Annotated in this window: 33 protein-coding genes, 1 tRNA gene and 1 other annotated feature; of the genes, 11 read left to right on the forward strand and 23 right to left on the reverse strand. The window is 29.3% G+C overall.

Annotation, left to right across the window (positions count from 1 at the left end; all coding sequences use genetic code 11):
• Positions 1–191 precede the first annotated feature (191 nt).
• Positions 192–380 carry a hypothetical protein gene (locus CLOBL_RS18110; protein ID WP_077860308.1) on the forward strand — a complete coding sequence of 63 codons (189 nt, stop codon included), beginning with the start codon at positions 192–194 and terminating at the stop codon, positions 378–380.
• Between the two features lie 65 nt (positions 381–445).
• On the opposite strand, the gene CLOBL_RS18115 is transcribed toward CLOBL_RS18110, so the two are convergent.
• From CLOBL_RS18115 to CLOBL_RS18130, 4 genes are all read right to left on the reverse strand, one after another.
• Positions 446–1,819: an MATE family efflux transporter gene (locus tag CLOBL_RS18115; RefSeq protein ID WP_077860309.1), complete on the reverse strand. Its 1,374-nt coding sequence runs from the start codon at positions 1,817–1,819 to the stop codon at positions 446–448.
• Between the two features lie 213 nt (positions 1,820–2,032).
• Positions 2,033–3,031, reverse strand: coding sequence for a LacI family DNA-binding transcriptional regulator (locus tag CLOBL_RS18120; protein ID WP_077860310.1), 999 nt, complete (start codon positions 3,029–3,031; stop codon positions 2,033–2,035).
• A 259-nt stretch (positions 3,032–3,290) separates the two neighbouring features.
• Complete coding sequence (gene ileS / locus CLOBL_RS18125) at positions 3,291–6,404, reverse strand: isoleucine--tRNA ligase (protein ID WP_077860311.1); 3,114 nt, start codon at positions 6,402–6,404, stop codon at positions 3,291–3,293.
• A gap of 193 nt (positions 6,405–6,597) precedes the next feature.
• Positions 6,598–6,846 (reverse strand) — a binding site (T-box leader).
• A gap of 196 nt (positions 6,847–7,042) precedes the next feature.
• Positions 7,043–8,089 (reverse strand): cell division protein FtsZ, encoded by a 1,047-nt coding sequence (locus CLOBL_RS18130; RefSeq protein WP_009167705.1) that lies wholly within the window; start codon positions 8,087–8,089, stop codon positions 7,043–7,045.
• Between the two features lie 290 nt (positions 8,090–8,379).
• On the opposite strand from CLOBL_RS18130, the gene CLOBL_RS18135 reads away from it, so the two are divergent.
• Together CLOBL_RS18135 and CLOBL_RS18140 are read left to right on the forward strand one after the other, a co-directional pair.
• A complete protein-coding gene (locus CLOBL_RS18135; protein ID WP_077860312.1) occupies positions 8,380–9,189 on the forward strand; it encodes a helix-turn-helix domain-containing protein in 810 nt (269 codons plus the stop codon).
• A gap of 105 nt (positions 9,190–9,294) precedes the next feature.
• Positions 9,295–9,507: a (2Fe-2S)-binding protein gene (locus CLOBL_RS18140; RefSeq protein ID WP_077860313.1), complete on the forward strand. Its 213-nt coding sequence runs from the start codon at positions 9,295–9,297 to the stop codon at positions 9,505–9,507.
• A gap of 121 nt (positions 9,508–9,628) precedes the next feature.
• Here CLOBL_RS18140 and CLOBL_RS18145 read toward each other — a convergent pair whose 3' ends face one another.
• Both CLOBL_RS18145 and CLOBL_RS18150 read right to left on the reverse strand, forming a co-directional pair.
• Positions 9,629–10,339, reverse strand: coding sequence for a 2-phosphosulfolactate phosphatase family protein (locus CLOBL_RS18145; RefSeq protein ID WP_077860314.1), 711 nt, complete (start codon positions 10,337–10,339; stop codon positions 9,629–9,631).
• Positions 10,340–10,344: 5 nt separating this feature from the next.
• Entirely contained in the window at positions 10,345–11,277 is a 933-nt protein-coding gene (locus CLOBL_RS18150; protein ID WP_077860315.1) for a TIGR01212 family radical SAM protein, read from the reverse strand.
• Positions 11,278–11,558: 281 nt separating this feature from the next.
• On the opposite strand from CLOBL_RS18150, the gene CLOBL_RS18155 reads away from it, so the two are divergent.
• Together CLOBL_RS18155 and CLOBL_RS18160 are read left to right on the forward strand one after the other, a co-directional pair.
• Positions 11,559–12,644 carry a transporter gene (locus CLOBL_RS18155; protein WP_077860316.1) on the forward strand — a complete coding sequence of 362 codons (1,086 nt, stop codon included), beginning with the start codon at positions 11,559–11,561 and terminating at the stop codon, positions 12,642–12,644.
• Positions 12,645–12,700: 56 nt separating this feature from the next.
• A complete protein-coding gene (locus tag CLOBL_RS18160; protein WP_077860317.1) occupies positions 12,701–13,684 on the forward strand; it encodes a radical SAM protein in 984 nt (327 codons plus the stop codon).
• 33 nt (positions 13,685–13,717) lie between these two features.
• Here the strand turns inward: CLOBL_RS18160 and CLOBL_RS18165 are convergent, their stop codons facing one another.
• From CLOBL_RS18165 to murI, 5 genes are all read right to left on the reverse strand, one after another.
• A complete protein-coding gene (locus tag CLOBL_RS18165) occupies positions 13,718–16,900 on the reverse strand; it encodes a S8 family serine peptidase (protein WP_077860319.1) in 3,183 nt (1,060 codons plus the stop codon).
• A gap of 141 nt (positions 16,901–17,041) precedes the next feature.
• Complete coding sequence (locus CLOBL_RS18170; protein WP_077860336.1) at positions 17,042–17,710, reverse strand: helix-turn-helix transcriptional regulator; 669 nt, start codon at positions 17,708–17,710, stop codon at positions 17,042–17,044.
• A 60-nt stretch (positions 17,711–17,770) separates the two neighbouring features.
• Positions 17,771–18,136 (reverse strand): DUF3783 domain-containing protein, encoded by a 366-nt coding sequence (locus CLOBL_RS18175; RefSeq protein ID WP_077860320.1) that lies wholly within the window; start codon positions 18,134–18,136, stop codon positions 17,771–17,773.
• Between the two features lie 228 nt (positions 18,137–18,364).
• Positions 18,365–18,889 carry a peptidylprolyl isomerase gene (locus CLOBL_RS18180; RefSeq protein WP_077860321.1) on the reverse strand — a complete coding sequence of 175 codons (525 nt, stop codon included), beginning with the start codon at positions 18,887–18,889 and terminating at the stop codon, positions 18,365–18,367.
• Between the two features lie 172 nt (positions 18,890–19,061).
• Complete coding sequence (murI, locus tag CLOBL_RS18185; protein WP_077860322.1) at positions 19,062–19,838, reverse strand: glutamate racemase; 777 nt, start codon at positions 19,836–19,838, stop codon at positions 19,062–19,064.
• Between the two features lie 260 nt (positions 19,839–20,098).
• Here murI and CLOBL_RS18190 point away from each other — a divergent pair, with 260 nt between their 5' ends.
• Positions 20,099–21,208: an HD-GYP domain-containing protein gene (locus tag CLOBL_RS18190; RefSeq protein WP_077860323.1), complete on the forward strand. Its 1,110-nt coding sequence runs from the start codon at positions 20,099–20,101 to the stop codon at positions 21,206–21,208.
• Between the two features lie 75 nt (positions 21,209–21,283).
• Here the strand turns inward: CLOBL_RS18190 and CLOBL_RS18195 are convergent, their stop codons facing one another.
• The 8 genes from CLOBL_RS18195 to CLOBL_RS18230 form a co-directional block, all read right to left on the reverse strand.
• Positions 21,284–21,520, reverse strand: a complete 237-nt coding sequence (locus tag CLOBL_RS18195) for a hypothetical protein (RefSeq protein ID WP_009167692.1) — start codon at positions 21,518–21,520, stop codon at positions 21,284–21,286.
• A gap of 360 nt (positions 21,521–21,880) precedes the next feature.
• A complete protein-coding gene (gene carB / locus CLOBL_RS18200; protein ID WP_077860324.1) occupies positions 21,881–25,090 on the reverse strand; it encodes a carbamoyl-phosphate synthase large subunit in 3,210 nt (1,069 codons plus the stop codon).
• 14 nt (positions 25,091–25,104) lie between these two features.
• Positions 25,105–26,154, reverse strand: a complete 1,050-nt coding sequence (gene carA, locus CLOBL_RS18205) for a glutamine-hydrolyzing carbamoyl-phosphate synthase small subunit (protein WP_077860325.1) — start codon at positions 26,152–26,154, stop codon at positions 25,105–25,107.
• Between the two features lie 582 nt (positions 26,155–26,736).
• Positions 26,737–27,516 (reverse strand): SDR family oxidoreductase, encoded by a 780-nt coding sequence (locus CLOBL_RS18210; protein ID WP_077860326.1) that lies wholly within the window; start codon positions 27,514–27,516, stop codon positions 26,737–26,739.
• Between the two features lie 289 nt (positions 27,517–27,805).
• Positions 27,806–28,165 (reverse strand): methylglyoxal synthase, encoded by a 360-nt coding sequence (gene mgsA / locus CLOBL_RS18215; RefSeq protein WP_009167688.1) that lies wholly within the window; start codon positions 28,163–28,165, stop codon positions 27,806–27,808.
• A 190-nt stretch (positions 28,166–28,355) separates the two neighbouring features.
• Positions 28,356–29,600, reverse strand: a complete 1,245-nt coding sequence (locus CLOBL_RS18220) for a glutamate-5-semialdehyde dehydrogenase (RefSeq protein WP_077860328.1) — start codon at positions 29,598–29,600, stop codon at positions 28,356–28,358.
• Positions 29,601–29,611: 11 nt separating this feature from the next.
• Positions 29,612–30,427 carry a glutamate 5-kinase gene (gene proB / locus CLOBL_RS18225; protein ID WP_009167686.1) on the reverse strand — a complete coding sequence of 272 codons (816 nt, stop codon included), beginning with the start codon at positions 30,425–30,427 and terminating at the stop codon, positions 29,612–29,614.
• 201 nt (positions 30,428–30,628) lie between these two features.
• Positions 30,629–31,276 carry a hemolysin III family protein gene (locus CLOBL_RS18230; protein WP_009167685.1) on the reverse strand — a complete coding sequence of 216 codons (648 nt, stop codon included), beginning with the start codon at positions 31,274–31,276 and terminating at the stop codon, positions 30,629–30,631.
• 222 nt (positions 31,277–31,498) lie between these two features.
• Here CLOBL_RS18230 and CLOBL_RS18235 point away from each other — a divergent pair, with 222 nt between their 5' ends.
• Positions 31,499–32,092: a DUF1836 domain-containing protein gene (locus CLOBL_RS18235; RefSeq protein ID WP_077860329.1), complete on the forward strand. Its 594-nt coding sequence runs from the start codon at positions 31,499–31,501 to the stop codon at positions 32,090–32,092.
• Between the two features lie 227 nt (positions 32,093–32,319).
• Positions 32,320–33,918 (forward strand): ATP-binding cassette domain-containing protein, encoded by a 1,599-nt coding sequence (locus tag CLOBL_RS18240; protein ID WP_077860330.1) that lies wholly within the window; start codon positions 32,320–32,322, stop codon positions 33,916–33,918.
• An 82-nt stretch (positions 33,919–34,000) separates the two neighbouring features.
• On the opposite strand, the gene CLOBL_RS18245 is transcribed toward CLOBL_RS18240, so the two are convergent.
• Positions 34,001–34,573: a TetR/AcrR family transcriptional regulator gene (locus CLOBL_RS18245; RefSeq protein ID WP_077860331.1), complete on the reverse strand. Its 573-nt coding sequence runs from the start codon at positions 34,571–34,573 to the stop codon at positions 34,001–34,003.
• Between the two features lie 363 nt (positions 34,574–34,936).
• On the opposite strand from CLOBL_RS18245, the gene CLOBL_RS18250 reads away from it, so the two are divergent.
• Both CLOBL_RS18250 and CLOBL_RS18255 read left to right on the forward strand, forming a co-directional pair.
• Positions 34,937–35,830, forward strand: coding sequence for a phosphatidylserine decarboxylase (locus CLOBL_RS18250; protein WP_077860332.1), 894 nt, complete (start codon positions 34,937–34,939; stop codon positions 35,828–35,830).
• A 327-nt stretch (positions 35,831–36,157) separates the two neighbouring features.
• On the forward strand, positions 36,158–38,008 hold the full coding sequence (locus CLOBL_RS18255) for an N-acetylmuramoyl-L-alanine amidase family protein (protein ID WP_077860333.1): 1,851 nt from the start codon (positions 36,158–36,160) through the stop codon (positions 38,006–38,008).
• A 205-nt stretch (positions 38,009–38,213) separates the two neighbouring features.
• On the opposite strand, the gene CLOBL_RS18260 is transcribed toward CLOBL_RS18255, so the two are convergent.
• The 3 genes from CLOBL_RS18260 to CLOBL_RS18270 all read right to left on the reverse strand — a co-directional run bounded on the left by CLOBL_RS18260 (position 38,214) and on the right by CLOBL_RS18270 (position 40,067).
• Positions 38,214–38,288 (reverse strand) — tRNA-Arg (locus tag CLOBL_RS18260).
• Between the two features lie 182 nt (positions 38,289–38,470).
• Positions 38,471–39,358: a HAMP domain-containing sensor histidine kinase gene (locus CLOBL_RS18265; RefSeq protein WP_179117791.1), complete on the reverse strand. Its 888-nt coding sequence runs from the start codon at positions 39,356–39,358 to the stop codon at positions 38,471–38,473.
• Positions 39,359–39,566: 208 nt separating this feature from the next.
• Positions 39,567–40,067, reverse strand: a complete 501-nt coding sequence (locus CLOBL_RS18270; RefSeq protein ID WP_077860334.1) for a DUF1189 family protein — start codon at positions 40,065–40,067, stop codon at positions 39,567–39,569.
• Positions 40,068–40,289: 222 nt separating this feature from the next.
• Here CLOBL_RS18270 and CLOBL_RS18275 point away from each other — a divergent pair, with 222 nt between their 5' ends.
• Positions 40,290–41,468, forward strand: a complete 1,179-nt coding sequence (locus CLOBL_RS18275; protein ID WP_077860335.1) for a L,D-transpeptidase — start codon at positions 40,290–40,292, stop codon at positions 41,466–41,468.
• Positions 41,469–41,551: the final 83 nt, after the last annotated feature.

Consider the following 41,551-nt stretch of genomic DNA (forward strand, 5'->3'; position numbering starts at 1 on the left):
TTTTGTGTGAATCGCTTACTCAGCGAGCGTATGCGAGTCGAGCTTCTGCTATGATAGAAAATAGGCTGGCAAATGGACTTGTTATTTTTTGAATGTGCCTAATATAATTACTCCTTATATTTATATTCCTTGCACTTATTTTTTAGTAGTGATAGGATGTAATTACATAATTAAATTAAAAGGAGATTTTTATGAACGACTCAAATTTAAAAGTGGCTCAACAAGATATAGAAGAAGCATTAAAAACTGTAGAAGATATGGAAAGATTTATAAACGATGATGAACCATCTTCAAAAGAACAACTAAAAGAAAAATTTATGACCTTATCATCTAGGGTTCAAAAATTAGAAGATATCTTAAAGAATGAGGGAATTCTTTAAATACATAAAAAAAGCGTAGTTAATATTTAACTGATATTAACTACGCTTTTTATATTATTGATATTCTAGTTTTCAAGTACGGCTTCTTTTACTTTTTTATCCTCTGATAATTCCTTTGATTTTTTAATAAATACAATAAATGTAATTGTAACTGACAAAAAATCAGATGTTGCTCCGGCAATCCACACTCCATTTAATCCAAAAAATATTGGAATTATTAAAAGACATGGAATTAATATTATCACTTGCCTTAACAAACTTAAAATCATTGATATTTTAACTCTTCCAACAGATTGGAAATAATTAGTTATTACGATCTGCCCACCTATAAATGGAAGCATAATTAGAAATATTCTCATCCCATGTGATGTGACTTGTATAAGTGAACTGTCTCCATTAAAAGCCTTGACTAAAATTTCTGAAGCTCCTTCAATAATTATAAATCCCACAGCTACTATTACAGTAGCTGTTATAATTCCATACTTTACAGCCTGCTTAACTCTATCATATTTCTTCGCTCCAAAATTATAACCAATTATAGTCTGCAATCCTTGATTTAATCCAAAAATAGGCATTAAAAATACCATAGCCACGCTTCCTATTATTGTCATTGCGCTAACTGCTATATCTCCACCATATTTCTGCAAAGAGTTATTACAAACTATTTGTACTGCACTTTGTGCAAGCTGCATGCTAAATGGACTTATTCCTATAGCAATTATACTCAACACAGCTTTTTTACTAAGCTTTAAATTTTCTTTTCTAATTTTTAACACGCCGGCTCCTTTAGTAAAATAATATAATATCCAAGTACTGCTTACTGTTTGTGCAACTACAGTTCCGAGTGCTCCTCCTCTAACTCCAAGGTTAAAACCAAATATAAATATAGGATCTAAAATAATATTAATAATTGCACTCATAAGCATAGATGCCATAGCAATTCTAGGACTTCCATCACTTCTGATTGAATGGTTAAGACCAAAACTAATCATGTTAAAAATACATCCACTAAAAATTACTTGGATAAATTCTTCTCCATAACCTATAATATTTTCACTAGCACCAAATATTTTTAAGAGTGGATTTGAAAATGCAAGTCCAAATATAGTTAAGAAAATACTTATTATTATTATTAAAGTAAATGCATTCCCCAATAACTTTTCTGCACCTTCTTTATCATGCTCTCCGAGCTTTATTGATATCTTCGTTGCTGTCCCAATGCCAATTAACATTCCAAACGCTAAAATTATAGTCATGAGAGGCATTGTTATTCCTACCCCTGCCATAGCTATATTTCCTATTCCTTCTATATGTCCAATAAATATTCTATCTATTATATTGTATAAAGTATTAACCAGCATACCTATTATTGCTGGAATCGAAAATTCAAGTATTAACTTTCCTATTTTCATTTCTCCCAACCGTTTCTGACTATTCATAAATATCCCCCTTATATAAAAATTTTCTCAGTAATTAAAGCATTATAAATAATTTATATTAATTAAACGTTATAAGTAAATTAATATAAACTTTTACTGACTGCAACAATAACAATTTTAGTATTATTTGGGTGTTATTACAACTAATTTTGAAAACAAAAAAGGCGGCGCTTTATATGCTCCACCTTTTTTTTAACACACGTTTTCTTTTTATTATATTGTACTTTCTCTTTCAACCAATTGATGTTCTAGAACATAATGAGGCTCTTCTAGTTCCTTTTTGTTTAACAACTTTATAAGCATCCTCATAGCAACAGATCCCATATCATAAGTTGGTTGAGAAATTGTTGTAATCTTTGGATAGAAAATAGATGCTGCAAAATTATCATTAAATCCCACAACGCTCACATCTTTAGGAATTTTTAATTTGTTATCTCTTAAAGCATTTATTGCACCCATTGCAATATCATCAGATGCACATACGACACCTTTAAATTTCTTACTTTGCTTTATAAACTTTTGTATTCCTTCATATCCACTTTTTACTTTCATTGAACTAAGATAAACCAATTCTGGATCTATCTTTATTCCTGCTTCCTTCATAGCATTTTCATAACCAACATACCTATCGCCCCAAGCGTTTTTACTTTCCTTTTCAGTTCCTATGAAAGCTATTTCTTTTATACCTTTTTCAATTAATAATTTTGTGCTGTCATAACTAGCTTTAACGTTATCGATAGTTACACTTGGTAATAATCCTTCTTTATCCTTTGTTTCAACTAGCACAGTTTTTAGGTCTAATTCATTGATTAATTCCAAGATTTCCTCATTAAGAGAACTACTCATGTAAATTACACCATCGACCATTTTCTCTTTAAGTACTCTTAAGTATTCTTTTTCTTTTTCTATATCCAGATCTGAATTACATAGTATTATGTTGTAATCGTATATATTCGATACATCTTCAGCACCTCTTACGATTTCTGGGTAAAATTGATTTGATATGTCTGGGAGTAAAATTCCGATTGTTTTTGTTCTTTGAGTTTTTAAACTTCTTGCAACTATATTGGGTCTATATCCAAGTTTCTTTATTGCATCCAAAACCTTTTTCTTAGTATCCTCATTTACTACATCGATATCATTTAAAACTCTAGAAACTGTTGCAATTGATACTCCAGCTTCTTTTGCAACATCCTTAATAGAAGTAGCCATTATTATTCCTCCTTTGAATTTTTCTAGATAATTTTATTATACTAATATATTACATTATAAATCAACAGAACTTACAATAAATTATTGTATTATTGTAAGTTTTGTCAAAAATCATAACTTTTAAACTTAATTTCATAATTTTATATTGTAATGTAAGTTATTATATCTGAATAATAAAACTAAAGATTATTATTACAAATAAATAGACTGAGAATCTCAAGAAATTATTTTAATTCTCAGCCTATTATTATTACTATTATTATTTTGTTACTTCAACATTCATGTTTAGTGTTTCTCCATTTATAACTGTTTCTGAATAATCAGCTTGCTTGTTATAAATAACATCAGAAGTTAAAGTCTCTTTTTTAATTGTTTCTTCAAACTTCTTAATGACGTCTATTAACATATCATTGTCCGATACATAGAGATTTATTCTATCTGCAACTTCAAAGCCTTTATCTTTTCTCATGTTTTGAATCTTTGAAATTATCTCTCTTACATGACCTTCTTCTTGAAGCTCAGGTGTAATTATTGTATCTAAAACAACTCCTAGTTCACCCTCTCCTGCAAATGCATATCCCTCTAGACCTTGCATTGTAACTAAAAGATTCTCATTTGTAAGAACTATTTCTGTTCCATTAACGTCAATAGCTTCACTTCCACCATTTTGAATTTTTTGAGCTAATTCCATTTGATTCTTTTCTGAAATAGCCTTTTTAATTTGTGGAATTAGCTTACCATACATCTTACCTATAACAGGAAGATTAGGTTTTATTTCAAAGTTAACATACTTAGATAAATCTGCTCCTAATTCAACTTTTTTAATATTTAATTCTTCCTTTACAATATCTCCATAATATTCTGGAAGAGACTTTGTTGAAATAAGCATTTCAGAAAGTGGCTGTCTGTTTTTAACATTAGCTGAGTTTCTAGCACTTCTTCCAAGCTTAACAAGTGTATATGCTAGATCCATTTCATTTTCTAGTTCCTTGTTTATAGCTGCTTTATCAACTTCTGGCCAAACACATAAATGAACACTTTCCGGTGCATTCTCATCTAAATTTACAACTAAATTTTGATAAATTTCTTCAGTCATGAATGGTACAAATGGTGCTGCTACTTTAACCAAAGTTGTTAATACTTTGTGAAGTGTTACATAAGCACCTATCTTATCATTTGTTAATTCTTGTGACCAGTATCTTGCTCTATTTCTTCTTACATACCAATTTGATAATTCATCAGTAAAATCTTCAATAGCTAACGCTGATTGAGTAATCTTATAAGTATTTAAACCTTCATCAACAGTTTCAATTAAAGTATTTAATTTAGATATAATCCATTTATCCATTACGTTATCTGAAACAAAATCAGCATACTTAGTTGGATCAAACTTATCTATTTCAGCATATAAAACATAGAATGAGTATACATTCCATAATGTTCCTAAGAATTTTCTTTGAGCCTCTCCAACATCATCTATTGAAAATCTTGTTGGAAGCCATGGTGCACTTGCAGTATAGAAATGCCATCTTGTAGCATCTGCCCCTTGACTGTTTAATACCTCAAATGGATCTACAACATTTCCTTTATGTTTAGACATCTTAAGTCCTTTTTTATCTAAAACATGCCCTAATACGATACAATTTTCAAAGGAATTTGTATCAAATAAACATGTTGAAATGGCAAGTAATGTATAGAACCATCCTCTTGTTTGGTCAACTGCTTCTGAAATAAATTGTGCTGGGAAATTCTTTTCAAAAGTTTCCTTATTTTCAAATGGATAGTGCCATTGTGCAAAAGGCATTGATCCTGAATCAAACCAGCAGTCAATTACTTCATGAGTTCTCTTCATTTCTTTACCACAGTGTGGACATTTTAACTTTATTCCATCTACATAAGGTTTGTGTAATTCTATCCCCTTACAATCTGTAGTAGCCATTGATTCTAATTCTTCTCTGCTTCCAATACATTCTTGATGGCCACATTCACATTGCCATATTGGAAGTGGTGTACCCCAGTATCTATCTCTTGAAATACCCCAGTCAATAACATTTTCAATGAACTTACCAAATCTTCCTGTTCTAATATTATCAGGATACCAATTAATTTTATTATTATTTTCAACTAGTTTGTCTCTCATTTTAGTCATTGCAACAAACCAGCTATCCTTTGGATAGTATAAAAGTGGTGTATCACATCTCCAGCAATGTGGATATGAATGTAGATGCTTTTGCGCACTAAATAATTTATTATTTTCTTCCAAGTATTTAACTATACTTTCATCACATTTCTTAACAAACTTACCTGCCCATGGTGTAACTTCTGGAACAAAGTTACCACTTGCATCTACTAAGTTTACAAAAGCAATTCCATTTTTCTTTGCAACAAAGCTATCATCTTCACCATAAGCTGGTGCAATATGAACTATACCAGTACCATCTGATAGTGTTACATAATCTCCATGAATTACTACAAATGCTTTACCTTCAACTTTTGCAAAAGGCATTAATTGTTCATATTCTACTCCCAGTAATTCTTCACCTTTAAATTCTTTAACTATTTCATGTTCTCTTTCGCCTAAAACTTTTTCTACCAAATCTTTAGCTAAAATATATATTTCATCGTGAGCTTTTACTTCACAATATGTATATGACTTATTAACACATAATGCTAAGTTAGATGGTAATGTCCAAGGAGTTGTTGTCCAAGCTAATATGTACTTGTTAGCTTCTCCTTTAACTTTAAATTTAACAGTTGCAGTTAAATCCTTAACATCTTTATATCCTTGAGCAACTTCATGAGATGAAAGAGCTGTTCCACACCTTGGACAGTAAGGCATTACCTTATGGCCCTTATATAAAAGACCCTTATTCCACATTTGTTTTAAAGCCCACCACTCTGATTCAATGTAATTATCATGATACGTTACATATGGATCATCCATATCAACCCAGAAAGCTAATTGCTCAGACATTTCCTTCCATAGGCTAACATATGAGAATACACTATCCTTACATTCTTTAACAAACTTTTCTACGCCAAAGTCCTCAATTTGTCCTTTTCCTGAAATTCCAAGCTTCTTTTCTATCTCTAATTCTACAGGAAGCCCATGAGTATCCCATCCTGCTTTTCTTAGAACCTTATATCCCTTCATAACTTTGTATCTTGGGATAATATCCTTCATAACTCTTGTTAAAATATGACCCACGTGAGGTCTTCCATTTGCTGTTGGAGGACCATCATAAAAAGTAAAATATTCTCCATCTTGATTTGAATCAAAACTTTTTTGTATAATGTCATTTTCCGTCCAAAGCTTTGCTATATCTTTTTCCATATTGACGGTACCTTTTGATGCATCTACCTTATTGTACATTAAAAATTCCCCTTTCCTTTATTCAGTTAATAGTTAACAATTAACAGTGCACAATTAAGAATAAAATTACTTAGTATCCAAAATTCTATCAATTACTAAACATTAACTTTATACTTTCCAATTTTATATTTTATTAGTCCTTTATAGACTTCAAAAATTCCATTACTTATTTTAAAAATAAAAAAACTCCATCCTACAGGACGAAGTTGAATTCGCGAACCACCTAAGGTTAACACTTAACAATAAATTAAATGCTTTATTTCAAGTACATACATACTCAATCCTTTAACGCAGGCTGTTACGTGATAACTTATTTGGCTAATCTCGCCTTTCAGTCTCCAACTCCTAGGTGATTTTCTCTAAGATTTATTATAGCTTTACACCAAACAGCTACTCTCTAAAAATAATATCTTAAGATACTTTTCCTAATCATAGTCTTTTATCTCATTTATTATATATTACCGACTTATAAATGTCAATTCCTAGTGAATTCCTAGCTTCATTTTGTTTTAATATGTCTGTTAAGATAACTATTTTAAATATATGTGCTGCTTCTTTTAACAGCAAAAAAGAGAGGTTACTTGTGCTTAATTTCTGTAACATCTCCCTGATTGATTCTTAATAATATTAGTTATATTTTATTCAAAAGAAAATTCTAATTCATCAGAATCATATGAATGTGATCCTGTGCTTTCATCTCTTTGTTCCATATTGTCATCAAAATCTATAATAATACTTTTTCTTCTATCTCTTGATTGTTTTCTTTTATTCTTGTCATCTAATGCCATTTTTATTAATTTAATTGATTCAGTAGGTATTTCGCAACCTCCAAGAACAACTGTATTAAATGCATTATTATATGTCATATATGTACTTTTATAAACTTCGAAACACTTAGAAATCTCATTTGGATCGTATCCATCTACCTTTACATTTATCCCTAAGTAATCACAATCATACATGTCTGGTTGTGCAAATACACTATTCTTTATAGCTAAGTCTATAGCTGTTTTCGCATCTTTTAATCCATCATATAATTTTAAAACAAGTCCAGCACCATTAGCTGTGTTTATCCTGAATGAATCTTTCTTATCAATGTTACCATCAATATGAATTCCCATCAAATTATATGCTAAATCTAAGCTTTCTACTACTTCATTGTTAACTTCTTTATATGTATTTCTTTTATTATTATCAACAAATTTAATATCACTGATTAAATTGATTACACTATTAATATCATTCCAGCACTCAATTGCGTTTGTGAATGATAATTGATCTTCTTGTAAGCTTGGTAAAATTGCTACTACATTTATTTTTGTAGATGGAATAGCTGCTGATGCTACTTGTATAAAAGTTTTAACTGCACCAGACCCTGTTCCTCCTGCCATACTCGTAAAAACAACCATAACTTCTGTTTGAGGAAATTTTCTTAATAAAGTTCCTACTGCATTTGCATTGTCCTTTATCATCTCTTTTGACTTACTTCTATCCCTTCCTGAACCATCAGTTCCTGGATATAGGTATACGTTTTTATCTATATTGGCATTTTTTAATGGTTTTATATCTGATAAGCTGCTATTAAAAAATAATCCATTATAGCTTTTATTTTTACTTAATAATCCGTCTACTATATTTCCAGCACCTTGCCCAAGGGCAACTAATAACATTTTGCTCTTTTCCATAATTAATCCCCCTATTCATTATTATGTATAATTTATAAAATAATTTAAAATTTTTATTCTTTAATATTGGACCTTATTATATAATAGTATTGTTCGGGAAAATTCTTCCTAACATTATAATTTTATACCAATTGTGACAATATTAAAAGAAAAATATAAAAATTTAATCCTTTTTATTATAAATTGTATTATAATTAAGTTAATTTTAATATAATACTTTCTACTTTTAACGTAATTTATTTTTTATCAAAGCTAATTTCAATCGTATAGAAAGGGGATTTACGATAATTATGAATTCTGAAACTAACACTTTAGATATTCAAGATGAAAATATTATGCAAAACAAAAGAAGAGGAGATATTTTATACTATTCTCTAAGTCAGGTAGCTGATTTATTAGGGGAAGAGGATAGTAGCATACGATATTATACTAATGTTTTTGATAACATCTTAAAAATAGAAATATCTAATAAGGAATTTAGATATACAAATAAAGATGTTGACAAGCTTGAATTCCTGATAAACTTAAAAAATAAGGGTATGTCTATCAAAGAAGTTCAAAAGTATTGTGAAGAATTGCCTTTGGATATTCAAGATTTATTAGAAGTAAAAGAAGATAACTCACTATCAGCTAAAGAAATTATCTCTTCAGTTATAGAATTAGAAAGTGAGAAAATCAATAATATTAAAGACTATTTATCTAATAAAATTGATGAAAGTAATGCGCTAATTATACAACAAATTATCGAATCAATTATAAAAGAACAGAATAAGCAACTGGATATCTTTAAAAATAGCATAATAAATGAGATTAAAGATTACATAGACCTTAAATTTAATACAAATGTATCTATGGATTCTTATAGTGAACTATCTGAAAGAGTCAATACATTAATAGATAATAGAATTTTATTTGAAAATAATGTTAATTCTCAGTTAAATAACTTAAATGAATCATTTGTTACTAATGGAAAAAATTTAGCAGATGAGATTAAAAGATTTAAAAATATAATTGAACGTGCCTATTATGTTCAGGAAGAAATAGCTTCCCAAAAATCAAAGCAAAGTTTTCTAGGACGATTATTTGGAACTAAATATTAATGATGGTTCATTTCTAGACTCTATAACGCTTAAAAATACCTATTGACCATTATTTAATAAAGTGATTTAATTATTTAAAATTAAATTATTTTAAGGAGATTATATATGGATAATAACGTGAATGAAGCTATTTTAGATAAATTAACTAAAACTTGTACCTGCAAGCTTATTACTCGTGCTAAAATAAAAGAAGCCATTAGAAATGGTGCTTCTACTGTGAAAGAAGTTCAAGAAGCTACAGGTGCTGGAAGTGGTTCGTGTAAAGGAAAAAATTGTTCTCCACGAATATACGAATTATTAAAACAATATGAAAGCTAATTATTTTAAAGCCTTAGGTACATTAATTACCTAAGGCTTTAATTTTATAGGCGTAATATCATATTTCCAAATATATTACACATACTATTCAGTTATCGATTTTTTATAATTACATCTATAATTATTTAATCCTATCATTTTTATATTCTGGAACTATATTTACAATGCTTTTTTTAACACAATACTCAATATCATTATCTAATTCTAAAGACTTCATAACCGAATAATGTGTTGCTTGTTTTACATAACTCATTATATCCACATTCTCTTCATATATAATATTAGCTGTTCGAGCTATATCTGTAAGTTCAATACTTTTATCATCTTTTAATATTTCATTAATTATATATCCACTGCAAATATAATCGTCCATTGAAAAATTGCCATTTGTTCCTGCATTTATAATTACTACATCTTCATTTATCTTCATTAGATTATTAGCTACTGCTTTTGCATTTATCATAGCACCTATAAGTATCCTTTTGGCAGATTTGGACTTTGTAAGAGTTTTTGTTCCATTTGTTGTAGTTAGAAATACCGTTTTATTTTCAACATTATTTTTTGTATATTCAAGTGGAGAGTTTGATAAATCAAATCCATCTATTTTAACAGCTCTTCGTTCTCCCCCTAAAATATAATCTTCTCTCTCAAGCTTTCTAGCTTCTTCTAACGTCTCCTCAATTGTTAAATAAGGAATGACTTCTTTACAGCCATTGTTTAAAGCTGTAATTATTACAGATGTTGCTCTAAACATATCAATTACAACAACTATTTTGTCTTTTATTTTACTTTCTTTTATATCATCAGCTGATATTATAATATCTATTTTCATAATCTTTATATCTCCCTATAATTCTTTCCTTGCCATAATTCATTTTCTTCTAACGCTTTATCTATTGAATTCAAAACTTCCCATTTTTTTAGGCTCCACATGGGACCAATTAAGAGACTTCTAGGTGCATCTCCTGTAAGCCTATGAACCACCATATCCTTAGGAAGAAGAGTTATACCCTTTATAATCAATTCAACATAATCCTCTTGAGATAAAAATTCTAGCTTGCCCGTTTCATATAATTTTACCATTGGAGTATACTTCATCAGATGTAGCAAATGTAACTTTATTCCTTTGGCCCCAGAATGAGAAATATAATCTATTGTCTTTAGCATATCTTCCTTAGTTTCGCCTGGCAATCCTAGAATATCGTGAACCACTACATCAATATTTCTTTCTTTTAATTTCTTCATAGCATTTTCAAAAACCTGTAATTCATATCCTCTATTTATTATCTTAGCCGTTTTATCATTGCAAGTCTGAAGCCCAAGTTCTATCCAAAGGTAAACTTTATTGTTTATCTCCTCTAATAAATCCAGTACATCATTATCTAAACAATCTGGTCTTGTAGCTATTGCAATGGCTACAACTCCCTCTTGCTTCAATGCTTCGTCATATTTTCTTCTTAATTCTTGAACAGGTGCATAAGTATTTGTATATGCCTGAAAATAAGCTATGTATTTCCCATTCTTCCACTTCTGTGCCATCATTTCTTTTATATCATTAAATTGCTTTGTAATAGATAATTCTCTATTTCCAGCATAATCTCCTGAACCTCTTTCACTGCAGAAAAGGCATCCTCCACTACTTATCTTTCCATCTCTATTAGGACATGAAAAACCTCCATCCAAAGAGATTTTGAATACTTTTTCTCCAAATTTATTTCTTAAAAAATAATTTAAACTGTGATATCTTTTACCATTCCAAAAATTATCCATAAGACCTCCGAACCTATAATAATGATTTTTAATCACGAATCGTTGTAATTACATATATCTTAAACATAATAAAATATATTTCCAAACTAATTGTACATTTTTAATTACAAAATGTACATTAGATACTTTTCAGACTTTTAGTAATAGTTATTCATTTCCTTTCCATTAGCTATACATGTTAACTTTTAATCATAAATTGTTAACCAATAATATAATTTATAGAATAAATTAAAAGTAAACCTTATATATTATACAAGTAATATTCTTTAGGGGGATAAATATTGAAAAACGAATTAATCAAAATTTTTCAAGTTGCTACAGTATTTATTGGTACAATCGTCGGAGCTGGACTTGCTTCTGGAAAAGAAATCACAGAATTCTTTACTCAATATGGAATTGCAAGCTTTTTAGGTATCATAGGCTGTGGCATTTTTTACATTTTAATAAATTCTATAATCTCAAGAATAAGCGTTAATTATAATCTTAATTCATATAGTGATGTTATGAATATAATAAGTCCTAATATATTTGGAAAATTCACAGGACTTATAACTACTTTATTTCTTATTTCTAGTGCTTCTATAATACTTGCTGGCAGTGGAGCTCTAATTCATCAATTCTTTGGAATACCAAAGATAATTGGGTCATTACTTATGATTTTAATTGCTGTATTTTTTTTACTTAGAGATACTGAAGGCTTAATCGAAGTTAACTCTTTTATTGTTCCTGGATTAATTTTTACCATTACGCTTATCACAATTCTATATTTTTCATTTTGTAAGGATGCAGTTTCATTTACTAATATCACGAGTTTTCAACCTAAAAGATCAGGAATTCTCTTTTCCACAATATTATATGCAGGCTATAATACACTTTCAGCATCTGGAGTTTTAGTTCCTCTTAGTACACAAATGAAGAAAAGTAAGATTATGATTATTGGAGTAATAGTCGGGGCTATTGGCCTTACAATACTTTGCCTAATGATTAATTTATTATTAACTGTTAATCAACCTTATATATATAATTATGAAATACCTTTGCTTTTTGTAGCAAATAGATTTGGCAATCTGATTCAAGCTTTGCTACTTGTGATTATTTGGCTAGAGATGTTTTCTACTGAAGTCTCAGATATATATTCAATAAGTAAAACTTTGAACAAAACATTTAATATTGAATTTAAAAAAGCTATATTTGTAGTTATAATTTTTGCACTTTTAATATCTCAACTAGGCTTTGGAAATCTTATAACTAAGTTATATCCTATGTTTGGATTATTAAGCCTAGTTTTCATATGCCAGTGCATAATATTCTTTTTTAAACATAAAAAAGACTTTTTCAGATCCAATAAATCTCACTCAGTGAAATAAATATGGTATACTTTTTATAATATTATTTAATAATTACCATAAAGGATTTGATATAAATGAACTATTTAAATTTATTAGATGAGTGTACTCTTTGTTATCGAAACTGTAAAATTAACAGAAATGCTGGTCAAATTGGATTTTGTAAAGCTTCAAATAAAGTAAAACTTGCCCGAGCTTCTTTACACCTTTGGGAAGAGCCTCCTATTTCCCAGGAAAAAGGTTCAGGTACTGTATTTTTTTCTCATTGCAATCTAAACTGCGTATTCTGCCAAAATTACAATATAAGTCAAGGAACTGAAAAAGAAGAATTTTCTCTTTGTACTTCTGACAGTTTAAAAAATCAAAACTTTAAAAATGAGTCTTCTGTCATAGGTATGGAAGTATCTATTGAGAGACTTTCAGAAATATTTTTAGAGCTTCAAGAAGAAGGCGCAAATAACATAAATTTAGTTACTCCAACACACTACGTTCCTCAAATTATAGAAGCTCTAAAAATCGCTAAAAAGAATAAATTAACTATACCTATTCTATATAATACTAATACCTATGACTCTATTGAAACTATAAAGTTACTGGATGGATACATTGATGTTTACCTTCCGGACTTTAAATACTTTAACGATAAATATGCTCTTAAATATTCTAATGCTAAGAATTATTCTTCTAACGTACTAAAGATAATAGATGAGATGTTACGACAAGTTGGAAAGCCAGCATTTAATGAAGCTGGGCTTATAATGAAAGGGGTTATTATACGGCATCTAATGCTTCCAGGACTTCTTTTTGATTCCAAGAAAGTAGTTGACTGTATTTATAATAGATATGGTGATGATGTTTATATAAGTTTAATGAACCAATATGTGCCTATGTTTAAAGCTTGTAATTATCCTGAAATAAATAAGCCTCTTAATCCCAAGCTTTATGATAGTTTAATTAATTACGCCTTAGACCTTGGTGTCAAAAATGGATTTATTCAAGATGATGGAACAAATAATATCTCTTATATTCCTGATTTTAATCTTGAAGGAGTAAAAAAATAGCAGTCCATAATTGGTCTACTATTTTTTATCTCTCTAATAATAAAATTTAGGTATTCCTCTCTTATTGTCTAATTCAGGTATTATTGGTGGCATAAACTCATTTAAAGACCATCCCCTGCTTGATTCTGTAGTATTTAGTTCTGCTAGTCTTGTTACCCCAACATAAACATCTGATATCTTATACCATGTTGCATAATCGACCACTCCTGTTTGTGGTAATGTAAATATTTGTTGAAATGTTTTTACTGCATCTGCTGTTTTTTGAGTATATTGACCATCTTCAGCCTGCTTTGGAATCAAAGGATAATTTCTTGCTATTCTATTTAATTGACCTTGAATTGTCCTTACATCAGGACCAGATGATCCAATCGTTAACTCTTGCCCTGGATATGACTGCGGACTTCCTGATACTTTTTCAGCTGTAACTAATTCAATATCGTCCCCATAGTAATGTTTCAATATATCAAATGGAACCATTCCTTGCTGTGCTAACCCTTGACTTCCCCATTGACTTAACCATTGAGGACACGTAACACTCTTTCCATCACAGTATTGTGTAAAAAGTGGCTGTTTTTTTCCAGTTCTTCTTACATAAGTAGAAAAAATTTCGTCTACAATCTGACTTATACTATCATAAATATTTCTGCCATAATTAAATGCATGATCATAAGCTGTGGAACTGGTAATATCAAAATTCTTACCTTTACCTCTATACCATTCAGTAAAAATTCTATTTAATGTAAATGATATAATACAGAAGATATTTGCTCTAAGTGCTGAGTTATTCCAAGTCGAATATATTTCACAAGACGCAACATTTTTAATATAATCCTTAAATGGTACTTTATAATTTGGTGCTGATGGATCATTGGGCCCTCCTTGATGAACAATAATATATTCTGGAACTACTACTTGTGATAATACAACCCCTGAAGTTGGTGGCGGTACTGGCTTATCAACTTCTTCAGGTATCTTAGGCGGATAATTACCATTTAATGTATTTGGCTGTATATCTATTATTTCCTGTCTCATGTCTCCACGTCCTGAACTTGCCTCTAAATTACAAATCTGATATGCAACCTGTGTAGGAAAGACTTGACATCCCTTTATCGCTATTGGTCTAAAACCGCTTCTTTCAATAGTTATATCATATAAACTATAAGGTATCTGATTACTATTTTCATTTAGGGAGTATTCTAACGGTGGTGCTGCTAAATCTATTACCTGAGTTAGTCCAACTGAATCTGTAACTAACTCAATAGCTTTAGCATTTTCTGCAACTGATGTTCCCCTTACAGTTATTTTAGCATTATCAATTGGAATGTAATCTTCTCCCCTGAAACATTGAATCTTTAACATACCAGTGTTTTGCATAGCATTTCCACTACTTGTATTCTCCATAACTTTCCTCTTTATATTTTTTCTCAGAATATTATATTTATCAGTCATAGTATTTATTACTAACATATTCACTTGATTCACATTTTTCCTAGTTAAAATTCCGCTTAAATCAGACTGAAGTAAGTTAAAGCTATTTAATGCACATACTTCTCCATATCCCCATAATGGATTTGGATATGTCACATCTGTACGCCTTCGCTTAGCTCCTCTTAATAAGTAATATTTTAATCTTTGGCCAAACAAATATGGATCATTTCCTTTAACTATCCCCCATTGCATCATAAGTGCACATATTCCTGCTACCTGTGGTGCTGCCATTGATGTACCTGTCTTAGTATCATACCCTCCACCTGGCACTGGACCAAGTATGCCTTCTCCAGGTGCAGCTAAATCTGGCCTCACTAGATTTCCTTGATTTTGTGCTCCTCTGCCACTAAATGACGATAAGTTGTTAGTTCTATAATTATAACTTCCAACAGCTATTATGTTGTCTACTGTCGCTGGTATTCCCAAAGTATTATATTGATTAGGCTCTAAAAATCTTGTTTTTGGATTAAGACCTTCAAGCACTGGAAGCCATATTGAGTATATTCCCAAATATTCATTTAAAACATTTATTTCTAATGTCCATACTCCTTCCGCAAGAAAATCAGATCTAGCAGAAAGAATTACCTTTATTTCGCTATTCAATTCAAATGGTTTTGGTCCAGCTACATATATATCATATCTATCACGACCTATAGCTCCTTGAATATATCCTTCTTGTATATTTACATTTCCACTGCTTTGCCCAGTAGGATTTATTATACTTATTGCTATATTAGGCAAAATCGGCTTATATAAATTCATAACAACTGACTTTTCATCACTTGATATATTAAAAATTGCTCTTTTGGTTTTACTTAATTCCCCTCCCACATGGTGGCCTGCATCTCCTTCATTCCCTGCTGCAATAACAATTGATACTCTTTCAAGATTTTCTATAGTTCTAACGTACTGCTCTAATATGCTACTTCCATCATGTGCTCCATCATTTGTGCTTAAGCTAAGACTTATTACTAATGGCAAATTAAGTTCTTTACTTCTATCTATTAAGAACTTAATACCTTGCATTATTTGTGAGCTTAAAGCCGCAGCTCCCCTTGATGCTTTGACCATTGCTATTGATGCACTAGGTGCTACACCTCTATACATTTGATTGATCCTTCCTCCACCACAAGCAATTCCTGCAACATGAGTCCCATGTCCTGTATCATCTCTTGATGGGACTATTGAAAATGGATCAGAAGATTTTATTGCTTCATTTATGGTTTGTTTATTATATATGTTTCCTCCAGTACTTAAATCATAAATATACTCTATTCTGGTTGTTCCTTCTGTATTCATAAATGCTGGATGCGTATAATCTATTCCAGAATCCACGAAGCCAACTAATATTCCTTCTCCTGAAACAGCAAAGTTAGTAGGCAAATCAAGAATACATGATACTCTGTTACTTTCCTCATCTTGCTCATATAAACTCTTGGGTAATTCTATATATTGAATAGTGTTACTTAATGATAATTGATCTAATTTATCTCTTGGAATATTAACGATTGCAAAGTTAAAACCTAAATCTGTAAATGTACCACCTAACCCTTCAACAAATACTCTTGTTTGTTCTGGTGTATCTCTATATAAGATTGTAAGTTCTAAATTATTTCCTTGATTTTGATATTTAAATCCAATTTCATCTAATATTGCCTTTGGTACATTAGTCAATAATCCTATGGAGGCATCTACTTTTGAAGGCACTTCCCTTTGTAACTCTGCCATAATAAAAACTCTCTAAATTAATATATACATAAACATAGTATGCAGATAAGCATTAATATGCAACAAAAGTAGAGGATTATTGCACCATACAATTATCCTCTACTTTTCTGTTATAATATTATTTTATTATAATCATACTTGTTATAATTTGATTTCAACTCTTTCTAGTTTAGCAATTACATCTATCTCTTTTAATTCCATTGTTTCAGTAAGTAATCCTCCGGCATTACTTACTAAAAGTACCTTTGAATTTCCTAAAACTTTTACCTGTCTTATCTTTCTTTTTCCTTTATAATCAAGTAAGAAAAAGCCATTATTACTTACTTCTTTTACACTATGTGCAAAAGCTATATCTCCTTTTAACATTCTAAACCCATTCATTTCATCATCTTCTACTTCTAGATAGAATACCTTGTCCTGCGGATAGTTTTCTATCTTATTTGAATGAACCGGCATTTCTTTAGAAGCTTTTTTATTTGATAATGAATAATCATATACTGGAACACTTCTAAGTACCGATGAAAAAGCATCTGTCCAAAGCTCTGAGCTTTCTATGTTTTTCTTTGGCAGCTCCTTTAATGTTTTCTTTTCTTCTTGTAATGCTTCATCAGTAACTACCATACTTATATCATTTAAATCAGCCTTTAAAACTTTAGCTGCTTTATCTATAAATGATTCAGGCGCAACTTTTCTTCCCATTTCAACTTCATTTAAGTATTTTTCAGCCACACCTAACTTTTTAGCTAAAGCCTTAACTGTCATACCACTCTTTTCTCTAGCCTGCTTTATATTTTCACCTACACGACTCACTTTATTTTCTCCCCTCTTGCTATTCTTAAGCATATCTTAGAAAATAATTATTAATATGCCTTATTTTCCTCCATTTGTCTTATACCATTCTCTCTCTTCGATTAAATGCTCTAAAAGATATTTAACTGTCCATCTATAATTTTGAGGTGTACACATAGCTAATACCCCTCCTTGAATAAATCCTCTAATATATCTAATAGTATATTTTAATTGTTCATCCTTAAATCCGTTAAAAATAAGTGCTTTCTCATTTTTAGGCAACTCATCATAAGAATTTTCATTCGTATTTCCACAGATTATTTGTTCCAAGGTCATTAAAGCCGTATTATTACTTATCTCTATAACCTTAATATTTTGACTTTCGATTTTCTTAATTTCTTCTTCATTTAATCCATATGCTAATATGCACTTATCCTTCATTGCCATTTATACCACCTCTTTTTACGTTATTATACTTTATAATTAATATACATAAGGCACAATCAAAAAAATAACAAGTCCATCTACCAGCATATCTTTCATTATCCTGCATTGATAAAGTGTTCTAATAGGCCAGCTATAATAACACTTTGCTTCCTTGAAAAATATTCATATCAGTTTTAGATTTATTATCTTATTTCATGTGCCTAAAAAACTTTATATGACTAATATTTTTTATTCTTCAATTATTTCTGGTTCTTTAATTTCTTCACCTTGCATATCTACTTTAACACTTTTTATTACTTGATCTTCATAAGGTCTATCTGCCATATCAGTCTTTTGTGCAACAATTTTATCTGCTACATCCATACCTTCAATAACTTTACCAAATGATGCATATTGTCCATCTAAATGTGGAGCATCTGCAACCATAATAAAGAACTGGCTTCCTGCTGAATCAGGGTGCATAGCTCTAGCCATTGATAATACACCTTTAGTATGCTTTAATGTATTTTTAAATCCATTACTTGTAAATTCACCCTTTATAGAATATCCTGGGCCTCCCATTCCAGTTCCTTCTGGGCATCCTCCCTGAATCATAAATCCTGGAATAACTCTGTGAAATATTAATCCATCATAAAAACCTCTATTGATTAAATCTACAAAATTACGTACTGTATTAGGAGCTATTTCAGGATATAATTCTGCTTTAATAACCCCACCGTTTTCCATAGTCATTGTGATAATTGGATTTTTCATGCTAAAAATTTCTCCTCTCGAAATCAATCTTACTACGACAAATCGAAGAAAATAATAAAAAAATACAATTTACTTTATTATTTTTTTGATTATGTCTACTATTATTATCTAAAATATAAATTAAAATTCAATACTTATATGTATTTATTACAAATCTGAATTATACTTATATTTATGCATTAATTAAATTATAACAGAAATCTACAATTTTATTATCATTTATAGAATTATAGACTAAAATATTTCCATTTTCTTTAGAATCATTCACTAAATCTGATTCCATTAATTTTCTTTTCAATTCCTGCGCAGTACCAAGACCACCATCAATAAGAGGTATATTTTTTCCAATAACATTAGATAGCGCCTTTTTTACAAATGGATAATGTGTACATCCTAAGACAATTGAACTTATATCATCGCATAGGTAAGGATTGAATTTTTCTTTTAAATAATCTTCTAATTCTTCTCCCTCTAATATGCCTTGTTCTATAAATTCTACAAGCCCTGCACAAGGCAATGATATTATATTAGCTTCTTTTTTATATTTTTCCATTAATAATTTAAATTTTTTCTCTCTTAAAGTCATGGGTGTAGCCATTATTATTACATTTCCATTTCTCTTAAGCTTAATAGCTGGTTTTAATGCAGGTTCTATACCTATTATAATCATATCTCCATATTTATTTCTAATGTCTTCAATTGCAGCACTGGTTGCTGTATTACATGCTACTACAATTGCTTTAACTCCCTTACTTAATAAGAAATTAACTGCATTTAAAGTAAGATTTTTAACTTCATTTAGTTCCTTAGTTCCATAAGGAGCATTTTTTGAGTCACCAAAATAAATATAATTTTCATTTGGCATTAGTGAAATAGCTTCTCTCATTACACTTAATCCACCTACTCCTGAATCAAAAAAACCTATCGCACTATTTTTTTTAATATTCAAAATGTCCTCACTCCATTTTTTTTAAATTCGCCACATAGAATAAACTAGATCCATAAATCGAATGTGCCTTATATAATAAATATTTTATTACTTTATTTATCCAATGTCTAGCTATTCCAATCTAGTGTAAACTCAAGATATGATTAATAATTCTTAACCTTATATCTATCTTTTTCTTTTAATATTTTTCATATTGAGGTATAATATTACATTTAATTTATGATATAATAATTATTATTAATGTAGTGAGGTATATGATTATGCGATTAGTTCCAATTGAATGCATTAGAGAAAATTCGTTATTAGGTCAAAATATATATACTTCTAATGGCAAATGTTTGCTTAGAGCTGGGCTAATGTTGACTAATGCTAGACTAAAAAAAATCAGAGAATATAAAATATTTTCTTTATATATAGTTGATGATTATAGCTATTCTGAAATAGAAGAAGTAATAAAACCAGAATTACGTCAAAAAGCTATATCCGTAATTAAAGAAACTTTTTCTGATATAGAACGAATAGCTTCTATACATACTTTTGAAAAGCGTAACATTGCTGACTATACTAAACAAGAAAAAAGATATTTTAATTCAATTAATAGAATTGCAGAAGAACTGTTAGATAATGTTTTAGCTAATAAAAATGTTCTATTTTCATTGGTTGATATAAAAAGTATGGATAATTACACCTATTCTCATTCAGTTAATGTTGCTGTAATATCACTTATACTTGGTATTGGCCTTAATCTCTCTAAAAGGAGCTTAATTCACCTTTGTATTGGAGCATTAATTCATGATATAGGGAAAATATTTATCCCAAAAGAAATCCTACAAAAACCTGGCAAACTGACTCTTGAGGAGTATGAAATAATAAAAAGACATCCAAAGTACGGATATGACTTCTTAGGGAAATTCTCAAATTTAAGTGCTCATATTAAGTTAATAGTTTCACAGCATCATGAAAGGTTTGATGGATTAGGTTATCCTAATAGAATTTTAGGCAAAAAAATTAGCCCTTTAGCCAGAATCGTAAGTATTGCTGATGTTTATGATGCATTAACTTCTGATAGACCTTATAAAAGAGCTATGTGTCCAAACGATGCCTTGGAATATTTAATGTCTAACGCAGGTACACTATTTGATTATGATATGATTAATACGTTTTGTAAGATTATTATAACCTTCCCTCAAGGAACAATTGTAAGTCTTAGTAACGGGGATATAGGAGTAGTTGAAGAAACTTTTCCAAACTATCCATTAAGGCCTATGGTTAAAATTCTTAAAAGTAAGCGTCCAAATAAAATTGGCTCTAAAATTAATCTAATCGAAAATCTTTCAATTGTTATTTCGAATGTCCAATACGAAATATGAATTAATCTCTAGTATGTTCTTTACTTATTTGAGGTAATAAGATTAATATTCTTATACAATCAAATGTATTTAATATTAGTTTATTCTTTTTTTTCTGTATGCAAATGGATTTAAACTTGCTAATTCTTCAGCTTCCTCAAAACTTTTAGTTCTAAATACTAATGTCCACCCATTTTTATCATATTTTCCTGCACACATTATGTATTTTTCCTGTTTGCTCATATAATTTCCTTGTCGATCTATTATTAAACTCCTAATATTATCAATGTTTTTACAATGCAATTTAACAAAAAAATTTCCCTCTTCTTTCATAGTACACATCTCCTTAGCAAACATATGTTCATTAATTGTATTATACAGAACATATGTTCACTTGTCAATATTTCATTTTATCAATAATTTTTTCAAATTAAAATAAAAAGTTAGATTTCATACATAAGAATAAATTTTATATAACTATAACTTAATTCCACACTTATTTTTTAGAAAAAATGTCTACCCAATGCTTTCTCCTATTAGCGTTTTTAGAATGTAATTTCTGTAACCATAAATATATCCGACTTTCAAAATTTAAAAATCCTATACTTTTCTGGGCGTTAAAAAGGCTGGTATATATTAATATCCCAGCCTTTTCAAAAGTTATATATGATTAATTTTATACGTTACTTATTTTTATTTTGCTATATTAAATACTTCTAAATCATTTTTTTGATCAAACTTTTCAAGTTCTACATCAGCTATTGCTCTTAATGTATCTAGCGCAGTTATTACGCCTAAATTTCTTTCAACAGCTGCTCTTCTTATTAAGAAACCATCTCTATTTGAATCATTTCCTTTAGTTGGAGTATTAACAACTAAATCAACTTCTCTATTCTTAACTATATCTAATATGTTTGGTTCTTCTTCATCAATCTTTCTAATCTCTTCTACTTCTATTCCAGCTTCTCTAAGCAGTTCACAGGTTCCTGTTGTTGCAATAAATTTATATCCAACCGCTGCTAGATCCTTTGCTATAGGTAAGAATTCTGGTTTATCATGTTTATTAATTGTTGCTAGAATCTTTCCTTTTTCTTTTGATGGATACATATAAGCCCCTACAAAGCCTTTATATAGAGCTTCTTTTATATTTCTACCTACACCTAAAACTTCTCCTGTTGATCTCATTTCAGGTCCTAAGCTTACTTCAACATTAGGTAACTTTTGAGTTGAGAATACTGGAACTTTAACTGAAACTAGTTCTGGTTCCTTATATACATCTACACCATATCCTAGATCATTTAATTTAGCTCCAAGCATTACCTGTGTAGCTAAGTCTACTATTGGAACTCCGCTTACCTTGCTTATATAAGGCACTGTTCTAGATGCTCTTGGATTAACCTCAATTACATATAATTTGCCTTCAAATTCTATGAATTGAATATTTATCATTCCTTTAATTCCGATTCCTAAAGCTAATTTTTTAGTATATTCTAATACATCAGCTTTTATATTATCAGAGATGTTTTGGCTTGGATACATAGTAACACTATCTCCAGAGTGGACACCAGCTCTCTCCAAATGCTCCATAATGCCTGGTATTAATACCTCTTCACCATCTGATATTGCATCTACTTCTATTTCTCTTCCCATTAAATACTTATCTATAAGGATTGGATTCTTACTATCTTTAGCAAATGCATTTTCTAAATAGTATGTTAATTCATCTTCATCATGAGTTATTTCCATTCCCTGACCGCCTATTACATATGAAGGTCTAACTAATACTGGGAATCCTAATCTACCAGCTTCCTCTAGGCCTTCTTTAAGTGACCATATTCCTTTACCTTTTGGTCTTGCTATTCCTAATCTTTCTAATAGCTCATCAAATTTCTCTCTGTCTTCTGCCATATCAATTTGATCTGCTGTAGTTCCAAGAGTTACTATATTTTGTTCTTTTAAGAAGTTAGCAAGCTTTATAGCTGTTTGCCCACCAAATTGAAGTATTACTCCATCTGGTTTTTCTTTTTCTATTATGTTTAAAACATCTTCTTCTGTTAATGGCTCAAAGTACAATTTATCAGATACATCAAAATCTGTACTTACTGTTTCTGGATTATTATTAACTATTATAGTCTCAATCCCAAGCTTCTTTAACGCTTTTACACAATGTACTGAAGCATAATCAAATTCAATTCCTTGACCAATTCTTATTGGACCTGAACCTATAACTATTACCTTCTTATTGTTTGATACTTCAACTTCATCATACTGCTCATAAGTTGAATAATAATATGGTGATAATGCTTCAAATTCTCCACCACAAGTATCAACCATTTTATATGAAGGCTTTATATTCCATATATCTCTAAGTCTGTATACATCATCAGGACTAACCTTTAACATATCAGCTATAGCTTTATCTGAAAATCCTTTTTTCTTTAAGTGATATAGCCATTCTTTATCTAAATCTTCTATTTTACTCAATTTTAATCTTTGTTCTTCTTCAACAATCCATTTAATTTTTTCTAAGAAGAACATATCTATTCCAGTTATTCTATTTATTTTTTCTATTCTATAGTCTCTTCTTAGCATTTCTGCTAAAGCAAAGATTCTTTCGTCATCTGGAGCCATTACTCTTCTCTTAAGCTCTGACATGCTTAATTCTTTGAATTTCTTATGGTCTAAAGAGAATTTTCCTATTTCCAAGCTTCTAATTCCCTTTAAAAATGCCTGCTCAAAGTTAGCTCCAATTGCCATTATCTCTCCAGTTGCCATCATTTTTGTTCCAAGTTCTCTATCGGCACCAAAGAACTTATCAAAAGGCCACTTTGGTATTTTAACAACAACATAGTCAAGTGTTGGTTCAAAACATGCATAAGTCTTTTGAGTTACAGCATTTTTTATTTCATCTAATCCATAACCAAGAGCTATTTTAGCAGCAAGCTTTGCAATAGGATAACCAGTTGCTTTTGACGCTAGAGCTGAACTTCTTGAAACTCTAGGATTTATTTCTATAACTGAATATTCAAAGCTATTTGGATTTAATGAAAACTGTACATTACATCCACCTTCAATTCCAACAGCATTTATTATATTTATTGATGCAGTTCTAAGCATTTGATATTCTTTATCCGAAAGAGTCTGTGATGGAGCTACTACTATACTGTCTCCTGTATGTATACCAACTGGATCTATATTTTCCATGTTACATACAGTGATGCAGTTTCCATAGGAATCCCTCATTACCTCGTATTCTACTTCTTTCCAGCCCTTAACACTCTTTTCAAGTAAGACCTGACCTATTGTACTTAATTGAAGTCCTGATTCTAGAATAACTTTAAGCTCTTCTTCATCATCAGCAATACCACCACCAGATCCTCCTAAAGTATAAGCTGGCCTTACTATAACCGGATACCCTATTTTACCTGCAAATTCTAATCCTGCTTCTAACTCAGTTACAATCTCACTCTTTATTACTGGCTCTCCAATTCTATTCATCATATCTCTGAATAGTTCTCTATCTTCGCCTTCTTTTATAGATGCAATAGATGTTCCGATTACTTTTACATCATATTTTTCTAATATACCAGCATCATGTAACTCTACTGCAAGATTAAGACCTGTTTGGCCACCCATACCTGCAAGTAAACTGTCTGGTCTTTCTTTAGCTATAACTTTTTCAACAAATTCTAATGTTAATGGTTCTAAATAAACCTTATCTGCTACTTCTTTATCTGTCATAATTGTTGCAGGGTTTGAATTTATGAGTACAACTTCTATACCTTCTGATTTTAATGCTTCACATGCTTGAGTTCCTGAGTAATCAAACTCTGCTGCCTGCCCTATGACTATAGGACCTGATCCTATAACTAAAACTTTTTTTATATTCTTATTTAACGGCATTTTACTTTCCCCTCCTATAGTGCATATTCTAAGAATTTATCAAATATGTATTCGCTATCCTTTGGCCCTGCAGATGCTTCTGGGTGAAATTGAACCGAATATATTGGTAAAGTCTTATGCTTCATTCCTTCTACTGTTCCATCATTTATGTTTACATGAGTAATTTCCATATCATCTGGTAATTTTTCTACTACATATCCATGGTTTTGAGATGTTATATGCACAATATTAGCTTCTAAGTCCTTGACTGGATGGTTACATCCTCTATGTCCGAATTTCAATTTAGTAGTTTTACCACCCAAAGCTAAACCTAATAGTTGATGTCCTAAGCAAATACCTACAATTGGCTTTTTACCAACTAATTTCTTTATATTTTCTATAGCAAAATCTAAATCCTCTGGATCTCCAGGTCCATTAGATAAAAAAACTAAATCTGGGTTTATATTTAATACCTGTTCTGCTGTAGCTGTAGCTGGAAATACGGTTAACTTACAGCCTCTCTTTTTAAAGTTCCTTATTATATTAGTTTTTATTCCAAAATCCATAATAGCAACATGCTTTCCTGTTCCCTCAACTACATAAGATTTACTTGTTGTAACATTTTTCACAGCTTCTTTAGTAGAGAACCCTGCTATTTTTTCTTTAACATACTCATCATCAACATCTTCAAGTGTTATGATTCCCCTCATTGTACCGCTGTTTCTTAAAACCTTAGTAAGTGCTCTTGTATCTATACCTTCTAGTCCAATAACTTTTCCTTGTTTTAAGAAATCTTCTAATTCTAATTCACATCTAAAATTACTAGGTAAATCACATTTTTCTCTTACTATAAAACCCCTTACCTTTACTGAATCTGATTCCATATCTTCAAGATTAATTCCATAGTTACCTATTAAAGGATAAGTCATAGTCACTATTTGTCCGTAATAAGATGGATCAGTAAGAACTTCTTGATATCCTGTCATACCAGTTGTAAATACTACTTCGCCAACACTTTCTTTTAGGTACCCAAAAGCTTTACCTTCAAAAACCATACCATTTTCTAATATAAGCTTTGCCTTCATGCTCAAGCCTCCTACAAATATATTTTTGCTAAAACTACACCTTACATAAAACAAAAAGGATAATAAAGCTACAGAAAAACTGTATCTTCACTATCCTGTGATATACCTTGCAAATATTTGAATTCAAAAAATAAGCTATGAATTTTACTTTATGCTTTCAAATACCATAGTTATGCTCCCTTTTTGGCCTCACAGGACCAAGTTAAAGTGTATCTTAACTTTTTAAATTTTCTCTTTCTAACTATTCTAGTTGATAGGCGATGCTATGTCAAGATAAATTAAGGATAGTTTAATATTTAATATAGTTCTAATAATCTTCATTTATTAAAATAAATCATTTTTAAATTTTCATTTCTTATATCAATATTATCACATAAACTTAATTAGATAAAGTATAAAAATGCATTAATTTGAATTTTTATTCACGATATGAATTATTTTAGTTATATGCAGATTCTTAAATAATACGTTATAATCATCTTTCTATTATATTCAATAATATTTATATTAATACACTTATCTAAAAAGATACATTAACTCACTATCATATAAATGCTCAATCACATAAAACTCATCATATCATTAACTATTATTCTTTAATATTACCCATCTTGCTAAAGCTCTCGGTATTAATTTATTTAAAAAAATCAATAATTTATTTTTATGTCCTGGAATTATTATTACCTTCCCCTTAAAAAACTTTAAATATGCTTCTTTAGCGACTATACTCGCATCCATCAAATACTTCCTTGATACCTCTGACTTTTTGATTCCCGATTTTTCTTGAAATGATGTCTTTACTGGTCCTGGGCAAAGACAACTCACTCTTACTCCTAAACTTTTAACTTCATCATGAAGTGCTTCCGTTAACGATAAAACATATGCTTTACTAGAATAATATATAGCCATCTTAGGTCCACCAATAAAAGCTGCTGTAGATGCTACATTTAATATTCCTCCTTCTTTTCTACTAGCCATATGTTTTATAAAATATCTTGTAAGTACAGTTAATGAAATAATATTTACATTTATTAATTTTTCTTCAAAACCACTTTCCGACTCATGAAAAAAACCAAAGCTTCCAATGCCAGCATTATTAATTAAATTATCCACAATGAAATTTTTTTCTTCCACAAATTCTATTATTTTCTCACAAGCTTTATCCACAGACAAATCACATTCTATTACTTCTACTCTTATTCCATATTCTTTTTCTAAGCTACTCTTAATATTTTCTAATTTATATTTATTTTTGGCAGCTATAATTAAGTTATTCTTATCTGCTGCAAAAAGCTTTGCTAATTCAAGACCTATTCCTTCACTACCACCAGTTATTAGCGTATATCTACCTAAATTGTTCATATTTTACCTTCTTCTTAATACTTTTTATTTAGCTGATACAATTATATATAAAAACACTTAATACATATATATGATTCATCAAAAAATTATTTTTATGATCTTCAATTATTTCATTAAGGCACATGAAAATAAATAACAAGTCCAAAATAGCCTTGCAAACGGACTTGTTATTTATTTAATAGTGCCTAAAATGAGCATGAAAAATAGAATTAATAATTCTTAAATTAAAGTAACTATTAATTCTATATTTATACATACCAAAATTTATATGTTATAGCATGTCCATTATTTAAAATTCTTTAATTATTAATTCAGCAGTTCTAACATTAGTAACAACTGCAACATTATGTACATTACATACTCTAAGTAGAGCATTTACATCTGGTTCATGAGGTTGTGCTGTTAATGGATCTGTGAAAAATATTACTAAATCAATCTTTCCCTCAGCAATACGTCCCCCTAATTGTTGATCTCCACCATATGGTCCAGATAAATATCTTTTTATATCAAGCCCAGTTGCTTCTGATATTTTCTTTCCTGTTGTACCTGTGGCAACTAACTCATACTTAGCAAGTATATCCTTATACTTTTTTGAGAACTCAATAATTTCTTCCTTCTTTTTATCATGTGCTATTAAAGCAATTTTCATAGATTGTCATCCCCTTTTAATATTTTTGATACGTTTTCATATTGAAATTATACTATAACTTTGTATAATAAGAAAGATTGTTTACGTTAAACTTCATATTTTACCTCTCTTTATAATCTTCCAATATTAACGCATATATAAAAATATAAGAGTATTCCTTAAAGATACCCTTATATTTAAATTTAATCACTTATCTGATTTGTCCATTTCCATAAATAATATATTTTATTGTTGTTAATTCCTTAAGTCCCATAGGACCTCTAGCGTGTAACTTTTGAGTGCTTATACCAATCTCAGCACCAAAACCAAATTCTCCTCCATCTGTGAACCTTGTTGAAGCATTTACATATACTGCTGCTGCATCAACTCTTTGTAGAAACTTTTGAGAATTTTTATAGCTTTCTGTTATAATAGCCTCTGAATGTCCTGTTCCATATTTATTAATATGCTCAATTGCTTCATTGACATCTTTAACTATTTTTACAGCCATTATATAATCTGAATATTCTTTTCCCCAATCTTCTTCATTGGCCTTTTCAATATCATCAATTATAGTTTGTGCTGCTTCATCGCCTCTAACTGCAACTCCATTTTCCCTTAGTGCTTTAACAACTATAGGTAAAAACTCTTTTGCTATTTTTTCATTTACCAATAACTTTTCTGCGGCATTACAAACTGAAGGCCTAGATGCTTTTGCATTAACTGTTATATTTTTTGCCATTTCAAAATCACAATTTTCATCTACGTATATATGACAATTACCTATTCCTGTTTCAATAACTGGAACTGTAGAATTTTTTAGAACTGCTTGAATTAAACCAGCTCCCCCCCTTGGAATAAGAACATCTATGAATTCATTTAACTTCATCATTTCATTTACAATTTCTCTACTAGTATCTTCAATAAGTTGAACACAGCCTTCAGGTAACCCAGCTCTTTGAATTCCTTTAGTTAGCGCAGCCACTACAGCCTTATTAGAATTAATTGCTTCGCTGCCACCTCTTAATATAACTGCATTTCCTGTTTTTAGACAAAGTCCTGCAGCATCGCAAGTTACATTAGGCCTAGCTTCGTAAATTATTCCAATAACTCCAAGAGGAACTCTTTTTTGACCTATTTGCAATCCATTTGGTCTTTGCCACATTGAAATAACTTCTCCCACTGGATCTTGAAGCTTAACAACGTCCTTTAAACCATCTGCCATGCCTTCAATTCTTTCATTATTTAATGCCAATCTATCAAGCATAGCTTTTGACATTCCTTTAGCTTCTGCAGCATCTAAGTCTATCTTATTAGCTTTAATTATTTCCTCTTTTGCTTTAAGCAATTCATCTGCCATGAAGATTAATGCATCATCTTTTTCCTTTGTTGATGCAACGCCTAATTCATAAGATGCATTTTTTGCTTTTTGCCCCATCATTATTAATTCGCTCATTTTTCGGCCCCCTATTTTTTTATTTGAGATATAAATAACGTTCCTATTTCTTCACCATTTAAAATATCTAATATTATACCTGGTTCACTGCCATTAGCTAAAACCATATCTACACCTGATTGTGTAGCTGTCTTAGCAGCTGTTAACTTTGTAATCATTCCGCCAGTACCTAAGTTTGAACCAGCTCCCCCAGCACATTCCTCTAGCTCTGGAGTTATTTTATGAATCTCACTTAATAACTTTGCGTTATCATTATTTCTTGGATCTGAATCATAGAATCCATCTATATCAGATAATATTATTAATAAATCAGCATTAACTAAACATGATACTATTGCTGACAAATTATCATTATCACCAAATCTCACTATATTTTCTATTTCATCTATAGAGACTGTATCATTTTCATTTACTATTGGAATTATATTTTTCTCCAATAATGTTTCAAATGTGTTACATACATTTTCCCTAATATGATCATCTTCTACCACATCTCTTGTAAGAAGAACTTGACCTACTATGTGACTATATTCACCAAAAAATTTACTATATATATGCATAAGCTCGCATTGTCCTACTGCTGCTACTGCTTGTTTCTCTCTTATGCTTTCGGGCTTTTCTTTCAATTTTAACTTATTTACACCAACACCAATCGCTCCTGATGTCACAAGAGTAACTTGTTTTCCTGAATTAACTATATCAGAAAGAATTCTTGTTAATTTTTCAATTCTACATAAATTGATATTCCCATTCTCATAAGTTAATGTTGATGTTCCTACCTTTATTACTATTCTTTTTGCATCTTTTAATTTTTGACGAAAGCCCATTTCTACATCTCCTCAAAAGCATATTTATTTCTTATGTTTTATCTTACTATACCTAATATATCTTATCAAGTGAGTTTAATGCTTATTTTCTTAGGATTATATAAAAAGAACTAAAAGATACAACTATTGATCTTTTAGTCCTTCATATATTTTTATTCTCTAATTAAAGAAAATATGAAATTTCATCTTTATTTTTTATTTTTAAAGAATATATGCAAATACACAAATAAAATGGCAAAGTGTTCCCAGCATAATAAATACATGAAATATCTCATGTCTTCCAAATAACCATATTCTTATTTTATCAGATTTTAATGCATATATTACTCCACCTATTGTGTACATTAAGCCTCCAGCTACTAACCATATTAAACCTGCTATAGGTAGTACCTGAGCCATTGGGTATATAACAATAATTGCAAACCATCCAATGCCTATATACATTGTGCTGCTTAGCCATCTTGGACAAGTTACCCAGCATAACTTAAATGCTATCCCTACCACTGCACATATTGTTACTGCCATAAATAAATTAAATCCTACTTTACCACTCAATGCAACTAGGCAAAATGGAGCATACGATCCTGTAATTAAAATAAATATCATTGAATGATCTAATCTCTTTAGCATTTTTATTACCTTGTCATTAGCTATAACTGAATGGTACGTAGCTGATGCACTATATAATAAAATCATGCTTACACCAAAAAACAATACTGATCCTAAGGTAACAGGAGATCCTTCGTTCTCATACACCTTAACCAACATAGCAATCAAAGCAAAAAGTGATAATACTGCGCCAATAAAATGAGTTAATCCATTAATAGGTTCTCTTAAATATTTCTCCATTTCAACCTCCCACTTATTTTACATGTAGTTTTAATAACTACATCATGATATATAAGTAATTATTCCATAACTACATCAATATTGCAAAAGTTATTTTTCTTTAATTTTCACTTCTTATTAGTATTTTACCCATAAATGCTTGAATTATCTACCTTATTCCATTAATATTGAAATTATAAGTAGAAAACATAGTTTTTATTACTATGTAAGGAGTGAAATCTTATGAATGACTTTAATATTGAAAACTATATAAATTCTCAAAAATCATCAAAGAATATTAGTTTAGATGATTTCCCAGAAATTGATTTGTATATGGATCAAGTAATGCAGCTATTTGAAAGTAAGTTAAACTATACTAAAAGAAATGATGATGATAAAGTTCTTACTAAAACCATGATTAATAATTATGCTAAAGGCAATTTATTAATGAAAATTAAAAATAAAAAGTATACTAAAAATCATCTAATTTTAATGAGCTTAATCTATAATCTAAAAGGTGCGTTATCGTTAACTGATATAAAGACAATTTTAACACCTATAGTTGATTCGTTTGAAAATGATCAAGATTATCCATTATATGATTTATATCAATCTTTTCTTGATATATATGACTTAAACTTAAAAGACCTAGACTCTTCTTCTAATGAAATATATGACAATATAAAACAGATAATAAATAATGAGAGCAATATTTTAGGTGACTATGAAGAAAAATTCTTGCTCATTTGTGCATATGTAAGTATGAGTAATCTTTATAGGCGCATGAGTGAAAAAATAATAGATGAATGTTTTAATCATTCAAATAACTCTAAATAATACATTTATAAGTATTAATACAAAATTTTTATTTTATAGTAATACTTATAAATGTAAAATTTATTAATTGTATGATATAATAAGCAACATGGAGCGAACCTACTTATACAATGCATAATTAAGGAGAAAATACTTTTGATAACAAAAGCTTATTTTTATAAGTTCTCTCCTTAATTATGCATTGTATTATAATAATTACAAACTAAAAGAAATGAGGTAGAAAAAGATTGATAAACGTATCAAATGTTAGTCTAAGATTTGGTGGACGTAAACTTTTTGAGGATGTCAACCTTAAATTTACTCCTGGAAATTGTTATGGAGTTATTGGAGCTAATGGAGCTGGAAAGAGTACTTTTCTAAAAATACTTTCAGGTGAAATTGAACCTAATACTGGTGAAGTTATAATTGATTCAAATACAAGAATGTCAGTTTTAAAACAAGATCATTATAAATATGATGATTTTCAAGTTTTAGAAACTGTAATAATGGGGAATGAACGATTATATCAAATAATGAAAGAAAAAGATGCTATATATGCTAAACCTGATTTTTCTGATGAAGATGGAATTAAAGCTTCTGAACTAGAAGGAGAATTTGCCGAACTTAATGGTTGGGAAGCAGAATCTGAAGCATCTTCACTTTTACAAGGACTTGGAATAGGAACTGAACTTCATTTTAAGAATGTATCAGAATTAACTGGTGGAGAAAAAATTAAAGTTCTTTTAGCTCAAGCCTTATTTGGTAATCCTGGAATATTAATTCTAGACGAACCTACAAATGGCTTAGATTTAAAAGCTGTAAACTGGTTAGAAGACTTTTTAGGTAATTTTGATGGAATTGTTATAGTTGTGTCCCATGATAGACACTTCTTAAATTCAGTTTGTACTCAAATGGCTGATGTTGACTTTGGAAAAATCAAGGTTTATGTTGGTAACTATGATTTCTGGTATGAATCAAGCCAATTAGCTCTTCAAATGTCAAAAGACCAAAACAAAAAGAAAGAAGAGAAGATTAAAGAATTGCAGGACTTTATCGCAAGATTTAGCGCTAATGCCTCTAAATCTAAGCAAGCTACTTCTCGTAAAAAATTATTAGATAAAATTACTTTAGATGATATACAACCATCAAGCAGAAAATATCCTTTTGTAGGATTCAAACCTGAAAGAGAAGTTGGTAATGACATCTTAATGGTTAAAGATTTATCTAAGACTATTGATGGAGTTAAAGTTTTAGACAATGTAAGTTTTATGGCTAACAAAGGAGATAAAATTGCTCTTATTGGTAATGAAATAGCTGTAACTACACTATTTAAAATTTTATCAGGAGAAATAGAGCCAGATAGTGGAGAATTTAAATGGGGAATAACTATAACTACAGCTTACTTCCCTGCTGATAATTCAAAATACTTTGATGATTGTCATCTTTCTTTAGTAGATTGGCTTAGACAATATTCTGAAGAAAAATCTGAAAGTTATATTAGAGGTTTCTTAGGCAGAATGTTATTCTCAGGAGAAGAAGCCTTAAAAGAAGCTAATGTATTATCTGGAGGAGAAAAGGTTAGATGTATGTTATCTAAAATGATGCTTTCAAATGCAAATGTATTAATGTTAGATCAACCTACTAACCATCTTGATCTTGAATCAATTACAGCTGTAAATAACGGCTTAAAAGATTTTAATAGTAATATACTATTTGCTTCTCATGACCACCAATTTGTTCAAACTATAGCTAATAGAATTATAGATATTAAAGATGATGGATCTATAGTTGATAGAACTATGACCTTCGATGAATATTTAGAATTTAGTAATTCTAATAATAAATAGTAAAAAAATAAGGAGCTATTGCAAAATAGCTTCTTATTTTTTATATTGTGAACTTAATTAGTATTTAGTCTGTTAAATTTAATTAAACACTTATTCCTAATCCATTTAAAGTAAATTTTATTGTACAATCTATAATAGTCTCTAAATCTATTTTCTCATTATGTATTGATTCATATATCGCAGATGAACATAATGACCCAAAAAACTGAAATGCTGAAAGTTCAGTATCACCTTTTTTCATTAACCCTATTTCCATAGCACTCTTTATATTTACTTCAATCTCATCTATATATTCTTTTATTTTACTGCGTAATTGATTTTGTCTGTCTTCTGTTCCCCACAATTGGCTCATCACTACCTTGAAAAAACTAGTATAACCATATAAAAATGTTAATTGTATTCTGCATATACTTATTAACTTTTCTACTGGGCCAACATTCATTTCTTGAACTTTAGCAACTTGATCCTGTAATATTTGAAGTCCTTCCTCAACAATAAAATTAAATATTTCTTCTTTACTTTTAAAATGATAGTATAAAGTCCCCTTTACCAAGCCTGCATTAGCAGCTATATCATCCATTGTAGCTCCTCTATAACCAGACTCAGAAAATATTTTTATTGCAGATTCAAATATTAAGTTTTTTGTTTTGTTCATAGTACTTTTCCTCATTTCCTGTTTATGAATTTACATAAAAATGCTAATAATATTATATCATTTGGTTTCTCATATCACCATTATCATACATATTGACACTTTTTTACTACTACTAATACTTAGTTCAATTTTATTTTTGAATTTTTTATTATATATGATAAAATTAATAGTAATCTAAAAAATAAATTATGTCTGTTACACATAATTTATTGTAAGAATATCTTAACTAATATAAATTAATATACATAAAAATTAGTTAAAATATAAATAAAAATAAGAAATGGAGGATGCTTGTCATAACTGTAACATTATAAACCTTGATAGAATTCTATCTCTGCTTGTAAAGTTCTGGCAATTGTATTTATGATTCAAGTATATAATAGAACCACAAAATCTTACGAAGAGGAACTTGTTGCTGGAAAGAAATATATTGAATGGACATATGAATCTCCCATTGGCAAAAATATAACTGAGCTTATTGCTAAGAAAAAATTTTTTTCTAAAATATATGGAATGTTTTGTGATACGAAATTTAGTTCAAATAAAATCCCATCATTTATCGAGAATTTTAATATTGATATGACTATGTCGAAAAAAAAGATCAATGAATTTGCTTCTTTTAATGACTTTTTTACTAGAGAATTAACTTCTGAGGCTCGACCAATAAATAAAGATAAAAATATTTTAATTTCTCCTGGTGATGGAAGGATTACTGCTTATGAAAATATTGATTTAGATAATATAGTTCAAATTAAAGGTTTAACCTACAGTTTGAGGGAATTAATTGATAGTGATACTATTGCAAGCAAATATAGTAGCGGTGTATGTGTCATCTTAAGGTTATGTCCTACTGATTATCATAGGTTTCATTTTGTAGATTCAGGTATTCCTTATGAAAATCATCCTATTAAAGGTCATTATTATTCGGTAAATCCAATAGCATTAAAGGCTATTCCAAAACTTTTTTGTGAAAACAAAAGGGAATGGTCACTATTTAAATCAGATAATTTTAAAGATATATTACACATAGAAGTTGGTGCTACCTGCGTTGGCTCAATAATCCAAACCTATTCACCTCGTAACGAAGTAAATAAAGGTGATGAAAAAGGGTACTTTAAATTTGGAGGTTCAACAACTATATTATTTTTTGAGAAAGATTCTGTTAAACTAGATAGTGATATTATAGAACAATCAAAATGTGGCTTTGAATGCAAGGTTCTCCTTGGTGAACAGATTGGAATCAAAAGTAATCAATAAAATTGAATTCTTATAAATAAAAATTAAACTGCATTAAATTTAACATATATTTAATGCAGTTTAATTTTATGTTAAAAAATGTAATCATATGTATTCGAAATTTACTCTTTATTGTATAATTTGATACGTAATTGAAATATTTTCTTTTTTAATTAAATACTTTAAGGAATTAAGTAATGTTTTTCCTGATTTATCTTCTTTAATTATTAAGGATTATAAGTATATTTTTATATGTACATCACCATATTAATTTCCAATTAATTAAAGAAGAAAGGATATTTCTATATAGTAAAAAAATTATAAAAAATTTGCCAGGGGGAATACAATATGATTAAAAGAATTACAAAATTTACAGGCTTAATGGCTTGTGCCGCTTCAATTATATCTCTTGTTCCAGCATATGCTACTGATGTTCAAACGGTAGACACTCAGAATGGTACTACTTATAGTTCTAAAGCAAAAGGAAATGGTATCTTTATTGATGGAGAGGTGAATGGTGCTGATGAAGCTTGCTATTGGATATCTGACGATGGAAAATATAATAAGTTAGATGATGTTGATACCAATTCTACTATGACAGATGAATTAATGAATAAATACCTAGAAATAGATACTGGAGCTAAAGATCTTACTTATGTGGACATAACAAATGGTTATAAAGACGTAGACTATGATGTAAGAGACGATTTAGAATCTACTGTAGCAACTACATTAAAAGGTAAACTTAGACATGATAATAATGACAGATTTGCCGATAACTTTGATAAAGATCTTACTACGTTTAAAGGTTATTACAATAGAGAAACAACTACTGATGGTAAAAAGGTAGGATTTGTAAGTGGTAGTGATGCTCTATCTGTTTTCCAAATACCTCTAAAAGATAATCTTGATTCTGGTATAACTAATAATGTTACTAGTTATAGTGGTACACTTGATAGTAACAGCTCTTATACTTTCTCAAATACAGATGCTGTCTATGCAGATGCAACTGGAAATTATGTTGATGCTGATTATAACTTAGGATCGATAAAGGTATATGATGGCACAACAACTGGCGCTTCAGTTACTCTAAATAATACTAAAGATACTTATGACTTAAAAGATTATACATTAAAAGCTGTTCTTCAAGAGGGAAAAGGTTATATTGCTGAAGTTGGTGATACTGTTTATAGATGGGCAAAACTTACAATATACAAAAGTACTGATCATGGAAACACATACTCACCTGTAACTGCTTCGGATAACCTTACATTCGGAGGCGATGCTAAAGATAAGGTTGGTTATATTGTTAACGGAACTATTCCAGTTCTTCAATCATTCTCAAAAACTGCTGCTTCAGATACTGTAGATGGTATTAAATATTCTAAAAATTCAACAATTTATTTTGTTGCTGATAAAAAGGGTGTTGATAAGACTGGCTCTTTATTAGCATTACAAAGCGGTGGTAAAATGAAAGCTAGTGCTAAAGCTCTTTGCAGCTTCTTAGGGGCAAATGGTACTATAAAAGCCGAAAATGTTACACCATCACATAAAAATAGTTTCAATTATTTAGATATTAGTGATCAAGATAGCTCAGACTATGACTCAGCTAGTATTGCTGATGCTGGTGGAATACCATACTTTACAAATAACGGATATATTATGACATGGGATGGAGATCATAGCTTTATAAAATTTGCTAAGGTAGATGCTGGATTAAACAACATCTCTACTGGTAGTAACACAAAGGTAGCTCTTTGGAATCCTGATAAAGATATTTATTCCGTTATAAACGTTCCAAAAGCTGCAACTGGTACAACAGCTGCTACGGGTACAGCAACGACTGGTACAAGCACAACTACAACTACAGGTGCAGCTGCTACAGTAAGCACATCTGCTACAAATGGTTGGACAAAAAATAGTGATAATACTTGGAGTTATTTAGAAAATGGAACTAAGAAGACTGGCTGGTTAAAAGATGGAAGTGCTTGGTATTATTTAAAATCTGATGGTATCATGGCTACAGGATGGACAAACGACAACGGAACTTGGTACTATCTAGATCTATCAGGAGCTATGAAAACTGGCTGGATTAATGATAATGGAACATGGTACTATTGCACTGCATCAGGTAACATGTTATCTAATACAGTAATTGATGGTTATACATTAGGTGCTGATGGAGCTTGGATAAAATAATTGATCATTCTTATTAAATTATAAATATATAGCTGTTCCTTGAATTATTCAAAAAACTACACACTGAATAATTCATCCTTCAGTAAAATAAAAAAATATAAATAGGCATCTCAAAATTATTTTGAGATGCCTATTTAAATACTATTCTTCTAAAAAACTAAAAAATACTTAATCTTTATTCACATGATTAAGTATTTCTATACAATGGCAGAGCGTGAAGGAATCGAACCCTCAATGTACCGTCCGTAGCGGTATGTTATATCCGTTTAACTAACGCTCCATATAACTTTTAGCAACATGTTTATATTATCACAAGCTACTACAATAATCAAGTTTATAATATTACATAACATTAAATTTATAATATTTCTCTTTATTAATTAAATATTACTTACAATATAAGTTATCTAAAAAGATTATTATACACTTTTATATAACTTATATTGTACTATTTATAATTAATTATAAATAAATATCTGAAAATTCAACTTCAAGCACTTCCACCTTGCTTTTAGTATTTAAATACTTATTTCTGCTATCCTCACAATCCTCCATAATTTCTATGGGTAACTTAATTATAAATTCAGAGCCTCGGTTTTCTTCACTTTTAAGTTCTATACTTCCATTGTGAGCCTTTGTCAAATATCTAACTAAATCTAATCCTATTCCGCTTCCAGAATTCTCATTTCTTTTATTTCTTGATGATTGAATGAATCTATTAAAAATAGTATCCTGTTCCTCCTTGCGTATTCCCATTCCCTCATCTCTTATAGATATAGTTAATTGATTTATGCTTTTCCATGCATTTATATATATACTGCTTTCTCTTGGGGAAAACTTTATAGCATTTGAAATTAAATTCATTATTATTCTATCTATAGCTTCCGGATCAACTGCCATAATACATTCTTCAACATTTGTATCAAAAACTAAAGATATATTCTTCTGCTTTGCATATTTATCTATAGAAGATATATCCCATTCTATTAAATTAATTATATCTAAATTCTCTCTTTTAATGTTATAATGTCTTTGTTCTAATTTTGTAGTATCTATAAGATTATTTATGAGCTTTAAAATTTTATAAGCATTTCTTTTTATAATATCAATATGTTCTAAAGAATCCTTATAATCGTCTTTATAACATTGTACAATACTTAAAATTATATTTAATGGTGATCTTAAATCATGAGATATATTCAAAATAAAATCTTCTTGAGCTTTTTTACATTCTGACATTTTAGTGAGTTTATTAATTAATTCTTCTTTTGATAACTTTTTTAGTTCCTCCATATCAAATATATATTCATTATTTGTCTCACTGTCTCTAAAAACATTAACCTCAACCATCTTTAAATCCCCTTTTGTTTTTTACTTTTTTTACCATATACCTTTAATATATAATATCATATTCTCCGCCAGCGAACAACTCCATCTTAAATAAATTTTAATTATAATAGTTAAGTGTTCTTAGTAAAAATGTAATAAAAATATTGGCTGACTATTTAATATTTAACAAAATCTAAGCTCTAATAATATTTAAAAATTATATATTGACTTAGTTATGACGACTTTTTGAATCAATGTTATTTATAATTTCATCTTTTATATACTTTAATATTAGTAATACATATGTTAGCGTGCCTGCTATAAACATGGAATCAAAATTTATATCTGGATTTATTGTTTCTAATGCAGTTTGTATTATGAGTGGTAATGTTGCTGCATATAAAGTCACTGAATATAACGCTATATATTTAACTACCATTTTCATAAATATAGTGAAAATAGAAGCAATAACTACTACAAGCAAACAATTTATTAGTAAATTAATAAGTATACTTTCAAAATTACTAACAATTAAATATATGATAGAATTTAATTCAAATTTAATATTTTTAGGCTCAATATATATGCTTTTTATTCCCGATAAAATTAAGGTAAGTAATATTACATAAGAAATTGATCTAAGTATCCCCTCTTTGGCATATCTGGAAAATACCTTTATATCATATATAGATGTTATAACCTTTATAAAAAAATTAGTTTTATTATTCATGTTACCTCCAAATCAGTATTCCTTAGTTTCATTAGTTATACTCAATATATTAACACATATTAAAATTAGTTAAAACGTCAAGGTTTATTATTTGCTTTTATTGTCAATATTATATGTGAAAGATAATATATGTTATTAAAAACATTTATTATAAATGCTTAGTAAATGTTTTTATAATCAAACTTTTTTAATAACTTAGTCACTCAATCAGGGGGCGTTTTTTTGAAAGCAAATAGACTTTATTATAATAAAACAAAGAATATCAAAATCTCAAAAGCAGTATTTTATATTTCTTTATTACTCGGCATTTTATTATACTGTTTATATGAACACCATAACTACACTGTATTATTAGATACTTTTAAAACAAATTTTAATGATTATAACTTTTCTGAAGCAAATAATTTATTATTAACTAAACAAAATTTTAATCCATTCAAATTATTTTTAGCTAATGCGGATGTTTCTAAGTATTTTAATTCTAAAATTACGGAATTATCAGACAGTATAAATAATAACAAAATATCACCTGAAGACGCTTTATTACAGCTTAAAGAAATTAAAAGATATAACATTATAGCTGATGATGAATTACATAATATTTCAGATTCAATGGACTTAATTAGAGATTCAAATAAGAATTATACTGATGCCATAAATTATTTTGATAATGAGCAATACGTCGAGGCAATAGCATGTTTAAAAAAGGTTTCAGCTTTAGATTTAAATTATCCAAAATCATTGATATATATAGATAAATCTAAAAACGCATTAAAAGATTCATTATTTAATTATTGTGACTCTTTAGTCAATAATGATCATTATACTGAAGCCTTATCAAAAATTTCTGATAACAGTAAAATTTTAGGTGATGATGCTGATATAGAAGCAAAAATAACTGACATTAAAACTAAACAACAAGAATACCTAGATAAAAATTCTGCTGTCGCTGAGGCTTCTTCTCGTGCATTAACAACCGTAATATCACCAAGTAATATTAATACATTAAATATTCAAAGTGATACCTCTTATCTTATTAATGTAAATATAAAAAATCAAAAAACATATATTTATAAAGGAAAAGCTGATAATTGGAAATTAGTAAAAACTTGTTCTTGTTCTACTGGAATATCTGGAGAGGATACACCTTTAGGGTCTTTTTCAATTCAAGAAAAAGGTGATTGGTTCTTCTCTGAGAAATATAATGAAGGTGGAAAATATTGGACTCAAATTACAGGAGATATCTTATTTCATTCAGTTCCATTTAATAAAGATAAAACTACTGTTTTAGATTATACGATGAATAAACCATCATCTCATGGTTGTATTAGACTTTCACTTGATGACGCCAAATGGATTTATAATAATATTCCTAAAGGAAGTAAAGTTATAATAAAGTAAATATCTTAATAATTTCATATATATGTTACAATTGATTTTCTACATTTAACATTTAGATATTTACTTAGCGGATAGACATCCTA

Origin of the sequence: Clostridium sp. BL-8, assembly GCF_002006495.1 — a bacterium.
Classification (GTDB): Bacteria; Bacillota; Clostridia; order Clostridiales; family Clostridiaceae; genus Clostridium.

What these genes read in the sequence shown, in the direction of transcription:
- CLOBL_RS18165 (WP_077860319.1), bottom strand. Translation starts at nt 16,900, where the DNA reads ATGGCAGAGTTACAAAGGGAAGTGCCTTCAAAAGTAGATGCCTCCATA.
- CLOBL_RS18145 (WP_077860314.1), bottom strand. Translation starts at nt 10,339, where the DNA reads ATGAAAATAGATATTATAATATCAGCTGATGATATAAAAGAAAGTAAA.
- carB (WP_077860324.1), bottom strand. Translation starts at nt 25,090, where the DNA reads ATGCCGTTAAATAAGAATATAAAAAAAGTTTTAGTTATAGGATCAGGT.
- CLOBL_RS18120 (WP_077860310.1), bottom strand. Translation starts at nt 3,031, where the DNA reads ATGGCTACTTCTATTAAGGATGTTGCAAAAGAAGCTGGAGTATCAATT.
- CLOBL_RS18230 (WP_009167685.1), bottom strand. Translation starts at nt 31,276, where the DNA reads ATGGAGAAATATTTAAGAGAACCTATTAATGGATTAACTCATTTTATT.
- CLOBL_RS18190 (WP_077860323.1), top strand. Translation starts at nt 20,099, where the DNA reads ATGCGATTAGTTCCAATTGAATGCATTAGAGAAAATTCGTTATTAGGT.
- CLOBL_RS18135 (WP_077860312.1), top strand. Translation starts at nt 8,380, where the DNA reads ATGAATTCTGAAACTAACACTTTAGATATTCAAGATGAAAATATTATG.
- carA (WP_077860325.1), bottom strand. Translation starts at nt 26,154, where the DNA reads ATGAAGGCAAAGCTTATATTAGAAAATGGTATGGTTTTTGAAGGTAAA.
- CLOBL_RS18270 (WP_077860334.1), bottom strand. Translation starts at nt 40,067, where the DNA reads ATGAATAATAAAACTAATTTTTTTATAAAGGTTATAACATCTATATAT.
- CLOBL_RS18220 (WP_077860328.1), bottom strand. Translation starts at nt 29,600, where the DNA reads ATGAGCGAATTAATAATGATGGGGCAAAAAGCAAAAAATGCATCTTAT.
- ileS (WP_077860311.1), bottom strand. Translation starts at nt 6,404, where the DNA reads ATGTACAATAAGGTAGATGCATCAAAAGGTACCGTCAATATGGAAAAA.
- CLOBL_RS18110 (WP_077860308.1), top strand. Translation starts at nt 192, where the DNA reads ATGAACGACTCAAATTTAAAAGTGGCTCAACAAGATATAGAAGAAGCA.
- CLOBL_RS18180 (WP_077860321.1), bottom strand. Translation starts at nt 18,889, where the DNA reads ATGAAAAATCCAATTATCACAATGACTATGGAAAACGGTGGGGTTATT.
- CLOBL_RS18140 (WP_077860313.1), top strand. Translation starts at nt 9,295, where the DNA reads ATGGATAATAACGTGAATGAAGCTATTTTAGATAAATTAACTAAAACT.
- CLOBL_RS18195 (WP_009167692.1), bottom strand. Translation starts at nt 21,520, where the DNA reads ATGAAAGAAGAGGGAAATTTTTTTGTTAAATTGCATTGTAAAAACATT.
- CLOBL_RS18255 (WP_077860333.1), top strand. Translation starts at nt 36,158, where the DNA reads ATGATTAAAAGAATTACAAAATTTACAGGCTTAATGGCTTGTGCCGCT.
- CLOBL_RS18265 (WP_179117791.1), bottom strand. Translation starts at nt 39,358, where the DNA reads ATGGTTGAGGTTAATGTTTTTAGAGACAGTGAGACAAATAATGAATAT.
- mgsA (WP_009167688.1), bottom strand. Translation starts at nt 28,165, where the DNA reads ATGAAAATTGCTTTAATAGCACATGATAAAAAGAAGGAAGAAATTATT.
- CLOBL_RS18235 (WP_077860329.1), top strand. Translation starts at nt 31,499, where the DNA reads ATGAATGACTTTAATATTGAAAACTATATAAATTCTCAAAAATCATCA.
- CLOBL_RS18175 (WP_077860320.1), bottom strand. Translation starts at nt 18,136, where the DNA reads ATGGCAATGAAGGATAAGTGCATATTAGCATATGGATTAAATGAAGAA.
- CLOBL_RS18160 (WP_077860317.1), top strand. Translation starts at nt 12,701, where the DNA reads ATGAACTATTTAAATTTATTAGATGAGTGTACTCTTTGTTATCGAAAC.
- CLOBL_RS18150 (WP_077860315.1), bottom strand. Translation starts at nt 11,277, where the DNA reads ATGGATAATTTTTGGAATGGTAAAAGATATCACAGTTTAAATTATTTT.
- CLOBL_RS18210 (WP_077860326.1), bottom strand. Translation starts at nt 27,516, where the DNA reads ATGAACAATTTAGGTAGATATACGCTAATAACTGGTGGTAGTGAAGGA.
- proB (WP_009167686.1), bottom strand. Translation starts at nt 30,427, where the DNA reads ATGGGCTTTCGTCAAAAATTAAAAGATGCAAAAAGAATAGTAATAAAG.
- CLOBL_RS18245 (WP_077860331.1), bottom strand. Translation starts at nt 34,573, where the DNA reads ATGAACAAAACAAAAAACTTAATATTTGAATCTGCAATAAAAATATTT.
- CLOBL_RS18115 (WP_077860309.1), bottom strand. Translation starts at nt 1,819, where the DNA reads ATGAATAGTCAGAAACGGTTGGGAGAAATGAAAATAGGAAAGTTAATA.
- CLOBL_RS18130 (WP_009167705.1), bottom strand. Translation starts at nt 8,089, where the DNA reads ATGGAAAAGAGCAAAATGTTATTAGTTGCCCTTGGGCAAGGTGCTGGA.
- CLOBL_RS18250 (WP_077860332.1), top strand. Translation starts at nt 34,937, where the DNA reads ATGATTCAAGTATATAATAGAACCACAAAATCTTACGAAGAGGAACTT.